This is a genomic window from Streptomyces sp. BYX5S, from assembly GCF_054724165.1.
Genome location: NZ_CM138829.1, coordinates 339,807 through 395,643, shown reverse-complemented (window position 1 = coordinate 395,643; position 55,837 = coordinate 339,807). Strand labels below are relative to the sequence as shown.

Annotated in this window: 53 protein-coding genes and 1 pseudogene (1 of these 54 running past the window's edge); 21 read left to right on the top strand and 33 right to left on the bottom strand. The window is 71.3% G+C overall.

The window, feature by feature from the left end; genetic code table 11:
• Window positions 1–210: 210 nt before the first annotated feature.
• A complete protein-coding gene (locus ACYBSK_RS01825) occupies window positions 211–3,231 on the top strand; it encodes an NACHT domain-containing protein (protein WP_460244946.1) in 3,021 nt (1,006 codons plus the stop codon).
• Window positions 3,232–3,308: 77 nt separating this feature from the next.
• On the opposite strand, the gene ACYBSK_RS01820 is transcribed toward ACYBSK_RS01825, so the two are convergent.
• The gene (locus ACYBSK_RS01820) at window positions 3,309–5,834 is read right to left on the bottom strand and encodes an ATP-dependent Clp protease ATP-binding subunit (protein ID WP_457475049.1); all 2,526 of its coding nucleotides are present in this window, start codon (window positions 5,832–5,834) and stop codon (window positions 3,309–3,311) included.
• 431 nt (window positions 5,835–6,265) lie between these two features.
• Between ACYBSK_RS01820 and ACYBSK_RS01815 the strand changes: the two genes are divergently transcribed.
• Complete coding sequence (locus tag ACYBSK_RS01815) at window positions 6,266–6,913, top strand: SCO3374 family protein (protein ID WP_457475048.1); 648 nt, start codon at window positions 6,266–6,268, stop codon at window positions 6,911–6,913.
• On the opposite strand, the gene ACYBSK_RS01810 is transcribed toward ACYBSK_RS01815, so the two are convergent.
• The 10 genes from ACYBSK_RS01810 to ACYBSK_RS01765 form a co-directional block, all read right to left on the bottom strand.
• Entirely contained in the window at window positions 6,892–7,224 is a 333-nt protein-coding gene (locus ACYBSK_RS01810) for a histone-like nucleoid-structuring protein Lsr2 (RefSeq protein ID WP_457475047.1), read from the bottom strand. The genes ACYBSK_RS01815 and ACYBSK_RS01810 overlap by 22 nt on opposite strands.
• A 248-nt stretch (window positions 7,225–7,472) precedes the next feature.
• Window positions 7,473–8,033: an amino-acid N-acetyltransferase gene (locus ACYBSK_RS01805; protein ID WP_457475046.1), complete on the bottom strand. Its 561-nt coding sequence runs from the start codon at window positions 8,031–8,033 to the stop codon at window positions 7,473–7,475.
• A gap of 9 nt (window positions 8,034–8,042) precedes the next feature.
• Window positions 8,043–8,471, bottom strand: a complete 429-nt coding sequence (locus ACYBSK_RS01800) for a BlaI/MecI/CopY family transcriptional regulator (RefSeq protein ID WP_457475045.1) — start codon at window positions 8,469–8,471, stop codon at window positions 8,043–8,045.
• A 124-nt stretch (window positions 8,472–8,595) separates the two neighbouring features.
• The gene (locus ACYBSK_RS01795) at window positions 8,596–8,784 is read right to left on the bottom strand and encodes a hypothetical protein (RefSeq protein ID WP_460244945.1); all 189 of its coding nucleotides are present in this window, start codon (window positions 8,782–8,784) and stop codon (window positions 8,596–8,598) included.
• 13 nt (window positions 8,785–8,797) lie between these two features.
• Window positions 8,798–9,397 (bottom strand): hypothetical protein, encoded by a 600-nt coding sequence (locus tag ACYBSK_RS01790; protein WP_460244944.1) that lies wholly within the window; start codon window positions 9,395–9,397, stop codon window positions 8,798–8,800.
• Window positions 9,398–9,498: 101 nt separating this feature from the next.
• Window positions 9,499–10,296, bottom strand: coding sequence for a type III pantothenate kinase (locus ACYBSK_RS01785; RefSeq protein WP_457475042.1), 798 nt, complete (start codon window positions 10,294–10,296; stop codon window positions 9,499–9,501).
• Window positions 10,296–11,270 carry a carboxylating nicotinate-nucleotide diphosphorylase gene (nadC, locus tag ACYBSK_RS01780; RefSeq protein ID WP_460246939.1) on the bottom strand — a complete coding sequence of 325 codons (975 nt, stop codon included), beginning with the start codon at window positions 11,268–11,270 and terminating at the stop codon, window positions 10,296–10,298. The genes ACYBSK_RS01785 and nadC overlap by 1 nt, the downstream gene beginning before the upstream one ends.
• Before the next feature lie 29 nt (window positions 11,271–11,299).
• Entirely contained in the window at window positions 11,300–13,015 is a 1,716-nt protein-coding gene (locus ACYBSK_RS01775) for an L-aspartate oxidase (RefSeq protein WP_460244943.1), read from the bottom strand.
• A complete protein-coding gene (panC, locus tag ACYBSK_RS01770; protein WP_460246938.1) occupies window positions 13,012–13,971 on the bottom strand; it encodes a pantoate--beta-alanine ligase in 960 nt (319 codons plus the stop codon). The genes ACYBSK_RS01775 and panC overlap by 4 nt, the downstream gene beginning before the upstream one ends.
• Window positions 13,972–14,039: 68 nt before the next feature.
• Complete coding sequence (locus ACYBSK_RS01765; protein WP_457475040.1) at window positions 14,040–14,939, bottom strand: Rossmann-like and DUF2520 domain-containing protein; 900 nt, start codon at window positions 14,937–14,939, stop codon at window positions 14,040–14,042.
• A gap of 170 nt (window positions 14,940–15,109) precedes the next feature.
• Between ACYBSK_RS01765 and ACYBSK_RS01760 the strand changes: the two genes are divergently transcribed.
• Entirely contained in the window at window positions 15,110–16,273 is a 1,164-nt protein-coding gene (locus ACYBSK_RS01760; RefSeq protein WP_460244942.1) for a threonine aldolase family protein, read from the top strand.
• A gap of 31 nt (window positions 16,274–16,304) precedes the next feature.
• Here ACYBSK_RS01760 and ACYBSK_RS01755 read toward each other — a convergent pair whose 3' ends face one another.
• Window positions 16,305–16,526 carry a hypothetical protein gene (locus ACYBSK_RS01755; RefSeq protein ID WP_457475038.1) on the bottom strand — a complete coding sequence of 74 codons (222 nt, stop codon included), beginning with the start codon at window positions 16,524–16,526 and terminating at the stop codon, window positions 16,305–16,307.
• Window positions 16,527–16,703: 177 nt separating this feature from the next.
• Between ACYBSK_RS01755 and ACYBSK_RS01750 the strand changes: the two genes are divergently transcribed.
• On the top strand, window positions 16,704–17,810 hold the full coding sequence (locus ACYBSK_RS01750) for a DUF5937 family protein (RefSeq protein ID WP_460244941.1): 1,107 nt from the start codon (window positions 16,704–16,706) through the stop codon (window positions 17,808–17,810).
• Window positions 17,811–17,827: 17 nt separating this feature from the next.
• On the opposite strand, the gene ACYBSK_RS01745 is transcribed toward ACYBSK_RS01750, so the two are convergent.
• The 3 genes from ACYBSK_RS01745 to ACYBSK_RS01735 are packed head-to-tail and all read right to left on the bottom strand — an operon-like array spanning window position 17,828 to window position 20,393.
• Complete coding sequence (locus tag ACYBSK_RS01745; protein WP_460244940.1) at window positions 17,828–18,454, bottom strand: AAA family ATPase; 627 nt, start codon at window positions 18,452–18,454, stop codon at window positions 17,828–17,830.
• A gap of 23 nt (window positions 18,455–18,477) precedes the next feature.
• A complete protein-coding gene (locus tag ACYBSK_RS01740) occupies window positions 18,478–19,149 on the bottom strand; it encodes a response regulator transcription factor (protein ID WP_457475035.1) in 672 nt (223 codons plus the stop codon).
• 41 nt (window positions 19,150–19,190) lie between these two features.
• Complete coding sequence (locus ACYBSK_RS01735; protein ID WP_457475034.1) at window positions 19,191–20,393, bottom strand: sensor histidine kinase; 1,203 nt, start codon at window positions 20,391–20,393, stop codon at window positions 19,191–19,193.
• Between the two features lie 128 nt (window positions 20,394–20,521).
• On the opposite strand from ACYBSK_RS01735, the gene ACYBSK_RS01730 reads away from it, so the two are divergent.
• The gene (locus ACYBSK_RS01730; protein ID WP_460244939.1) at window positions 20,522–21,547 is read left to right on the top strand and encodes an SAM-dependent methyltransferase; all 1,026 of its coding nucleotides are present in this window, start codon (window positions 20,522–20,524) and stop codon (window positions 21,545–21,547) included.
• On the opposite strand, the gene ACYBSK_RS01725 is transcribed toward ACYBSK_RS01730, so the two are convergent.
• Window positions 21,512–22,696, bottom strand: a complete 1,185-nt coding sequence (locus ACYBSK_RS01725; RefSeq protein WP_457475032.1) for an NADH-quinone oxidoreductase subunit D — start codon at window positions 22,694–22,696, stop codon at window positions 21,512–21,514. The genes ACYBSK_RS01730 and ACYBSK_RS01725 overlap by 36 nt on opposite strands.
• On the opposite strand from ACYBSK_RS01725, the gene ACYBSK_RS01720 reads away from it, so the two are divergent.
• Window positions 22,695–23,210 (top strand): PH domain-containing protein, encoded by a 516-nt coding sequence (locus ACYBSK_RS01720; RefSeq protein WP_457475031.1) that lies wholly within the window; start codon window positions 22,695–22,697, stop codon window positions 23,208–23,210. The two genes, ACYBSK_RS01725 and ACYBSK_RS01720, sit on opposite strands and share 2 nt — an antisense overlap.
• Window positions 23,207–24,559 carry a PH domain-containing protein gene (locus ACYBSK_RS01715; RefSeq protein WP_460244938.1) on the top strand — a complete coding sequence of 451 codons (1,353 nt, stop codon included), beginning with the start codon at window positions 23,207–23,209 and terminating at the stop codon, window positions 24,557–24,559. Before ACYBSK_RS01720 ends, ACYBSK_RS01715 begins: the two co-directional genes overlap by 4 nt.
• A gap of 134 nt (window positions 24,560–24,693) precedes the next feature.
• Here the strand turns inward: ACYBSK_RS01715 and ACYBSK_RS01710 are convergent, their stop codons facing one another.
• The 4 genes from ACYBSK_RS01710 to ACYBSK_RS01695 form a co-directional block, all read right to left on the bottom strand.
• Window positions 24,694–25,731, bottom strand: coding sequence for a hypothetical protein (locus ACYBSK_RS01710; RefSeq protein WP_460244937.1), 1,038 nt, complete (start codon window positions 25,729–25,731; stop codon window positions 24,694–24,696).
• 163 nt (window positions 25,732–25,894) lie between these two features.
• Window positions 25,895–26,860, bottom strand: coding sequence for an ABC transporter substrate-binding protein (locus tag ACYBSK_RS01705; protein ID WP_460244936.1), 966 nt, complete (start codon window positions 26,858–26,860; stop codon window positions 25,895–25,897).
• A 50-nt stretch (window positions 26,861–26,910) separates the two neighbouring features.
• Window positions 26,911–27,579 (bottom strand): ABC transporter permease, encoded by a 669-nt coding sequence (locus tag ACYBSK_RS01700; RefSeq protein ID WP_457475027.1) that lies wholly within the window; start codon window positions 27,577–27,579, stop codon window positions 26,911–26,913.
• Entirely contained in the window at window positions 27,576–28,352 is a 777-nt protein-coding gene (locus tag ACYBSK_RS01695; protein WP_460244935.1) for an ABC transporter permease, read from the bottom strand. Before ACYBSK_RS01695 ends, ACYBSK_RS01700 begins: the two co-directional genes overlap by 4 nt.
• A gap of 196 nt (window positions 28,353–28,548) precedes the next feature.
• Between ACYBSK_RS01695 and ACYBSK_RS01690 the strand changes: the two genes are divergently transcribed.
• The 7 genes and pseudogenes from ACYBSK_RS01690 (at window position 28,549) to ACYBSK_RS01660 (ending at window position 34,235) form a co-directional block, all read left to right on the top strand.
• Entirely contained in the window at window positions 28,549–29,703 is a 1,155-nt protein-coding gene (locus tag ACYBSK_RS01690; RefSeq protein WP_460244934.1) for an ABC transporter ATP-binding protein, read from the top strand.
• 386 nt (window positions 29,704–30,089) lie between these two features.
• Window positions 30,090–31,058 (top strand): annotated as a pseudogene (locus ACYBSK_RS01685) (phosphatidylglycerol lysyltransferase domain-containing protein); the annotation flags it as partial.
• Window positions 31,059–31,090: 32 nt separating this feature from the next.
• On the top strand, window positions 31,091–31,954 hold the full coding sequence (gene folP / locus ACYBSK_RS01680) for a dihydropteroate synthase (RefSeq protein WP_460244933.1): 864 nt from the start codon (window positions 31,091–31,093) through the stop codon (window positions 31,952–31,954).
• Entirely contained in the window at window positions 31,951–32,472 is a 522-nt protein-coding gene (locus tag ACYBSK_RS01675; RefSeq protein WP_460244932.1) for a nuclear transport factor 2 family protein, read from the top strand. Before folP ends, ACYBSK_RS01675 begins: the two co-directional genes overlap by 4 nt.
• Window positions 32,473–32,708: 236 nt before the next feature.
• Entirely contained in the window at window positions 32,709–33,068 is a 360-nt protein-coding gene (folB, locus tag ACYBSK_RS01670; protein ID WP_457475022.1) for a dihydroneopterin aldolase, read from the top strand.
• Window positions 33,065–33,664: a 2-amino-4-hydroxy-6-hydroxymethyldihydropteridine diphosphokinase gene (folK, locus tag ACYBSK_RS01665; protein ID WP_457475021.1), complete on the top strand. Its 600-nt coding sequence runs from the start codon at window positions 33,065–33,067 to the stop codon at window positions 33,662–33,664. Before folB ends, folK begins: the two co-directional genes overlap by 4 nt.
• A gap of 88 nt (window positions 33,665–33,752) precedes the next feature.
• Window positions 33,753–34,235: a DUF3180 domain-containing protein gene (locus ACYBSK_RS01660; protein ID WP_457475020.1), complete on the top strand. Its 483-nt coding sequence runs from the start codon at window positions 33,753–33,755 to the stop codon at window positions 34,233–34,235.
• Window positions 34,236–34,272: 37 nt separating this feature from the next.
• Here the strand turns inward: ACYBSK_RS01660 and folE are convergent, their stop codons facing one another.
• The 6 genes from folE to dacB form a co-directional block, all read right to left on the bottom strand.
• Entirely contained in the window at window positions 34,273–34,878 is a 606-nt protein-coding gene (gene folE / locus ACYBSK_RS01655; RefSeq protein ID WP_457475019.1) for a GTP cyclohydrolase I FolE, read from the bottom strand.
• Between the two features lie 120 nt (window positions 34,879–34,998).
• Entirely contained in the window at window positions 34,999–37,014 is a 2,016-nt protein-coding gene (gene ftsH, locus ACYBSK_RS01650) for an ATP-dependent zinc metalloprotease FtsH (RefSeq protein ID WP_457481626.1), read from the bottom strand.
• Between the two features lie 235 nt (window positions 37,015–37,249).
• Complete coding sequence (gene hpt, locus ACYBSK_RS01645) at window positions 37,250–37,810, bottom strand: hypoxanthine phosphoribosyltransferase (RefSeq protein WP_266718689.1); 561 nt, start codon at window positions 37,808–37,810, stop codon at window positions 37,250–37,252.
• A 43-nt stretch (window positions 37,811–37,853) separates the two neighbouring features.
• Window positions 37,854–38,852: a tRNA lysidine(34) synthetase TilS gene (gene tilS, locus ACYBSK_RS01640; protein WP_457475018.1), complete on the bottom strand. Its 999-nt coding sequence runs from the start codon at window positions 38,850–38,852 to the stop codon at window positions 37,854–37,856.
• Between the two features lie 229 nt (window positions 38,853–39,081).
• A complete protein-coding gene (locus tag ACYBSK_RS01635; protein ID WP_457475017.1) occupies window positions 39,082–40,230 on the bottom strand; it encodes a zinc-dependent metalloprotease in 1,149 nt (382 codons plus the stop codon).
• 77 nt (window positions 40,231–40,307) lie between these two features.
• On the bottom strand, window positions 40,308–41,807 hold the full coding sequence (gene dacB / locus ACYBSK_RS01630; RefSeq protein ID WP_460244931.1) for a D-alanyl-D-alanine carboxypeptidase/D-alanyl-D-alanine endopeptidase: 1,500 nt from the start codon (window positions 41,805–41,807) through the stop codon (window positions 40,308–40,310).
• Window positions 41,808–41,863: 56 nt separating this feature from the next.
• Here dacB and ACYBSK_RS01625 point away from each other — a divergent pair, with 56 nt between their 5' ends.
• Complete coding sequence (locus ACYBSK_RS01625; protein ID WP_457481625.1) at window positions 41,864–42,355, top strand: inorganic diphosphatase; 492 nt, start codon at window positions 41,864–41,866, stop codon at window positions 42,353–42,355.
• Between the two features lie 120 nt (window positions 42,356–42,475).
• On the top strand, window positions 42,476–44,146 hold the full coding sequence (locus ACYBSK_RS01620; protein ID WP_457475015.1) for a threonine/serine exporter family protein: 1,671 nt from the start codon (window positions 42,476–42,478) through the stop codon (window positions 44,144–44,146).
• 12 nt (window positions 44,147–44,158) lie between these two features.
• On the opposite strand, the gene ACYBSK_RS01615 is transcribed toward ACYBSK_RS01620, so the two are convergent.
• Both ACYBSK_RS01615 and ACYBSK_RS01610 read right to left on the bottom strand, forming a co-directional pair.
• The gene (locus ACYBSK_RS01615; protein ID WP_457475013.1) at window positions 44,159–44,854 is read right to left on the bottom strand and encodes a DedA family protein; all 696 of its coding nucleotides are present in this window, start codon (window positions 44,852–44,854) and stop codon (window positions 44,159–44,161) included.
• Between the two features lie 158 nt (window positions 44,855–45,012).
• Window positions 45,013–45,771 (bottom strand): MerR family transcriptional regulator, encoded by a 759-nt coding sequence (locus ACYBSK_RS01610; RefSeq protein ID WP_460244930.1) that lies wholly within the window; start codon window positions 45,769–45,771, stop codon window positions 45,013–45,015.
• 121 nt (window positions 45,772–45,892) lie between these two features.
• On the opposite strand from ACYBSK_RS01610, the gene ACYBSK_RS01605 reads away from it, so the two are divergent.
• On the top strand, window positions 45,893–47,203 hold the full coding sequence (locus tag ACYBSK_RS01605; RefSeq protein ID WP_457475011.1) for an ion channel protein: 1,311 nt from the start codon (window positions 45,893–45,895) through the stop codon (window positions 47,201–47,203).
• 206 nt (window positions 47,204–47,409) lie between these two features.
• On the opposite strand, the gene ACYBSK_RS01600 is transcribed toward ACYBSK_RS01605, so the two are convergent.
• From ACYBSK_RS01600 to ACYBSK_RS01590, 3 genes are all read right to left on the bottom strand, one after another.
• Window positions 47,410–48,201, bottom strand: coding sequence for an ABC transporter permease (locus ACYBSK_RS01600; RefSeq protein ID WP_460244929.1), 792 nt, complete (start codon window positions 48,199–48,201; stop codon window positions 47,410–47,412).
• Window positions 48,198–49,124, bottom strand: a complete 927-nt coding sequence (locus ACYBSK_RS01595; RefSeq protein ID WP_460244928.1) for an ATP-binding cassette domain-containing protein — start codon at window positions 49,122–49,124, stop codon at window positions 48,198–48,200. Before ACYBSK_RS01595 ends, ACYBSK_RS01600 begins: the two co-directional genes overlap by 4 nt.
• A gap of 86 nt (window positions 49,125–49,210) precedes the next feature.
• Window positions 49,211–49,852: a PadR family transcriptional regulator gene (locus ACYBSK_RS01590; protein ID WP_460244927.1), complete on the bottom strand. Its 642-nt coding sequence runs from the start codon at window positions 49,850–49,852 to the stop codon at window positions 49,211–49,213.
• Window positions 49,853–50,174: 322 nt separating this feature from the next.
• On the opposite strand from ACYBSK_RS01590, the gene ACYBSK_RS01585 reads away from it, so the two are divergent.
• Window positions 50,175–50,417, top strand: a complete 243-nt coding sequence (locus ACYBSK_RS01585) for a DUF397 domain-containing protein (protein WP_306318576.1) — start codon at window positions 50,175–50,177, stop codon at window positions 50,415–50,417.
• Window positions 50,418–50,458: 41 nt separating this feature from the next.
• Here the strand turns inward: ACYBSK_RS01585 and ACYBSK_RS01580 are convergent, their stop codons facing one another.
• On the bottom strand, window positions 50,459–50,956 hold the full coding sequence (locus ACYBSK_RS01580; RefSeq protein ID WP_460244926.1) for an ATP-binding protein: 498 nt from the start codon (window positions 50,954–50,956) through the stop codon (window positions 50,459–50,461).
• Window positions 50,957–51,213: 257 nt separating this feature from the next.
• Between ACYBSK_RS01580 and ACYBSK_RS01575 the strand changes: the two genes are divergently transcribed.
• The 3 genes from ACYBSK_RS01575 to ACYBSK_RS01565 all read left to right on the top strand — a co-directional run bounded on the left by ACYBSK_RS01575 (window position 51,214) and on the right by ACYBSK_RS01565 (window position 54,250).
• Complete coding sequence (locus ACYBSK_RS01575) at window positions 51,214–52,110, top strand: helix-turn-helix domain-containing protein (RefSeq protein ID WP_460244925.1); 897 nt, start codon at window positions 51,214–51,216, stop codon at window positions 52,108–52,110.
• Window positions 52,111–52,209: 99 nt separating this feature from the next.
• A complete protein-coding gene (locus ACYBSK_RS01570; RefSeq protein WP_460244924.1) occupies window positions 52,210–53,667 on the top strand; it encodes an aldehyde dehydrogenase family protein in 1,458 nt (485 codons plus the stop codon).
• 46 nt (window positions 53,668–53,713) lie between these two features.
• Window positions 53,714–54,250, top strand: a complete 537-nt coding sequence (locus ACYBSK_RS01565; RefSeq protein ID WP_460244923.1) for a hypothetical protein — start codon at window positions 53,714–53,716, stop codon at window positions 54,248–54,250.
• A 9-nt stretch (window positions 54,251–54,259) separates the two neighbouring features.
• Here ACYBSK_RS01565 and ACYBSK_RS01560 read toward each other — a convergent pair whose 3' ends face one another.
• Window positions 54,260–55,837: the 3' portion of an FUSC family protein gene (locus tag ACYBSK_RS01560; RefSeq protein ID WP_460244922.1), read on the bottom strand. 738 nt of this gene lie beyond the right edge of the window; only the last 1,578 of its 2,316 coding nucleotides appear in the window; the start codon falls outside the window, past its right edge — the gene reads right to left on this strand; its stop codon occupies window positions 54,260–54,262.

Below are 55,837 nucleotides of genomic sequence, written 5' to 3'. Positions count from 1 at the left end.
TCGCCGTACGCCCAGGCCATCCGGGAGCCTGTTTGAAGATTGAACCTCGAAACGGACAAATCACCAGAACCCATCGACCGCGTAACGACCCCGCGCAGCCACCCCCGTTCCACTATTTCCGTTAGTACGTGATCCAGGTCCTGTGCGGCATGTCACCGACCACCAAGATCCACCCCCACGCGAATGTGACCGGGGCTACGCTCCCGACCCATGGATCCCGCTGTCCTCGGCACCCGTCTCGCATCGAGCGTGATCGCCCCGGCGCTCAAGAAACTGCTCGTCCAGGAAGGCCCCGGGGCGGGCCTGACCGACCGGCCCGTGCGCCTGTCCGGCCTGGTCTCCTTCCACGGCGAGAAGCGCACCCTCACGGAGGCGGACCTCGAACGCCTCGCCCGCAAGCTGGTCGACACCGCCGTGTGCGGCCCCGGCGAACCCCCGTTCCCGTACGAGGAGACGGAACCGGTCGTCCTCGCCCTCGGCCGCACCCTGAGCGCGCTCGGCGACCTGTCCATGGACGACGTCCAGGCGGTCCGCCTCGGCCCGCGCGCCCTCGCCCACGCGCTGCGCCGTGCGGCCCCGACGCCCGAGCTGTCGGCCGACGCCACGTACTTCCTCGACTCGCTCACCGAGTGGGCCTGCCTGCACATCCTGCACTTCTTCACCCAGCGGTCGACCTTCGTGGCGCGGACCCTGGTGGAGCAGAGCCGACGGCAGGCCGAGACCATCGCGAAGCTCGACGCGCTGCTCGCCCGGGACAGCGAGGCGACGCGGGACCACAGCTTCGAGGAGCGCTACCGGCGGTACCTGGCCATCCGCCACAACCACCTGACGATCTTCGGCCTGGACGCGCGGGACGCCGCCGACAACTGGCCGCTCGACCTCGCCTACCTGAGCCTCGAAGCGACGCGGGAGGCCGCACCCGAGCCCGGGGACGGGCCCGGCGCCGGCACCCCGGTCACCGTGCGGCTCGCCGCCGAGGAGGCGCTCACGGGGCGTGGCAACGAACGCGTGCTGCTGCGCGGCGAGGCGGGCTCCGGCAAGACCACGCTGATCCAGTGGCTCGCCGTCACGTCCGCGGACCGCGTGCCCTTCGTGCTGCCGCTGCGCACCCTGATCCGCGCCGACCGCCTCCCGTCGTCGGCCGACTTCCTGAGCGCCACCGACTGCCCGCACGTGCCGCCCGACGGCTGGGCGGAGCGCGTCCTGACCGACGGCCGCGCGCTGGTCATGGTCGACGGCCTCGACGAGGTGCCGTCCGCCGACCGCCGCCGCGTACGCAGCTGGCTGCTGGCCCTGGTCCGCGGCTACCCCGGCAACCGCTGGCTGCTGACCACCCGCCCCACCGCCGTACGCCCCGACTGGCTGGCCGCCGACGGCTTCACCGAACTCGCCCTCGCCCCGATGGACCGCCCCCGCGTCACGGCCTTCGTGCGCCACTGGCACGCCGCGGCGCACGCCCCCGAGCACGAGGAGCCGCTGCTCGACGCGCTGCGCACCAAGCCGGACCTGGCGCGCCTGGCCACCAACCCGCTGATGTGCGGCCTCATCTGCGCCCTGCACCGGGCCCGCCGCGGCTACCTCCCGCCGCGCCGCAAGGCCCTGTACGACGCGGCGCTCCAGATGATCCTGACCGAACGGGACCGGCAGCGCGGCATGGGCCACCTCGACGGCATCGAGCTGGAGACCGAGGACCAGATCGAACTCCTCCAACGCCTGGCGTACTCGCTGGTGTTGGCGGGCCGCACCGAAATGGACGAGGACACGGCCCTGTCCCTCCTGGAACGCGCCCTGCCGTCCGTACCCGCCGCGTCCGCGCAGGGCGACGCGGCGACGATCCTGCGCCATCTCCTGCTGCGCAGCGGTGTGTTGCGCAGCCCCGCCCCCGGCATCGTCGACTTCGCCCACCGCACGTTCCTCGACCACCTCGGCGCCCGGTACGCCGTCGAGGAGGGCCACTTCGACGTGCTGCTCGGCCGGGCCGAGGACACGCAGTGGGAGGACGTGCTGCGGATGGCGGTGGCGCATGCGCGGTCCCGCGAACGCGGGAGGTTGTTGCGGGGATTGCTGGCGGCAGACGTGCCACGGCTGACGCTGCTCGCCCTGGCCTGCCTCCAGGACGCGGCGTCCGTGGACCAGGAGGTGGTGGAGGAGGTGCGGGGGCGGGCGGCGGCCCTGATCCCGCCGCGTACCCGTCGGGAGGCAGAACGCCTGGCCCAGGCAGGGCCGTTCGTACTGGAACTGCTGCCCGGCCCGGAAGGGCTGACGGACCGCGAGGCCCGCGCGGTGGTGATCACGGCGTCGCTCCTCGGCGGGGACGGCGCGATCCCGGTGCTGCGAAAGTTCAGGTGCCACGGCTCACTGGACGTTCGCAGCCAACTGGTGGGCACCTGGCACCGGTTCGACACCGAGGAGTACGCCGCCGAGATCCTGACCCATCTCTCTCGGAGCGGACTCGACCTCACGGTCCAGAACCGCGAGCAGTGGGAGGCGACCGCCCGAATGCCCCGGTGGCAGCGCCTGGACCTGCGAGGCGCCTACTCGCTCGCGGAGATCCTCACGAGCGCCCCGACGCGCGAGCTGACCCACCTCGCTCTCCAGAACAACCCCCTGGTCGACGACCTGGCCCCGCTGGCGGGCTTTCCGGCCCTGCGCGAGCTCACGCTGGCCAACGTTCCGGAGGTCCGCGACCTCGCCTTCCTGGCCGAGCTGCCGCTGCACCATTTCACCGCGCGGTACCTGCCGACCGTGCGGGGGCTGCGCGAACTCACCGGGCTCGCGTCCCTGTCGGTGATCCTGCCCCTGCGGGGCTCCACGCTGACCGAATCCGTCCCGGTGTCCGGGAGCCTCCGCAGCCTCTTCTTCGCCCAGGGCGCCATCGGCGAGACCGGCCTGCGGGGACTCGACGCGCTACCGGGTCTGCACCACCTGACCATCGGCGCGGACGCCGGCCCCCTGACCGCGGCCGACTGGCACCGGCTGGCCGACCACCCCTCGCTCGGCTCGCTGTACCTGGTCGTGGACGATCTGCCCCCGCACCCGCTCCCCGAACTCCCGCGTATCGGCACCCTCGGCCTCCATCTCGCGGATGGCCCGGACCAGTTCGTGGACCACGCGCACCTGTTCCCGGCCGTCCGCGAGGTCACTGTCTACCCCGGCCCCGACACCGTGCACGACCACGCCCCCTACGCCCGCCTCTTCCCCCACGCCGAGGTCACCGTCCACCCCCGTTGAACGCAAAACCGGGCGGGCCCGAACCGTTCCCTCAGGAACAGCTCGGGCCCACCCGGTTCACGCTCGCCCCGGAGGGGTTACGCGTCCTTGCTCAGGTTCGGGCCGCCACCGGCAGCCGCGTCCTCGATCGGCGGAGCGTCCGGCAGCGCCGACTTCTCCTCGCCGCGGAAGGTGAAGGTCTTGTTCTCGCCCTCGCCCTCCGTGTCGACGACCACGATGTGGCCCGGCCGCAGCTCGCCGAAGAGGATCTTCTCCGACAGGCTGTCCTCGACCTCGCGCTGGATCGTGCGCCGCAGCGGACGCGCGCCGAGCACGGGGTCGTAGCCCTTCTTCGACAGCAGTTCCTTGGCGGACTGCGAGAGCTCGATGCCCATGTCGCGGTCCTTCAGGCGCTCGTCCACCTTCGAGATCATCAGGTCGACGATCTCCAGGATGTCGCCCTGGCTGAGCTGCGGGAAGACGACGACGTCGTCGACACGGTTGAGGAACTCGGGACGGAAGTGCTGCTTGAGCTCGTCCGACACCTTGTTCTTCATGCGCTCGTAGTTGGACTTCGTGTCGCCCTGGGCCGCGAAGCCGAGGTTGAAGCCCTTCGAGATGTCACGGGTTCCAAGGTTGGTCGTCATGATGATGACCGTGTTCTTGAAGTCCACGACACGACCCTGGGAGTCGGTCAGACGACCGTCCTCCAGAATCTGCAGCAGCGAGTTGAAGATGTCCGGGTGGGCCTTTTCGACCTCGTCGAAGAGAACCACCGAGAACGGCTTGCGCCGCACCTTCTCCGTCAGCTGGCCGCCCTCTTCGTAGCCCACGTAACCGGGGGGCGAACCGAAGAGCCGCGAAACCGTGTGCTTCTCGCTGAACTCCGACATGTCGAGGGAGATCAGCGCGTCCTCGTCACCGAAGAGGAACTCGGCGAGCGCCTTGGACAGCTCGGTCTTACCGACACCGGACGGACCGGCGAAGATGAACGAACCACCGGGACGCTTCGGGTCCTTCAGACCGGCGCGCGTACGACGGATCGCCCGCGAGAGCGCCTTGACGGCGTCCTTCTGGCCGATGACCCGCTTGTGGAGCTCGTCCTCCATGCGCAGCAGACGCGAGGACTCCTCCTCGGTCAGCTTGAAGACCGGGATGCCGGTGGCGGTCGCGAGGACCTCGGCGATCAGCTCGCCGTCGACCTCGGCGACGACGTCCATGTCGCCGGCCTTCCACTCCTTCTCGCGCTTGGCCTTCGCCGCCAGCAGCTGCTTCTCCTTGTCGCGGAGCGAAGCTGCCTTCTCGAAGTCCTGGGAGTCGATGGCCGACTCCTTGTCGCGGCGCACGCCCGCGATCTTCTCGTCGAACTCGCGGAGGTCCGGCGGCGCGGTCATCCGGCGGATGCGCATCCGGGAACCGGCCTCGTCGATCAGGTCGATCGCCTTGTCCGGCAGGAAGCGGTCCGAGATGTACCGGTCGGCCAGGGTCGCGGCCTGGACGAGGGCCTCGTCCGTGATGGAGACACGGTGGTGGGCCTCGTAGCGGTCGCGCAGGCCCTTGAGGATCTCGATCGTGTGCGGCAGCGACGGCTCCGCGACCTGGATCGGCTGGAAGCGGCGCTCGAGGGCCGCGTCCTTCTCCAGGTGCTTGCGGTACTCGTCGAGCGTCGTCGCACCGATGGTCTGGAGCTCACCGCGCGCCAGCATCGGCTTGAGGATGCTCGCGGCGTCGATGGCGCCCTCGGCGGCACCCGCACCGACCAGCGTGTGCAGCTCGTCGATGAACAGGATGATGTCGCCGCGGGTGCGGATCTCCTTGAGGACCTTCTTCAGGCGCTCCTCGAAGTCACCGCGGTAGCGGGAGCCGGCGACGAGCGCGCCGAGGTCGAGGGTGTAGAGGTGCTTGTCCTTGAGGGTCTCGGGCACCTCGCCCTTGACGATGGCCTGAGCGAGGCCCTCGACGACGGCGGTCTTGCCGACGCCGGGCTCACCGATCAGGACCGGGTTGTTCTTGGTCCGGCGCGACAGGACCTGCATGACGCGCTCGATCTCCTTCTCGCGCCCGATGACCGGGTCGAGCTTGGACTCACGAGCGGCCTGCGTCAGGTTGCGGCCGAACTGGTCGAGCACCAGGGACGTGGAGGGCGTGCCCTCGGCAGGACCGCCGGCGGTGGCGGTCTCCTTGCCCTGGTAACCGGAGAGCAGCTGGATGACCTGCTGCCGCACCCGGTTGAGGTCTGCGCCCAGCTTGACCAGGACCTGGGCGGCGACGCCCTCGCCCTCACGGATCAGGCCGAGCAGGATGTGCTCCGTGCCGATGTAGTTGTGGCCCAGCTGAAGGGCCTCGCGGAGCGACAGCTCCAGGACCTTCTTGGCACGGGGGGTGAAGGGGATGTGGCCGGACGGGGCCTGCTGGCCCTGGCCGATGATCTCCTCCACCTGCTGGCGGACCGCCTCGAGCGAAATCCCGAGGCTCTCCAGGGCCTTAGCGGCGACACCCTCGCCCTCGTGGATCAAGCCCAGGAGGATGTGCTCGGTGCCGATGTAGTTGTGGTTGAGCATCCGGGCTTCTTCCTGAGCCAGGACGACAACCCGCCGCGCGCGGTCGGTGAACCTCTCGAACATCGTTAATCGCTCCTCAGAGCGGTCAGGCAGTTAGGGGTCGGTCCCCTCCCTGTCCTTCCGCAGCTTAGTCCCGCAAGCGGGGACCGCTCATTCCATCTGCCGACACCCGTTCATGGCCTCCTGCCCCGAACGCCGACAACTGCTCCAACCCGATGGTGCGAGACGATGTTCCCGCAGGCCAGGCAGATACCCTCACCATCACTACGCCGATGGCGAACGCGGACCGCCTCTCCCGCTCGTGTCGCCCCTCCCACTAGGGAATGTCTTACCCGCACGGACTGACACTCCATGCGGCGCGCGCCGGTTCCCTCCGCTACGGGCGAACAACTTTGCGCCGCCCAACACGTCCGTACGCCCCCATTTCGGACACACAGCGCAAGCGTACGGCGACAGCGCGTAACCCCGGCGGCCCGGTGGCTGTTGCTCCTGGCATGGTCCCCACTTCCGGCACGACCGTTCCCGCCCCCCGCCAGCCCCTCACCGACACCGGACGCGATCCGGTCCGGCAGTGGTACGAGGAGGAGCTCGGCTGGGCGACGACGCCCGGACCCGACGGCGTCATGCTGCGCACCGGGCTGCGCTTCGACGTGCTGGAGGTGCCCGCCGACGCCGGCTTCGCGATGCTGCGCAGACTCGATCCCCGGTCACCGGTGGCCGTGCGCGGGGAAACGATGCGCCTCCTGGTCGCGCCGGGCAGCGCGGAGGAGGTGCCGGGGCTGCTCGACTGGCTGGAGTGGGGGGCGGTGCCCCTGGACCTCGTGGCCGTCGGAGCGGGCGGTCTCATGGACGCGCCGACGCCTCCGGGCTGGTACGGCTCGCAGGAGGCCGCCGTCTGGGTGCGGCCCCCCGAGCCCGGCTGCGAGGTGGAACCGGTGCTACCGGCCCTGACGAGCCTGACGGCCGTCTCGACCTGGTCGGTCGTGGGGGGCGGTGGGGGCGCCCCCGATCTCGTACGCCTCGTGGACACGGCGGCGACACACTGCCACCGGGCCCGCCTTCGTCGCGGCGCGGCCGCGCCGGCGAACACTTCGACAAAGCGGCCCATGCGGCCGTCCAGTCAGCCGTTGGCCTTCTCGTAGGCCTCACGGATCGACTGGGGAACCCGGCCGCGGTCGTTGACCTCGTATCCGTTGTCCTTCGCCCACGCGCGGATCTGCGCGGTGTCCTGGTTGCCACCGGACGTCGCGCGCGCCTTGCCCCGGCCGCTCGAACGGCCACCGGTGCGACGACCGCCCTTGAGGTACGGCTCGAGGAGGCCGCGGAGCTTGTCCGCATTGGCGGTGGTGAGGTCGATCTCGTACGACTTGCCGTCGAGCGCGAACGTCACGGTCTCGTCCGCCTCGCCACCGTCGAGGTCATCGACAAGAAGGACCTGAACCTTCTGTGCCACCGGATTTCCTTTCATCGAAATCTGAAGGGCGGCCCCGCGACCACGGCCGCTGTTTCGCCGTCCCCTTGTTATATGCAGTACTGCAGTACGTCGGAAAGCAAACCGCTTTTGCCCGAAAAACACAAACCCCTGGCTGAGATCCGGGAGAGATCCCGGAGTTGAACACTGCCCAGCGGACCCAAAAACATGCGCGATTCGGACATAGGGAACCGCACAAGCACGGATGCCGGAATACCGTCCGGCGGCGATCACAGATGCAGAAGCATCCGGCTGTTGCCCAAGGTGTTCGGTTTCACTCGTTCGAGTCCGAGGAACTCTGCTACGCCCTCGTCATAGGAACGCAGCAGCTCGCTGTAGACATCGGTGTCAACCGTATCGACGGGCGTCTCTCCGATCTCCACGAAGCCGTGCTTCGCGAAGAACTCGACTTCGAAGGTGAGGCAGAAAACGCGCCGAACACCGATCCAGCGTGCGGTCTGAAGAAGCTTCTCCAGCAGCAGATGTCCGACACCCGACCCCTTGACCTGGGGATCCACCGCGAGCGTGCGGACTTCCGCGAGGTCTTCCCACATGATGTGCAGGGCTCCACAGCCGACCACCGCGGCGTTGTCGTCGCGTTCCGCGACCCAGAACTCCTGGATGTCCTCGTAAAGCGTCACGGTGGCTTTGTCGAGCAGGATCCCCTGACGGCTGTACGCGTCCAGCAGGCGGCGCACCTCCGGCACATCGGCCGTCCTCGCCCTCCGTACGGTGACCGCTTTAGCGGTCGATTCGACGGCTGACACGACTTCGGGGAGCTCTGCTGGCATGTCCGGACGCTATCGCCCGGCCTCGCCGACCGCTTGCTCGGGGCCCGACGGGACTTCGGCGGCCTCTTCGCCCGGTACTTCGGGCTGAACGATCCGCATGGCATCCCTGAGCGCCTCGCGCTGCTGCGACGACATCATCCCGAAGAACGCGACGAGCGCGGCGGCGGGGTTGTCGCTCTGCGCCCAGGCCTCGTTCATCAGCGCGGCCGAGTACGCGGCGCGGGTGGAGACCGCCTCATATCGATAGGCCCGGCCTTCCGCTTCGCGGCGCACCCAGCCCTTCTGATGGAGATTGTCCAATACGGTCATGACGGTCGTATAGGCGATGGACCGTTCCTGTTGGAGGTCCTCCAGTACTTCCCTGACCGTGACCGGGCGGTTCCACTTCCACACCCGCGTCATCACTGCGTCTTCGAGTTCTCCCAAGGGGCGCGGCACGAGAAGCACAATAGTGGGAGAAGTCGGTAATTCAACGTGGGACGTGGCGTCAGTCGCCAATCAACCACAAAAGGGGCGCCCGACGGGCGCCCCTCAGTGCGGTTCGTACCAGGTCGCGGCGGTCTCAGGCGCCGGCGCTGGGCTGCGTGCCGCCGCCCTGCTGGGCGGCCTCCGCGCGCGCGTAGGCGGCGTCGACGGCCGCGTCTTCCTTGTTCTTCTTGTCGCCGCCCTGCGACTTCACGATGGTCACGATCAGACCGATGAAGAACGCGGCCATCACGACCGGGGGCACGAGCGCGGAGACGTAGTCCATGTCTCCAGAGTAGCTATCCCGCCGCCAGTTCCCGCGACGGGGCCGGGGGCTGGGCGGGGCGGCGCTTCGGCGGGAAGACCTCGGCCGGGGTCGGGACGGGCCGCTGGGGCGTTCCGGGGGCCGGCCTGGAGGGCCCCTGCGGGTTCGCCGCCGAGAGGCCGCCGGGGAGGGCGAGCAGGTACGTGCGGGAGGCCGGGACGCGGGAGCGGTACCGCGCGTCGAGCTTGTCCCGTACGCCCTGTTCGGCCAGGGCGCTACAACGGTCCAGGAGGGCCGCGGCGGCCGGGTTGCCGGGCAGCGCGCGCAGCGCCGCGAGGTCGTCGGCGCCGGGCTTGTGGCCCGCCGCCAGAGCCTCCTGGAGAAGGCTCAGGTAGCCGGGCGCGGAGCCGGGCAGGGCGGCCCGGTAGCGGTCGAGGTCGGAGCGCAGGAAGGCCCGCAGGCGGAGGCCTTCCTGGGTCGCCTCGTCGAGCGACTCCGCGAGCCGGAGACAGTCCCGGACGTCCTCGTCCGAGGCGGGGCTGGGGTGGAGGGCGAGGGCGAGGGCGCGTCGGAGCACACGCAGCTCTTCTGCACCGAACGCCATGCCGCCGCGGTTTCCGTAGGGCGTGGGCATGAAATGACGGTACGGCCTATTACGGACAAATCGGCTTAACCGGCAATTTCCGGGCGCGCCCCGCCCTCCGGTGACAGCGGCGCCTCCAGCGCTTCAGAGCCTCAGAGCCGCGACACGTTCCGCTCGTAGACCAGCCGCAGGCCGATCAGCGTCAGCCACGGCTCGTGCTCGTCGATCACGGTGGACTCGCCGAGGACCATGGGCGCCAGCCCGCCCGTGGCGATCACGGTCACGTCGTCCGGGTCGTCCGCGAGCTCGCGCGCCATCCGGTTCACGACGCCGTCGACCTGGCCCGCGAACCCGTACACGATGCCCGCCTGCATCGCCTCGACCGTGTTCTTGCCGATGACGCTGCGCGGCCTGGCCAGCTCGATCTTGCGGAGCTGGGCGCCGCGCATGCCGAGGGCCTCGACCGAGATCTCGATGCCGGGGGCGATCACGCCGCCCGCGTACTCCCCGCGCGCGGAGACCGCGTCGAAGGTCGTCGCCGTACCGAAGTCCACGACGATCGCCGGGCCGCCGAACATCTCGACGGCCGCGACCGCGTTGATGATGCGGTCGGCGCCGACCTCCTTGGGGTTGTCCATGAGGATCGGCACGCCGGTCTTGATGCCGGGCTCGACCAGGACGGCGGGGACGTCGCCGTAGTAGCGGCGGGTGACCTCGCGCAGCTCGTGCAGGACCGAGGGGACGGTCGAGCAGATGGCGATGCCGTCGATGCCGTCGCCCAGTTCGTCGCCGAGCAGCGGGTGCATGCCCATCAGGCCCTGGAGCAGGACGGCGAGTTCGTCGGCGGTTCTGCGCGCGTCCGTGGAGATGCGCCAGTGCTCGATGATCTCCTCGCCGTCGAACAGGCCGAGGACGGTGTGGGTGTTGCCCACGTCGATGGTGAGCAGCATCAGGCGTCCGCCTCGCGCAGGTCGAGGCCGATGTCGAGGATCGGCGAGGAGTGGGTGAGGGCTCCTACGGCGAGGAAGTCGACGCCCGTCTTCGCGTACGCGGCGGCGTTCTCCAGCGTGAGGCGGCCGGAGGACTCCAGCAGGGCGCGGCCGTCGGTGACCGCCACGGCCTCCTCGGTCTCGCCCGGCGTGAAGTTGTCCAGGAGGATCAGGTCGGCGCCCGCGTCGAGGACCTCGCGCAGCTGGTGCAGCGTGTCGACCTCGACCTCGATCGGCAGCCCGGGGAACCGGTCGCGCACCGCCTGGAAGGCCTGGGCGACACCGCCGGCCGCCACCACGTGGTTGTCCTTGACCAGGGCCGCGTCCGACAGGGACATGCGGTGGTTGACGCCGCCGCCCATGCGGACCGCGTACTTCTCCAGGGAGCGCAGGCCCGGCGTCGTCTTGCGGGTGTCGCGGACCTTCGCCCTGGTGCCGTCCAGCACGTCCGCCCACGCGCGCGTGGCCGTCGCGATGCCGGAGAGGCGGCACATGATGTTGAGCGCCGTGCGCTCGGCGGTCAGCAGGTCGCGGGTGCGGGTGGTGACGGAGAGCAACTTCTGGCCGGCCTCGACCCGGTCGCCGTCCTCGGCGTGCCGCTCGACCTCGAACTCGTCGGTGGCCACGACGGAAATGACCGCCTCGGCGACCCGCAGGCCCGCCACGACGCCCGCCTCGCGGGCCGTGAAGTCGGCGGTGGCGACGGCCTCCTCGGGGATCGTGGCGACGGTCGTGACGTCCACGCCGCCGTCCAGGTCCTCCGTGATGGCCATGTGGGCGATGTCCTCGATCTCGACCGGGTGCAGGCCCGCGTCGAGCAGCAGCTGGGCGAGCGACGGGTCGAGGCCGCACTCCATGACGTCGTCGGCGTGTCCGTCGATGCCCTGCGCGCAGCCGCAGTTGTCGCCGCAGCCGCCGCTGTCGGCGTCTGCCATGGGGAGGTCGGGGGTGGCGCTCACGTCGGTCACTGCTCCTGAGGGTTCTTTGCCGTTGCGGGGAAGTCTGCTGTGGGTGTGGTGTACGTGGCCAGAGTCCGGTCCGGGTTCAGGCGTACGACGATGTGGCGGCGCCAGTTCGCATCGTCCCGGTCGGCGTGGTCCTCGCGCCAGTGGCAGCCGCGGGTCTCCTCGCGGCGGCGGGCGGCGGCGACCAGGACGCGGGCCACGCACAGGAGGTTGGTGGCCTCCCAGGTGTCGACGCCGGGCTCGGCCGTCTTGCCGTTCTCCGTCAGGGCGTTGACCGCTTCGGCGTGGATGCGGCCGAGCTGGGCGGCGGCCTCGGCGAGGGAGTCGGCGGAGCGCAGGACGCCCGCGCCCGCCGTCATCACGCGCTGGATCGCGAAGCGCGCCTCCGGGGGCAGCAGCGGGTGCGTCGGGGTCCGCGGGTGCTCCACCGGGGCGGGCACGCGCGCGGGGAGACGGTTTTCCGCGTGCTGCCGCTCGATGTCGTCCGCGATGCGCTCGGCGTAGACCAGGCCCTCCAGCAGGGAGTTGGAGGCCAGCCGGTTCGCCCCGTGGACGCCGGTGCAGGCGACCTCGCCGCACGCGTACAGGCCCGGCACCGTGGTGCGGCCGTGCAGGTCGGTGCGGACGCCTCCGGAGGCGTAGTGCGCGGCCGGGGCGACCGGGACGGGCTCGGTGACCGGGTCGATGCCGTGGGCGCGGCAGGCCGCGAGGATCGTGGGGAACCGGTTCCCCCACATGTCGGCGCCGAAGTGCCGCGCGTCCAGGTACATGTGCTCGGTGCCGAGCTCCTGCATGCGGCGCGTGATGCCCTTGGCGACGATGTCGCGGGGCGCCAGCTCGGCCAGTTCGTGCTGGCCCACCATGAAGCGCACGCCGTCCCCGTCCACCAGGTGCGCGCCCTCGCCGCGGACGGCCTCGGAGACGAGCGGCTGCTGGCCCTCGGCGTCGGCGCCGAGGAACAGCACGGTGGGGTGGAACTGGACGAATTCGAGGTCGCTGACCTCGGCGCCCGCGCGCAGGGCGAGCGCGACGCCGTCGCCGGTGGAGACGTGCGGGTTCGTGGTGGCGGAGAAGACCTGGCCCATGCCGCCGGTCGCGAGGACCACGGCGGGCGCCAGGACGGCGCCCACGCCGTCGTGCTGGCCCTCGCCCATGACGTGCAGGGAGACACCGGCGGTGCGGCCCTCGGTGTCCGTCAGCAGGTCCAGGACCAGGGCGTTCTCGACGGTTTCCACGCCACGCGCGCGGACCGCCTCGACCAGCGCGCGGGAGATCTCCGCTCCGGTCGCGTCGCCGCCCGCGTGGGCGATGCGGCGGCGGTGGTGGCCGCCCTCCCGGGTCAGTTCGAGGTCGCCCTCGGCGGACTCGTCGAAGTGCGCGCCGGTCGCGATGAGGCGGCGTACGGCGTCGGGTCCCTCGGTGACGAGCGTGCGCACGGCGGCCTCGTCGCACAGGCCGACGCCGGCGACGAGGGTGTCGTCCAGGTGCTGCTCGGGGGTGTCGCCCTCGCCGAGCGCCGCGGCGACGCCGCCCTGCGCCCAGCGCGTGGAGCCCTCGTCGAGGCTGGCCTTGGTGACGACGACCGTACGCAGGCCCGCGGCCTGGCAGCGCAGCGCCGCGGTGAGGCCCGCGACGCCGGAGCCGACGATCACGACGTCGGCGTCGATGTTCCAGCCGGGGGCGGGGGCGTGCAGTCGTATGCCTGTGCTCGTCACGAGAGGGCTCCGAACGTCAGGGGCAGGTTGTCGATGAGGCGGGTGGTGCCCACGCGCGCGGCGACCGCGAGGACGGCCTCGCCCTCGAAGCCGTCGGTCACGTCCGTGAAGTCGCGCGGATCGACCAGCGCGACGTAGTCGAGCTCCACCGGCGGCTGGAGGCGCTTGGCCTCGTCGAGGACCTGGCGGGCCGCCGCGAGGACGGCCGAGGGACGGCCCGGGGACGCGGTCGCGACGGCGTGCGCGTCGGCGGCGGCGCGGGCCTCGCCTATCTTGCCGAGCGCCCTGGCCCGCGCGCGCGGGGTCGGGCTCTCGGCGGCACGCGCGCGAAGGGCCTCCTGCGCGGCGTGCCGGTCGCGGCCGGCGAACAGGGCGCCCGAGAGGGCCAGCGCGCTGCGGCGCTCGGCCGGGGACAGGTAGCGGTTGCGGGAGGACAGCGCGAGCCCGTCGTCCTCGCGGACCGTGGGCACGGCGACGATCTCCACGTCGAAGTTCAGATCGCGCGCCATGCGGCGCACCAGGGCCAGTTGCTGCGCGTCCTTCTGGCCGAAGAGGGCCACGTCCGCGCGCGTGAGGTGCAGCAGCTTGGCGACGACGGTGAGCATGCCGTCGAAGTGGCCGGGCCGGGAGGCGCCTTCGAGCCGCTCCCCCATGGGGCCCGCCGTGATCCGGATCTCGGGCTGCCCGCCCGGGTACACCTCGTCGACGGACGGCGCGAACACGGCGTCGGCGCCCGCCTCTTCGGCGATCCGGACGTCGGCGTCCAGGGTGCGCGGATAGCGGTCGAGGTCCTCGCCCGCGCCGAACTGGAGCGGGTTCACGAAGACGGTGACGACCACTTCGCCGTCGGCGCCCGCGCGGGCCCTGGCCGAGCGGATCAGGGTGGCGTGGCCCTCGTGCAGGGCGCCCATCGTCATGACGACGACGCGCTGCCCGGTACGCGTGCGTGCCCGCATGTCCTCGCCCCGGTGGAGGAGCCGCGTGCGCGACGTCTTCAGGGGCTCGGCGGGGGTCCTGGTGGGGCTCATCGGGTCTCCTCCGCGCCGGTCGCGAGGACGCCCAGCAGGTCCTCGGCCAGCTCCGGCTTCAGCAGGCCGTGCGCGAGCGCGCGGTCGGCGGTCGCGCGGGCCATCGCGAGATAGCCGGCGACGGTCTGGGGGGCGTGCTTGCGCAACTCCGTGACGTGGGCGGCGACGGTGCCCGCGTCGCCGCGCGCCACCGGGCCCGTGAGGGCGGCGTCGCCGGACCTGAGCGCGTTGTCGAGGGCCGCGCCGAGCAGCGGGCCGAGCATCCGGTCGGGGGCGCCGACGCCCGCCTCGCGGAGCAGTTCCATGGCCTCGGCGACCAGGGTGACCAGGTGGTTCGCGCCGAGCGCGAGGGCCGCGTGGTAGAGCGCGCGGTTCTCCTCGGCGATCCACTCGGGTTCACCGCCCATCTCGATGACCAGGGCCTCGGCGGCGAGCCGCAGCTCCTCGGGCGCGGTCACGCCGAACGAGCAGCCGGCCAGGCGCTGGACGTCGACGGCGGTGCCGGTGAACGTCATCGCGGGGTGCAGCGCGAGCGGCAGGGCGCCCGCGCGCAGGGCGGGGTCGAGGACCTTCGCGCCGTACCGGCCCGAGGTGTGCACGAGCAGCTGGCCCGGACGTACGGCGCCGGTCTCGGCGAAGCCCTCGACCAGGCCCGGCAGCACGTCGTCGGGGACGGTGAGGAGCACCAGGTCGGCCTGGGCGAGGACCTCGGCGGGCGGCACCAGGGGCACGTCGGGCAGCAGTGTCGCGGCCCGCCGCACGGAGGCGTCGGAGACCCCGGAGACGGCGACCGGGCGGTGCCCGGCGAGCTGGAGGGACGCGGCGAGGGCGGGGCCGACGCGGCCCGCGCCGACGACGCCGACGGTCAGGCGGGCGGGGCGGTCCTTGGGGTCCATTGGTTCGGATCGCGGGTTCGGAGGGGGTGGTGTCACGAGGCGATGGCCTTCCGTTCCAGTCCGCTCGGGGTACCGGACGATTTCTCGTCATGTTAACGCTATCTGTGGGAGCGGGCCCCGGCTGTCCACAGGCTGTGGGCAAGCGCACGTGGGTGCGTCATGATCGACGGATGTACGGAACCGCCGAGAACTCTGCCACCTCCGAGAAGAACCAGGCCGAACGGCTGATCGCGGCCCTGCGCGGCGCCGGGCGGACGCTGGCCCGCAGGCCGAACGAGGCCACGGTGGGTGAGCGCTGGAACAGCCTGACCGAAGCCGCGTCGAAGGTGGCCGACCTCGGGGACGGCGTCGACGTCTACGGCGACGGGGTGGTGGCCGACCTGGAGGCGAAGGTCGCCGCGCTGCTCGGCAAGGAGGCGGCCGCGTTCTTCCCCACCGGCACCATGGCGCAGCAGGTGGCGCTGCGCTGCTGGGCGGGCCGCACCGGCGACGCCACGGTGGCCCTGCATCCGCTGGCGCACCCCGAGGTGCACGAGCGGGAGGCGCTGACGGCGGTGGCGGGGCTGCGCACGGTGCATCCCACGCGCGCGGCGCGCCAGATCAGCGCCGACGACCTGCACGGCCTGGACGAGCCGTTCGGGACGCTGATGCTCGAACTGCCGCTCAGGGACGCCGGGTTCACGCTGCCCACCTGGGAGGAGCTGGAGGAGGTCTGCGAGACGGCACGCGCGCGGGACGCCGTGATCCACTTCGACGGCGCCCGGCTGTGGGAGACCGCGACGCACTTCGGGCGCCCGCTGGACGAGATCGCGGAGCTCGCGGACAGCGTCTACGTGTCGTTCTACAAGTCGCTCGGCGGCCTCAGCGGCGCGGTGCTCGCGGGCCCGCAGTCGCTGGTCGGCGAGGCCAGGGCCTGGCGGCACCGCTACGGCGGCCAGGTCTTCCAGCAGTTCCCGCAGGCGATCGCGGCGCTGGCCGGCCTGGAGCGGGAGCTGCCGCGGCTGCCCGAGTACGTGGCGCACGCGCGCGTGGTCGCGCGGGCGCTGCGCGAGGGGTTCGCGCAGGCGGGTGTCACGGGGGCGCGGGTGTTCCCGGAGGTGCCGCACACGCACCAGTTCAAGGTCTGGCTGCCCTACGCCGCCGACGCGCTCACGGAGGCCGGGATCGCGCAGGCCGAACAGACCCGGACGGCGCTGTTCGCGCGCTGGGCGGACGAGGGCGCGGTGCCGGGGCTCGCGGCCACGGAGGTCACGGTCGCCGCGGCGGGCCTGGAGTGGGGCCCCGACGACGTCCGCGCGGCCGTCGCGGACTTCGTGGGGCGGATCCCCTCGTAGCGGGGGCGGATCCCCCTCGTAGGGGCGGGGCTCAGCAACCGGCCGGGTGGCCGCGCCGTCCCGACAGGCGGCGGGTCAGGGCCGCCCGGATCCGGCCGCGGGCGGGGCGCTCCGCCACGACCGCCCGGAACCGGCGGTAGTCGCGCAGTTCGCGGAGGGCGGCGACGTCGTGCCGTCCGGGGGCCGGCGGGGCGGCTTCGCCGCGCTGAGCGGCGCGATAGAGGTCGATCGCGTACTGCTGGGTGACGCTCATGTCGAACACCTCGCTCTTCATCTCGATTGTCGCGCTGCGCCCCGGAATGAGCCCGTTTGCTGCCGTTCGGGGCCGATGGGTACGAGACTGCGTCCGGCGGCGCCGTGCGGTCACGTCGATTGACGGGAGCCGTCAATCGACGGCCCGACTGTCAGTGGGGCCGTGCACCATGGGGTCATGAGCGTGCGCATCGACATCACGGGCCTGACGCCCGAGCGGATCCACGTCGTGCCCTCGCCCCTGGCCGAGCTGGGCATGGCGCTGCACGCGCTGTCGGAGCCCGCCCATCACCCGGGGCTCCAGGGGTGGACGACGAGCGTGGCGGCGTGCCTGGATCCGTGCCTCGCGGACCGGATGTGCGAGGCCGACTTCCTGTGGCGGACGACGTTCTCGGACGTCTTCACGCCGTCCGCCGGGATACCGGGGCGGCGCACGCTGCCCGGCGCGACGCTCACGGAGGAGCTCGACCTGCTCGACAAGCTCTCCGACGAGGAGTTCGTGGACGCGGCGCTGGAGTTCACCTGCCAGTCGTCGTACGCGGAGCGCGCGGTGAACCGGCTGGACGACCCGAGCACCCGCGAGCGCGCGCTCGAACTCGCGGCCGCGCGCGGGGCGCCCCAGGTCCGCTTCACCCAGCGTCTCCTGGAGGACCCGCCCGCCATCAGGGCGTGGTTCCGGGAGCTGATGCAGGACTGCGACGAGGCGTTCTTCTCGGACGTCTGGGCGCGGGTGCGGCACCAGCTGGCGGCCGACGCCCGGCACAAGACGGAGGTGCTGCGCCGCAAGGGGCTCAAGGAGGCCCTCGCGGCGACGTCCTCGGCGGTCTCGCTCGACGAGGCGGGCCCCGCCATCGTCGTCGACAAGATCTCCGACGGGCGTACGGAGTCGGGCAGCGGCCATCTGATGCTGACGCCGACCAGCCTGGGGTGGCCGCATCTGTGGGTGCTCCACCGCAAGGGCTGGCAGCCGATGATCACGTACCCGGTCGCCTCCCCCGGGCTCACGACACCGGCCTCGGTCGAGCAGCTGACGCGGCGCATGGCGGCGCTCGCCCACCCGGCGCGCATGCGGCTGTGCCGGCATCTGGCCCGGGGCCCGTACACGACGAGCGAGCTGGCCGACGCGCACGGCCTGTCCGCGCCGGAGATATCCCGGCACCTGTCGGTACTGAAGAAGGCGGGCCTGATCACGACGCGGCGGCGCGGCCGCTACGTGCAGCACCAGCTGGACCTGAGCGTCGTCTCCCGGCTCGGCGGGGACTTCATCGAGGGCGTGCTGCGCTAGGGAGCGCCGAGGGTTCGCTAGCGGATGTGCCGCAGGCCGGTGAGGACCCTGCGCGCCCGCTCCCGCAGCGGTCCGCCCGTGTGCGGTCGCAGGGTGAGCCCCGAGAGCACCGCTATCCGGTCCGCGGTCTTCGGGACCGTCGTGTCGTCCGTCCACAGGTGCTCGGCGAACTCCGGCTCCTGGAGTTTCAGCAGGCACTCGTCGAGCTGCCGCTCGGCCCAGCTCTCGCCCCTGGCGGGCGCGTTCCTGCCGAGCGCGCGCCTCAGGGCGTGCACGGGGCGGCGCTCGCGCAACCGGCGCAGCACCGTCTCGCGGGAGGCCAGGAGCGTGAAGTGGTGCACCTCGTGGCCCTGTTCGCGCAGCCGGCCCAGGACCTGGTCGTGGTGCGTGAGGTCCGTGAGCGTCATCGGGACGATGACATGCCCGTCGTGCCTGGTCAGGGCGAGGTCGAGGGTCTCGTACACGCCCTCGCGCCACGACCTCAGGTCCCGGAAGTCGCCACGCAGCGCTGGGGGGAGCGCCCGGTGCAGACCGAAGCCGATGTGCTCCGGATCGCAGACGACGCTGCCCGGTAATCGGCGCAGCAGCTCGTGCGCGGTCTGCGTCTTGCCGCCTCCGAAGGGCCCGTTGATCCAGAGAAGCATGCGCAGACCTTAGAGGCTGCGGCTCAGCCCTGTCCGCCCGCCCGGACAAGTCCCGTCTCGTAGGCGAGGACGACGACCTGGACCCGGTCGCGCAGGTCCAGCTTGGTCAGGATGCGGCCCACGTGGGTCTTCACGGTGGCCTCGGAGAGGACAAGCCGCGCGGCGATCTCGCCGTTCGAGTGCCCCTGGGCGACCAGGATCATGACCTCGCGCTCACGCTCGGTGAGCCGCTCCAGGCGCTTGTGCTGCGGCTGGTCGGGACTGCTGGGCAGCATCGGGGCGAACCGGTCGAGCAGCCGCCGCGTCGTGGACGGCGCCACCACCGCGTCGCCGCTGTGCACGGCACGGATCGCGGTGAGCAGCTCGCCCGGCGGCACGTCCTTGAGCATGAAGCCGGAGGCCCCCGCCCGCAGCCCAGAGAACGCGTACTCGTCCAGGTCGAACGTGGTCAGGATGAGCACCTTGGGCGGTTCGGGCTCGGAGCAGATCCGCCGCGTCGTCTCGACCCCGTCGAGCTTCGGCATGCGGACGTCCATCAGGACCACGTCCACCGCCGTGGAGCGCAGCACCTCCAGCGCCTCGACGCCGTCGCCCGCCTCGGCGACGACCTCCATGTCCGGCTGCGCGGCCAGCACCATGCGGAAGCCGGTACGCAGCAGTACCTGGTCGTCGACGAGCATGACCTTGATCGACATCGGGCGGTCCTCACTTGTACGCGTCAATGGACTTGTACGTGTCAATGGGCGGGCTTGAGAGGCAACAGCACGCTGATACGGAATCCACCGCCGGGCCGCGGCCCCGCGTCCAGCGTGCCGCCGACCATACCGACGCGCTCGCGCATCCCGATGAGGCCGTGGCCGCGGCCGTCCGCGCCCCCGTCCTCGTACAGCTCGTGCGGGGCGCCCTTGCCGTCGTCCTCGACGAGCAGGCCGAGGCCGTCGTCGAAGTAGACGAGGCGGACGCTGGCGCCCGCGTTCGGACCGCCGTGCTTACGGGTGTTGGTGAGGGCTTCCTGGACGATGCGGTAGGCGGTCAGCTCGACGCCGCTGGGCAGCGGGCGCGGGGTGCCCTCGACCTTGAAGTCGACCGGGAGGCCCGCCGTGCGCACCTGTTCGACGAGCTCCTCTATCTGCTCGACGTCGGGCTGCGGGACGTACTCGCCGGCCTCCTCGTGCTCCCCGGTGCGCAGCACGCCGAGCAGCCTGCGCATCTCGGCGAGGGCCTGCCTGCCGGTGCCCGAGATGGTCTCCAGGGCCTTCTTGGCCTGTTCGGGCGCCTGGTCGAGGACGTAGGCGGCGCCATCGGCCTGGACCACCATCACCGACACGTTGTGCGCGACGACGTCGTGCAACTCGCGTGCGATGCGCGCCCGTTCCGCCGCGACGGCGACCTTCGACTGCGCCTCGCGCTCCTTCTCCAGGCGGTTCGCGCGCTCCTCCAGCTGGGCCAGGTACGCGCGTCTGGTGCGCAGCGAGTCACCGAGCACCCAGGACAGGGCGAAGGGGACCGACGTGAACACGACGACGGCGATCTGGCCGAGCGTGCTGCCCTGCGTCTCGGGCCAGCGCAGCTGCGCGAGCGGCGCCGCGCACAGCCCGCCGGCCAGCGCGACACGGGAGGCCCAGCGGGCGCCGTTCGCGGCGACCGTGTAGACGATCACCAGCATCGCGAAGTCGGCCGGCATGGTCTCGACGTCGAACACCAGCTGCGCCAGGCCCGCCACGGCGGCGAGCACGAGCATCCGCTCCGGCATCCGGCGGCGCAGCGTGACCACCACGGACAGCATGACGGAGGTGACGATCAGCGCCGCCTCGTTCCCGCGCGGCGGGTTGCCTCCGACCCCGCTGCCCGCGACCACGGACATGCCGAGAAGAATCGCGGCCCAGAAGCCGTCGACCCATGTCGGGTGTCTGCGGAGGAAGTCGTAGACGCGCTGCACGTAACCCAGAGTAGGGAAGCGTGCAGCGTGCAGGGGTCAACCGGAGGGCCGATCCGGACCCGGCGCGCGTACTCCTGAAGGTGGAGGCTCCGCGCGGCGCACGCGCCCGGCGCGCATAGCCTGCACGCGTGGAGAACGGACGAGGGGTGGCACCGCGCGGGTGGCGCGCGGCCACCGAAGAGGCGCTGTACGGACCGGCCGGCTTCTACCGGAGGCCGGAGGGCCCCGCCGGGCATTTCCGCACGTCGGTGCATGCCTCGCCGCTGTTCGCCGGGGCCGTCGCCGAGCTGTTGTGCCGGGTGGACGCGGCCCTGGGCGAGCCCGCGGAGCTGGCGTTCGTCGACATGGCGGCGGGGCGCGGCGAGCTCGTTTCACGCGTCCTGAAGGTGCTGCCGGAGAAAGTGGCGGCACGCGCGCGTGCGTACGCGGTGGAGAAGGCGGAGCGCCCCGCGGAACTCGACCACCGGATCGAGTGGCGGGCCGAACCGCCCACCGGGGTGACCGGTCTGCTCTTCGCGAACGAGTGGCTCGACAACGTGCCCCTGGACGTCGTCGAGACGGCCGCGGACGGCACGCCCCGCCTGGTCCTCGTCCACGAGGACGGCACGGAGACCCTCGACTCCGCGCCCCTCGACACGGCGTCCGCGCACTGGCTGCGGCAGTGGTGGCCGCTGCCGCCCGAGCCGGGCCTGCGCGCCGAGGTGGGACGGCCCCGCGACGAGGCCTGGGCGGCGGCCGTACGCGGCCTGGAGCGCGGCCTCGCCGTCGCGGTCGACTACGCGCACACGCGCGCGTCCCGGCCGCCCTTCGGCACGCTCACGGGCTTTCGCGACGGCCGGGAGACGGCTCCCGTGCCCGACGGCTCCTGCGACATCACGGCGCACGTGGCGCTGGACGCGTGCGCGGCCACCGCGGGGGCCCGCCTGCGCACGCAGCGCGCCGCCCTGGGCGCCCTGGGCGTGACGGGCGGCCGTCCGCCGCTGGCCCTGGCCTCCCGGGACCCGGCGGCGTACGTCCGGGCGCTCGCGGGCGCGGGAGAGGCCGCGGAGCTGACGGCACGCGGCGGGCTCGGCGACTTCGGATGGCTCGTCGAGCCCGTCGGCGTCGACGCGGACGGCCTACTTGTCGATGTCCCCGACCACGAAGAACAGTGACCCGAGGATCGCCACCATGTCGGCGACGAGCGTGCCCGGCAGCAGTTCGGTCAGCGCCTGGATGTTGTTGTACGAGGCGGACCGCAGCTTGAGCCGGTACGGCGTCTTCTCGCCCTTGGAGACGAGGTAGTAGCCGTTGATGCCGAGCGGGTTCTCCGTCCACGCGTACGTGTGGCCCTCGGGCGCCTTGAGGACCTTCGGCAGGCGCTGGTTGACCGGCCCCTGGGGGAGGTCGGCGATCCGGTCGAGGCAGGCGTCGGCGAGGGCGAGCGCGTTGTGCGTCTGCGCCAGGAGGCACTCGAACCGGGCCAGGCAGTCGCCCTCCTGCCGCGTGACGACCTTCAGGGTGTCCTGGAGCTCCCCGTAGGCGAGGTACGGCTCGTCGCGCCGCAGGTCGAAGTCGACGCCGGAGGCGCGGGCGATCGGGCCGCTCACCCCGTAGGCGTGCGCGGCCTCGGCGGACAGCACGCCCACCCCGCGCGTACGGCCCCGGAAGATCTCGTTGCCGAGGACCAGGTTGTCGTAGACGTCCATGCGGGAGCGCACCGAGGCGACGGCCTCGCGCGCGCGGGTCGTCCAGCCGAGCGGCAGGTCCTCCTTGAGGCCGCCGACGCGGTTGAACATGTAGTGCATGCGCCCGCCGGAGACCTCCTCCATGACGTTCTGGAGCTCCTCGCGCTCCCGGAAGGCGTGGAAGACCGGTGTGATTCCGCCAAGTTCGAGCGGGTACGAACCAAGAAACATCAGATGGTTGAGCACCCGGTTGAGCTCCGCGAGCAGCGTCCGCAGCCACACGGCGCGCTCCGGCACCTCCATGCCCAGCATCCGCTCCACGGCGAGCACGACGCCCAGTTCGTTGGAGAACGCGGAAAGCCAGTCGTGGCGGTTGGCGAGCATCACGATCTGCCGGTAGTCGCGCGCCTCGAAGAGCTTCTCCGCACCGCGGTGCATGTAGCCGATGACCGGCTCCGCGTGCTGGATCCGCTCGCCGTCGAGCACGAGACGCAGGCGCAGCACACCATGGGTGGAAGGATGCTGCGGACCGATGTTGAGCACCATGTCGGTGCTCTCCGCGGCACCACCGATGCCGACCGTGGCCTGAGTCGTGGGCGTCATGGACACAGTCTCTCGTACGTAGGGTGCATCCATGGAGACAGGGGCGACAGGGGCGACAGGCGCGGCGGGCCCGACCGAGGCACCGGCGCAGGAGTGGACCGGGCTGCCGTCCGGCCTGCTGAGACTGCGCCGTCTGCTGCTGCTCGTATGGCTGGTGCCGCTGACGGCCGCCACCGCCGTGCTGCTCGCCCTCTTCGCGGGCCCCGGCTGGGCGGCGTTCGCCGCGCTCCCGCTCGCGGTCCTGCTGTGGGGCTGGGTGATGCTCGGGCGCAACTGGCGCTCGTGGCGGTACGCGGAGCGGGCCGACGACCTGCTGATCAGCCGCGGCATCCTGTGGCACGAGGAGACGATCGTGCCGTACGGGCGGATGCAACTGGTCGAGGTGTCCTCCGGCCCGCTGGAGCGGAAGTTCGGCCTGGCCAGCCTGCAACTGCACACCGCCGCCGCGGCCACCGACGCCACGATCCCCGGCCTCGCGCCCGCCGAGGCCGAGCGGCTGCGCGACCGCCTCACCGAACTCGGCGAGGCCCGATCGGCGGGCCTGTGACGGCCTCCCGCGTCCCCGCGGACGCCCAGGACCAGGAGCCCGCCGAAAGGCTGCGAGAGCGGCGCCTGCACCCCGTCACGCCGCTGCGCCGCGCGTGGGCACCGATCGCGATCCTGCTCGGCTGGGCCGTCCACGACATGGACCAGGCGCAGCGCCAGCTCGCCCAACTCACCGCCACCACGCTGCTCCTGGGCCTCGCCGTGCTCGTGCCGGCGGCCGCTCTGTACGGGTTCCTCACCTGGTGGTTCACGCACTTCGCGGTGACGGACACCGAACTGCGCATCCGTACGGGCCTGTTGTTCCGCCGCACCGCCCACATCCGGCTCGACCGCCTCCAGGCGGTGGACGTCACGCAGCCGCTCCTCGCCCGGTTCGTCGGCGTGGCCAAGCTGAAGCTCGACGTGGTGGGCGCCAACAAGAAGGACGAACTCGCCTTCCTGGGCGAGCGCGAGGCCCGCGACCTGCGCGCCGAACTCCTCGCCCGCGCCGCCGGATTCGCGCCCGAGTCGGCACGGGACGTGGGCGAGGCCCCCGCGCGCCCCATCGCGCACACGCCCCCGCGCATGCTCGCGGTGGCGCTGCTGCTCACCGGCGGGCCCTGGGCGATGGTGCTCGCCGCGTTCGTCGTGCCGACGGTCCTGTGGTTCGTCACCCACAACCTGTGGACGGTGATCGCGGTCGCGGTGCCGCTGGCCGGCGGGGCGTTCACCAACAGCGCGGGCCGGTTCATCAAGGAGTACGACTGGACGGTCGGCGAGTCCCAGGACGGGCTGCGCATCGACCACGGGCTGCTCGACCGCGAGCACGAGACGGTGCCGCCCGGCCGGGTCCAGACCGTACGGATCGTCGAACCGCTGCTGTGGCGGCGCCGCGGCTGGGTCCGCGTCGAGCTGCACGTCGCCGGGTCCTCGAACACGGTGCTGGTGCCGGTGGCGCCGCGCGAGCGGGCCGAGGACGTCGTCGCGCGGATCCTGCCGGGCGTCGCGGTGCCGAAGCCGGGCGAGTTCGCGCGGGCGCCGCGGCGGGGGCGCTGGTGCGTGCCGGTCTGGTGGCGGGGCTACGGGGTGGCCGTCACGGAAACGGTGTTCGCCGCGCGCCACGGGCTGTTGCAGCGCCACCTCTCGCTCGTCCCGCACGCCAAGGTGCAGAGCGTGCGCGTCACGCAGGGGCCCTGGGGGCGGTACTGGCGCGTCGCCGACCTGCACCTCGACACGGGCGCCAACAAGACGGTGACCGCCCGGCTGCGGGACGCGCAGGAGGCGGCGGAGCTGCTGCGGGCGCAGGCCGACCGGTCCCGTACGGGGCGGCGGGACGCGCGGCCGGACCGGTGGATGGCGGACCACGGGTGAAACGGGTGAGGGGCGGGCCGGCACGCAGCCGCCCCGCCCCTCTTCCGATGTCACGCCGTGGACGTCACGCCTTGAATGGCACGCCTTGAATGGCACGCCCGGCGCGTGACGCCTGGTGCGTCACGCGCGCAGTCTCAGGCCCGCAGCGCCGACCTCAGCTCGCCCATGTCGATCTGCTCCGTCTCGTCGTGCTCGGTCAGGTCGATGACCTGCTGCTCACGCTCGTCGCCGGCGGAGGCGGTGGCGTCCTCCGCCTGTGCGGCCTCTTCGGCCTCTTCGGAGGCGGTGACGTCCTCGGCCGCCGGAGCCTCCTCAGGAGCCGTGGCGCCCTCGGAGGACCGGTCCTCGACGCCCTCGGAGGCCCTGGCCTCCACCTCGGCGTCGGTCTCGGCCGCCAGCTCCGCGCCGACGACGTCCGCGAGGTCCTCGTCCTTGCGCAGCGCGTGCCCGGCGGCCGCGCCCGAACCGAAGAAGTCGAAGCCGCCCTGGGGGGCCTTCCGCGCGGGCGCGGCGGGCGCGACCATCGCGGCGGTCGGCACCGTGAAGTGGCCGGCCGCCGCGCGGGGCTTCCCCTGCGAATCGGTCTCCTCAACGGCCGCGGCCTCGGAGGCGGGCCGGGCGAGCCGGTCGAGGACGGCGCCGGCCCGCCGGTACATCTCCGGGGTCGGCCGTCCCGGTACGGCCGGGGGCACGGGCGGCAGCGCCCGCGCCGGGGCGGCGGCCTCTATCGCGAGCCGGCGACGGCCCTCCAGCGCGCTGGCCCGCTCCGTCTCCGCGTTCGCGTACCGCCGCAGCAGCTCCGCGTGCTCGTTGCGCAGCTTGGCGAGCTCGGCCCGCTTCGCGCGCAGCTTGCCCTCGAGGCGGGCGCGCAGCTCACGGGACTCGTCGAGGTCGCCCTCCAGCTCCGCCACGGCCTCCTCGTGCCGCCAGCGCTCGCTCGCGGCGCCACGCGTCAGCTCGGCGACCCGCTTGCCCGCGAGCTTGTCCCAGCGGCGCATCACCACGGCGCCGACCACCGCCGCCGCGGCGGCCGCCGCGGCGATGCTCCTGAGGACGAGCGGATCGGCGGACAGCCAGGCGCCGCCCGCGCAGACGAGAGGCGCGCCGGCGATCACCGTGGGAGGCAGGAGGCGGTGCAGGGGCGGGGAATGGCGGTGGCGTCCACGTGGCATGGCCAGAAACTTACCGCGCGTAGGCGAATCACGAAGCCCCGCCCGGCAAAATTCGGACACACCTGTCACGGAAACCACCTAACGCCCGTGCCGACAAGGTCGCTTACCGCCGCGGAAACCGAACAGCGTCGTCACGATCATCATCGCCGGACAACTTTCAAGATCATTTTCCGACGAGGTCCTTGGACTCCAGATACTCCTTCGCGACATCGGCTTCCTTCTGCCGCTCGGCGTCGACCTTCCTGTTCAGCTCGATGAGATCGTCGGTCGTGAGCGTCTTCGTCAGCTTGCCCAGGACTTCCGCGATCTTCTTGTCGCCCGCGTCCTTGGCGTTCACCACCGGAACGATGTTGTCCGCGTTCTGCAGCTTCTTGTCGTCCTCGAGAAGGACGAGGTCGAAGTTGTCCAGCGTCGCGTCGGTCGTGGTCGTCAGGACCAACTGGTCCGTGCCGTTCTTCACCGCCTGCTTGGACTGCGTGGTGCCGACGCCCTTGGGGTCGATTCCGGTGACATCGATCCCGTACGACTTCTTGAGGCCCGGGGCGCAGAACGGCCGGGTCTCGCATTCGTCACCGGCGGCGATCTTCACCTTCTGGCCGGACTTGCCGAGATCCGAAAGCGTCTTCAGGTTGTGCTTCTTGGCGTAGTTCTTGCTCACCGCGAACGCGTTCTGATCGACGGCCTCTCCGGCGTCCAGAACCTTCAGGCCCTCCGGTTCGGCGAGCTTGCGCAGCGCGGCCACCGTGTCGTCGACATCGCTCGACGCGACGGGCTCGGCGTCCGCCCCGTTCTTCTCCAGGTTGAGGAATTCGGCGAGCGTCGCCGCGTATTCGGGCACGACGTCGATGGCGCCCTTGGCGAGCTGCGGTTCGTAGATCTCCCGGTTCTCCACCGTCTTGACGGACGCCTCGTACCCGGCGTCGGCCAATATCTGCCGGTACAGCTCACCGAGCACCTTGGCCTCGGTGAACCGCGCGGCGCCGATGACGATCTTGCCCTTTCCGGCCTCGCCCGACCCGCTCGCACCGTCCTTGCCCTCAAGGCTGTCACCGCCGCACGCGGTGAGCCCCGCGGTCAGTGCCCCCACGGCCACGGCCGCCAGGGCCACCCGACGCGTTCTGCTGTTCATCGCTCTCCTCGTCGCACTGCCGGTACCGAAAACACACCTGAATCCTTGGCTCACGCCCGCCGCCGCATCGGGTCGAAGACCCGCCCCGCCAGGACGAACAGGCCCTCCGCGACCAGCGCGAGCGCGGCCACGAGCACCGCCCCGGCGACCACCTGCGGCGTGTCCTGGAGGTTGAACCCCGCGGTGATGATCCGCCCGAGCCCGCCCTCCCCGGCCATCGCGGCCAGCGTCGCCGTCGCGATCACCTGCACCGTCGCGGACCGCAGCCCGGTCATCAGCAGCGGGTACGCCAACGGCAGTTCGACGCGGGCGAAGACCTGCCGCCCGCTCATCCCCATGCCGCGCGCCGCCTCCACCACGGACCGGTCGACCTCCCGCATGCCCACGTACGCGTTGGTGAGCAGCGGCGGCACCGCGAACAGCACCAGCGCGATCAGCGTCGGCACATCGCCGTGCCGGCCCAGCGGGGTGAGCGTGAGCAGCACGAGGACGGCCAGCGTCGGCACCGCGCGCCCCACGTTCGAGATGTTGATCGCGAGCGCGCCGCCCTTGCCGAGGTGCCCCAGCCACAGGGCGAGCGGCAGGGCGATCAGACAGGCGACGGCCAGCGCGACACCGCAGAAGTACAGATGCTCGGCCAGCCGGTGCCACACCCCCTTCTCGCCCTGCCAGTTGGCGCTTGTGGCCAGCCAGTCGTAGGCCCCCGATATCGCGTTCATGCCGCCGCCTTCTCGGGCTCGTCCGCCTGCTCCGGCCCGACGCCCGCCGCGCCGTCACCGCCGCGGAGCCCGCGTATGCGCAAACCGCGCGCCGCCTTCGCGGTCCCCGCCACCCGCGTCCACGGCGTCAGCCACCGCTGCACGCCGAGCAGCAGCAGGTCCGCCAGGACCGCGAGCAGCACGCACAGCACGGACGCGGTGAGCACCTGCGCCTTGAAGTCGCTCTGCAACCCGCCGACGATCAGCGTGCCGAGCCCGCCGTAGTCCACGATCGAGCCGACCGTGGTCAGCGCCACGGTCGAGACCGTCGCGATCCGCACGCCCGCAAGCAGCGCGGGCAGCGCCAACGGCAGCTCGACCTCCCACAGCAGCCTCAGCGGCCCGTACCCCATCCCGCGCGCAGCCTCTCTGGCCTCCTGCGGAACCGACTGCAACCCCGCCAGGATGTTGCGCACGAGAATCGTCAGGGAGTACAGCACGAGCCCCGTGACCACCAGCGACGCCGAGAGCCCGAACAGGGGCAGCAGCAGCGAGAACATCGCCAGCGAAGGGATCGAGTAGAGCACGGTGGTCACGCCGAGCACCGGCCCGGCGAACGCCCGCGCCCGCCGCGCGAGCAGCGCGAGCGGGAAGGAGATCAGCACACCGATCACCACCGACGCCGCGGTGATACCGAGATGTTGGACGGTCGCGTCGACCAACTCCTGGCCGCGGGTGCGCACGTACTCCCCGCACACCCAGTCATTGGCCACCAGGCAGTTCTGCTCGCTCACGCCCGCCACCTCCCCCGATTCCCCGAACGTATGTCAGCCGCCCGCACAGCCGCACGCACGTTTTCCGACTGACGACGACCCTAGCCGTGACCACTGACAACGGCCGAGCCCCGGGAGCCGATGCAACACGGCCTTCACATGACTGCCTCGCCGGGGCATCCCCAACCGGGGCCCCGGCCCGGCAGAATGGGGTCCCATGATCCGGTTCGAGCACGTCAGCAAGCGGTACGCGGACGGCACCGCCGCCGTCGACGACCTGTCCTTCGAAGTGAACGAGGGCGAACTGGTCACGCTCGTCGGCCCCTCGGGCTGCGGCAAGACCACGACGATGAAGATGGTGAACCGGCTCATCGAACCCACCGCGGGCCGGATACTCCTCGACGGCGACGACATATCCGGGGTCGACCCGGTCCAGCTGCGCCGCCGCATCGGCTACGTCATCCAGCAGGTCGGCCTGTTCCCGCACAAGACGATCCTCGACAACACCGCGACCGTGCCGCACCTGCTCGGCGTCAAGCGCGCCAAGGCCCGTGAGCGCGCCGCCGAGTTGCTCGACCTCGTCGGACTCGACCCGAAGGTGTTCGGCGGGCGCTACCCCGAGCAGCTCTCCGGCGGTCAGCGCCAACGCGTCGGTGTGGCACGCGCGTTGGCGGCCGATCCGCCCGTGCTGCTGATGGACGAGCCGTTCGGCGCGGTCGACCCGGTGGTCCGCGAGCACCTCCAGACCGAGTTCCTGCGGTTGCAGCAGACCCTCGGCAAGACCGTCCTGTTCGTCACGCACGACATCGAGGAGGCCGTCCGCCTCGGCGACCGTATCGCCGTCTACGGCGAGGGGCGCATCGAGCAGTACGACACCCCGTCGGCGGTCCTCGGCACGCCCGCCACCGACTACGTCGCCGATTTCGTGGGCGCCGACCGCGGCCTCAAGCGCCTCTCCGTGACGCCCATCGAGGAGGGCGACCTGGAGCAGCCGCCCGTGGTGCACCTCGACGACCCGCTGCCCAAGGAGCTCGACGCCCGCTGGGCCGTCGTCCTGGACCACGACAACAACCTGCACGGCTGGATCTCCGCCGAGCACGCGCGCGTGGGCACCGGCTCCGTACGCGAGCACGCGCGCCGCATGGAGGCCTGGCTGCCCGTCGGCGCCCCGCTCAAGCAGGCGTTCGCGACGATGCTCCAGCACGACGCGGGCTGGATCGCGGTCATCGACGAGCGCGCGGAGGGCCGCTTCCTCGGCGTGCTGACCCCGGCCCGGCTGCACGAGGCGCTGCGCCGCTCCACCGCCGCCGACGCGCGGGACATCCCGCGCGCGGAGGTCGACCTGGAGACGGTGGAGCAACTGCTCAAGTAGCCAAGGGCCGAACCGGTCGGGCAGTTGTGCCCCTCGGCCGAGCAGTCGTGCCCGCGAATGTCCGTCGCGAATGAACCGGGCGCCCTCTCTCCCCGTCCTAAAGGACGCACGTCGCGGATGCCCCATTCGGCACCGTATTCGCGTTTCCCGAAGAACGACCGGAAGGGGCACCGAGCCGTATGAGCCGGACGACGCGCGGGCCCCGCGGAGATCACGGGCCCCTTCGAGCACGCGGGGCCCGCGGGGCCTCCAGGCCGCGCCGCGCACACGGCCTCGACCACGGCGACGAGCGCGGCCGCGCGCGCAGGCACGTCCAGGGCTTCGCCCTCGCCCACGGCCTCGGCCGCACCCAGGGGCTCCGCCCCGCGCAGGGCCCCGGCTCAGCGCTGCGGCCCGGCCCCCACCCCGATGCCTTACTGCCCCTGATCGCCGGCGCCTGCCTGCTGGCCGGCGGCGCGGACCTCGCGGCCGGCGTCCTGCCCCGGTTCCAGCGCACGCGCGCGGGCACCGTCACCGAGGCCCTGCCGGGCCCCCTCGGCCCGTACGCGGCGGCCCTCCTGCTCAGTTGCGGCGTGCTGCTCGTCATGCTCGCGCACATGCTGCGGCGCCGTGAGCGCCGCGCCTGGTGGGCGGTGGTGGTGCTGCTGCCGCTCGGCGCCGCCGGACAGCTCGCGTACCGGCCCTCCTTCGTGGGCCTCCTCGGCGCCGCCCTGTCCGCGCTGCCGCTGTGGTTCCTGATACGGGACAGAGAGCGGTTCGACGCGCCGCCCGACCCGCGCGGGCGCTGGCGGGCCCTGGCCAACTTCGTTCTCATGGGCGCCGGTTCGCTGCTGATCGGCCTCGCCGTCGTCAGCGCGCACCCGGAGCGGGTCGCCGACGCCCCGAGCCTGGTGGACCGCCTGGAGCACGTCCTGTGCGGCCTGCTGGGCATGGCGGGGCCCCTGAAGTACGCGGGCCGCACGGCGGACACGGTCGCCCTCTCGCTCGGCGCGCTCGGCCTGCTCACCGCGCTCACCACGCTCTACATCGCGTTCCGCCCCGAGGGCCCGGCCGCCCCTGGCAAGGGCGTCGTGTTCTCGCCCAGCGGCAAGGCCGCCGTCCACTACCGGGTGGTGGCCGGCGTGATGCTCGCCAAGGGCGACCCCGAGGGCGACGTGGAGGCGTGGCCGGGAGCCATGGAGCGCTTCATGGACGAGGCGCGGACCCACTCCTGGACACCCGCCGTCGTGGACTGCTCCGAGACGGGCTGCGCCATCTGGACCCGCGAGACCGGCCTCACCGCACGGGCCCGCCGCCCCGAAGCGGGCGCCGACGCCCGTACCGATTCCGGCGAAGGCCGCCAAACCCGCGAAATCCCGCCGCCGCCGAAGGGCCTAGGCTTGAGGCCATGAGCACGTCGCAGGTCCGCCGGGGCCACGTAGCCAACCTCCCCGTTTGGGACCGCTGCGCGGTCATGGGGGTCGTCAATGTGACCCCCGATTCGTTCTCGGACGGCGGCCGCTGGTTCGACACGACCGCCGCGATCAAGCACGGCCTCGACCTGGTCGCCCAGGGCGCCGACCTCGTCGACGTCGGCGGCGAGTCCACCCGCCCCGGCGCCACCCGCGTCGACGAGGACGAGGAGCTGCGGCGGGTCATCCCCGTCGTCCGCGGTCTCGCCTCCGAAGGCGTGACCATCTCCGTCGACACCATGCGCGCCTCCGTCGCCGAGCAGTCGCTCGCGGCCGGCGCCGCCCTGGTCAACGACGTGAGCGGCGGCCTCGCCGACCCGGCGATGGTCCCGGTCGTCGCCGCGGCCGGAGCCCCCTTCGTCGTCATGCACTGGCGGGGCCTGCTGGAGGGCACCAACGTCCCCGGCACGTACCAGGACGTCGTCTCCGAGGTCGTGGACGAGCTCCACGCGCGCGTGGAGGCCGCGATCGAGGGCGGCATCGCCCCCGACCGCATCGTTCTCGACCCGGGCCTCGGCTTCTCCAAGAACGCCGAGCACGACCTGTCGCTGCTCGCCCACCTCGACCGGCTGCACGCGCTCGGCCACCCGGTCCTCGTCGCCGCCTCCCGCAAGCGCTTCCTCGGCCACGTGCTCGCGGGCGAGCAGGGCGCCCCGCCGCCCGCGCGGGAGCGCGACGCCGCCACCGCCGCCGTCTCCGCGCTCGCCGCCCAGGCGGGCGCCTGGGCGGTGCGCGTCCACGAGGTACGGGCCACCGCCGACGCCGTCCGCGTGGCACGCGCGGTCGAGGGAGCCCAGTGACCGAGGCCGACGTCCACGCCGTCGACACCGCCAACCGCGCCTACTACGAAGCCGTCGAGCGCGGCGCCTTCGAGGAACTCACCTCGCTGTGGCTCGCCCCCGAGGACGTCGAGTACGCCGAGGACACCGACCCGGACGACGCGGAGGACACCTCCGTCAGCTGTGTGCACCCCGGCTGGCCGGTGCTCACGGGCCGCGGCGAGGTGCTCCGCAGCTACGCGCTGATCATGGCGAACACGGAGTACATCCAGTTCTTCCTGACCGACGTGCAGATCAGCGTCGTCGCCGACACCGCCCTGGTGACGTGCACGGAGAACATCCTCAGCGGCGGCCCCGCCCCCGACGACGGCGACGAGCTCGGCCCGCTCGTCGGCCAGCGCGTCGTCGCCACCAACGTGTTCCGGCGCACCCGCGACGGCTGGAAGATCTGGTCGCACCACGCCTCCCCCGTGCTCGCGGAATCGGATGACGAATCCGACGAGATGGGCAACGCCGAGGACGGCGGCTCACCCGCCTGAGTGGGTAAGCGCCCCGAGAGGGCACGAAATCCGGCCGTGAGGTTCGGCCGTCGACCGCCTGGGTATGGGCGGCTACCAGCCGAGAGCGCATGGTGGGGCTGGTGTGGCGGGTGGGATCAGTCATAGCCCCCGCGGACCGGTGCTGTCAGTGCCCGAAGGTAGATTCGATCGAGGCCGGGACATCGACCGCACATCGATGGCACCGGCCGTCACCAACGACTGCAGGAGTGATTCGCGTGGATCGTGTCGCGCTGCGCGGCCTCAAGGCCCGCGGGCACCACGGCGTCTTCCCCAAGGAGCGCGAGGAAGGCCAGACCTTCATCGTGGACCTGGTGCTCGGCCTGGACACCCGAGCGGCGGCGGCCGACGACGACCTGACGAAGACCGTGCACTACGGCGTCGTGGCGGAGGAGGTCGTGGCCGTCGTCTCCGGCGACCCCGTGGACCTCATCGAGACCCTCGCCGAGCGCATCGCCCAGACATGTCTGAAGCACGAAGGCGTCCAGGAGGTCGAGGTCTGCGTCCACAAGCCGGACGCGCCGATCACCGTGCCCTTCGACGACGTGACCGTCACGATCTCCCGGAGCCGAGTATGAACAAAACTCCGTTCGACCCGACCGTCCAGCCGGTGCCGACCTCCGTGATGGAACAGGTCGACGCCGCCGACACCACCCTCTCCAACCCCAAGCGCGCCGTGATCTCCCTCGGCTCGAACCTGGGCAACCGCCTGGAGACCCTCCAGGGCGCCGTGGACGCGCTGGAGGACACCCCCGGAGTCCGCGTCAAGGCCGTCTCCCCGGTCTACGAGACGGAGCCCTGGGGTGTCGATCCGGACAGCCAGCCCTCGTACTTCAACGCGGTCGTCGTCCTGAAGACGACGCTCCCGCCCGCCTCTCTCCTGGAGCGCGCCCACGCGGTCGAGGAGGCCTTCGACCGCGTACGGGACGAGCGCTGGGGCGCCCGCACCATCGACGTCGACATCGTGGCGTACGCCGACGTGGTCTCCGACGACCCGCACCTCACGCTGCCGCACCCGCGGGCCCACGAGCGGGCGTTCGTGCTCGTCCCGTGGCACGACGTGGACCCGGAGGCCCAGCTCCCGGGACGCGGCGGCATCGCCCAGCTCCTCGACACCGTGACCCGCGAGGGCGTCGCGGCACGCGCCGACCTGGAACTCCGGCTCCCCGAGTAGTCGTTAGGGTCTACCGAGCACGTAAAACGGCCCCGGACACCGAACAGGCGAGCGGCGGGGCCATGACGACGAGGGGCGACCAACCGGCATGAAGCAACTGCGCATCAGGACGCTGGTCGGCCTCTTCGTCGTCGCCGGAGTGCTGTCCTGGGCGGGCGCCCGCCTGTGGAACTCGCTGGGGACCCTGCCGAGCGTCCCCCTGGCCGCCCCCATCGTGCTCGCTCTGATCGCCGTCGTGCTCCTCGCGACGGCCCTGTCGCTGCGCTCCCGGCTGCGCGCCCAGCGGGAGCGCCGCCCGGAGGCCAAGGGCGTCGACCCGATGATGGCCGCGCGGGCGGTCGTCTTCGGCCAGGCCAGCGCGCTGGTCGCGGCGCTGGTCGCCGGCATGTACGGCGGCACCGGCGTCTTCCTGCTCGAACTCCTGGACATGCCGGCCCGCCGCGACCAGGCCATCTACGCCGGCTTCTCCGTCCTCACCGGCGCCGCCGTGGTGGCGGCCGCCATCTTCCTGGAGCGCACCTGCAAGCTCCCGGACGACGAGGACCCGGAGGAGACGGCAACCGCCGCCTGAGCCTCCGGGCCCTCGAACGTCAGCGAATCGGCGCGCCTCAGCGCCCGATGATCAGGCTCATCGCCTCGCTGCGCGTCGCCGGGTCCCGCAGCTGACCGCGCACGGCCGACGTGATCGTCTTCGCTCCGGGCTTGCGGACCCCGCGCATCGTCATGCACATGTGCTCGCACTCCACGACGACGATGACGCCGCGCGGCTCCAGGATCTCCATCAGGGAGTCGGCGATCTGCGTCGTGAGACGTTCCTGCACCTGCGGGCGGCGGGAGAACACGTCGACGAGCCGGGCCAGCTTCGACAGCCCCGTGATCTTGCCGTCGGAGGACGGGATGTAGCCGACGTGGGCGACGCCCACGAACGGCACCAGGTGGTGTTCGCACGAGCTCTGGACCTCGATGTCCTTCACCAGGACCATCTCGTCGTGCCCCAGGTCGAACGTCGTCGTCAGGACGTCCTCGGGCTTCTGCCACAGACCCGCGAATATCTCCTTGTACGCGCGCGCGACCCGGCCCGGAGTCTCGCGGAGGCCCTCCCGGTCCGGGTCCTCGCCGACGGCGATGAGCAGCTCGCGCACGGCGTTCTCGGCCCGCTTCTCGTCGAACTCGCCGATCGAGCCCTCGCCGTCCAGCGTCACCGGGTCGGTCATCAGGTGCCTCTTTCTCTACGTACATGCCCGCGCGGCAGCGCAAAGGCCGCGTCCCCCACACCGTAAAGCGTGGGGGACGCGGCCTGCATTCCGGGTCTGGCCTGCCCAGTGAGGGGCGGGTCAGCTCTCGGGGCGCTCTTCCTTCACCGTGTCCACCGGGGTGGTGGTCTCGATGGCGGGCGTCGCTCCGTTCGCCCCGTTCGTCAGCGAGAGCTCCTTGGGGGAGAGCACCGGCGGACGGGTCGAGGGGGTGCGGCGGGCGGAGCCGGTCCACGCGGGGCGGGCCGGGCGCTTCACGATCGGAGCGAAGATCTCGGCGATCTGCTCCTTGTTCAGCGTCTCCTTCTCGAGCAGCGCGAGGACCAGGTTGTCGAGGACGTCGCGGTTCTCGACGAGGATCTCCCAGGCCTCGTTGTGCGCCGTCTCGATGAGCTTCTTGACCTCTTCGTCGACGAGCGCGGCGACCTCTTCCGAGTAGTCGCGCTGGTGACCCATCTCGCGGCCCAGGAAGGGCTCCGAGTTGTCGCCGCCGAACTTGATCGCGCCGAGCCGCTCGGTCATGCCGTACTGCGTGACCATCGCGCGGGCCGTACCGGTGGCCTTCTCGATGTCGTTCGCGGCACCCGTCGTCGGGTCGTGGAAGACGAGCTCCTCGGCCGCGCGCCCGCCCAGCATGTAGGCGAGCTGGTCGAGCATCTCGTTGCGCGTGGTCGAGTACTTGTCCTCGTCGGGCAGGACCATCGTGTAACCGAGGGCCCGGCCGCGGGAGAGGATCGTGATCTTGTGGACCGGGTCGGAGTTCGGCGAGGCCGCCGCGACCAGGGCGTGACCGCCCTCGTGGTACGCGGTGATCTTCTTTTCCTTGTCCGACATGATCCGGGTCCGCTTCTGCGGGCCCGCGACCACACGGTCGATCGCCTCGTCGAGCATCTGGTTGTCGATCAGCTTCCGGTCCGAGCGGGCCGTGAGAAGCGCGGCCTCGTTCAGCACGTTGGACAGATCGGCACCGGTGAAGCCCGGCGTACGGCGGGCGACGGCCGACAGGTCGACGTCCGGGGCGACCGGCTTGCCCTTCTGGTGAACCTTGAGGATCTCCAGACGGCCCTGCATGTCCGGACGGTCGACCGCGATCTGCCGGTCGAAACGGCCGGGACGCAGCAGCGCCGGGTCGAGGATGTCCGGCCGGTTCGTGGCGGCGATCAGGATGACGCCGCCCTTCACGTCGAAGCCGTCCATCTCGACGAGCAGCTGGTTGAGCGTCTGCTCGCGCTCGTCGTGACCGCCGCCGAGGCCGGCGCCGCGGTGGCGGCCGACCGCGTCGATCTCGTCGACGAAGACGATCGCCGGGGCGTTCGCCTTGGCCTGCTCGAAGAGGTCACGGACACGGGAGGCACCGACACCGACGAACATCTCGACGAAGTCGGAACCGGAGATCGAGTAGAAGGGCACGCCCGCCTCGCCCGCGACGGCGCGCGCGAGCAGGGTCTTGCCCGTACCGGGCGGGCCGTACAGCAGCACGCCCTTGGGAATCTTGGCGCCGACGGCCTGGAACTTGGCGGGCTCCTGGAGGAATTCCTTGATCTCGTGGAGTTCCTCGACAGCCTCGTCCGAGCCCGCCACGTCGGCGAACGTCGTCTTGGGGGTGTCCTTGGTGATGAGCTTGGCCTTGGACTTCCCGAAGTTCATGACTCGGGAGCCGCCGCCCTGCATCTGGTTCATCAGGAACAGGAACACGACGACGATGAGGACGAAGGGCAGCAGCGACAGCAGGATGCCCACGAAGGGGTTCTGCTTCGACGGGGAAACGGTGTACCCGTCGGGGATCTGCTTGTCCTCGAACTTGGCCTGCAAGTCCTTGGCCACCTCGACGCCCTGCTGGTCGATGTAGCTGGCCTGGATCTTGCTCGAGCCGTCGACCTTCTGGCCGTCCTTCAGCTCGACCTTGATGACGTCTTCATCGCCGGTGGTCAGCTTGGCCGACTGCACCTTGTTGTCGTTGATGGCCTGAATGACCTGGCCGGTGTCCACCGTCTTGTAGCCGCCGGACGAACCGACGACCTGCATCAACACGACCACGGCAAGGACGGCCAGCACGATCCACATGACCGGCCCACGGAAGTATCGCTTCACGTCCATCCATACGGAGCGGTGCCGCCCCGTCCCTCCTGCCATAGTGAGTTTGATAAGGCTGTTTGGAGCTTTTGGTGCTGTTTTTGGTGCTGTTGCAGCTGTTTGAAGAACTGTTCTTCGGACGGTACCCCAGCATTGTCACCCGAAGCCGCAGGGGACGGCCCAGAAACTGCCCTTCGCATGCTCCAACGGCGGGAAGCCCTTCAGGGTTCCCGCCCCCGCGAGCAGGTCTGACGCCGGCTCAGCCGCCGTAGACGTGCGGAGCCAGCGTTCCCACGAACGGGAGGTTCCGGTACTTCTCCGCGTAGTCCAGGCCGTACCCGACCACGAACTCGTTCGGGATGTCGAAGCCGACCCACTTCACGTCGATGTCGACCTTGGCGGCCTCCGGCTTGCGCAGCAGCGTGCACACCTCAAGAGAGGCGGGCTCGCGCGAGCCGAGGTTGGTGAGCAGCCAGGACAGCGTCAGACCGGAGTCGATGATGTCCTCGACGATCAGGACGTGCTTGTCCTTGATGTCGGTGTCCAGGTCCTTGAGGATCCGGACGACACCGGAGGACTGGGTGCCCGAGCCGTACGAGGACACGGCCATCCAGTCCATGGTGAGCGGGGTGGACAGGGCGCGAGCCAGGTCCGCCATGACCATCACGGCGCCCTTGAGGACTCCGACGATCAGCAGGTCCTTGCCCGCGTACTCAGCGTCGACCTTCGCGGCCAGCTCGGCCAGCTTCGCGTCGATCTCTTCCTTGGTGATGAGCACCGACTGAAGGTCGGTGCCCATGTCTTTCGCGTCCACCCGCATCACTTTCGGTCGTCCCACCGGCCGCCGCGACGTGACCGTCGAGTCAGCCTTGCCGGATGACCAGTCTGCCACCCTGCCGCTGAGCCACGACTTTGCCCGGCAGATTGATCTCTCCCTGGCCCCGCCAGCCCGTGATCAGGCGGTCCACTTCCTCGATGTGCCGGGCGAACAGGGCGCCGGCCGGGGCGCCCGCCTCGATGGCGCTCCTGCGCAGGATCCGGCGGCGCACGGCGGGCGGCAGGGCGTAGAGCTTGGCGCATTCGAGGAGTCCGGCCGTGTCCCGCACGGATTCGGCGGCCTCGCGGGCCCAGGTGTCCAGCGCGTCGGCGTCGTCGCGGGACAGCTGGGCCGTTCGGGCGAGGGCCTCGACGACGCCCTTGCCGAGCGCCTTCTCCAGGGCGGGCAGGCCCTCGTGGCGGAGCCTGGACCTGGTGTACGCCGGATCGGTGTTGTGGGGGTCGTCCCAGACGGGCAGGTGCTGGACGAGGCAGGCCTTGCGGGCGGTCTGCCGGTCGAGCGCGAGGAAGGGGCGCCGGTAGCGGCCGCCGGTCCCGGAGACCGCGGCCATCCCGGACAGGGAGCGGATGCCGGAGCCGCGGGCGAGGCCGAGCAGGACGGTTTCGGCCTGGTCGTCCCGGGTGTGGCCGAGCAGGATCGCGGCGGCGCCGTGGCGCTCGGCGGCGGCGTCGAGGGCGGCGTAGCGGGCGTCGCGGGCGGCTGCCTCGGGCCCGCCGTCACGCCCGACGTCGACGGAGACGGACTCGACGGGGCCGAGGCCGAGGGCGGTCAGGCGCAGGACGACGTCCTCGGCGCGGGCGTCCGAGCCGGACTGGAGGCCGTGGTCGACGGTGACGGCACCGGCGCGGATGCCGAGTTTGGGTGCTTCGAAGGCGAGGGCGGAGGCGAGGGCCGTGGAATCGGCTCCGCCGGAGCAGGCGGCGAGCACGACGGGCTCGGCGTCCGCGGAGGCGTCATTGAGGATGTCGTGGAGGACGCGGCGGACCGCCAGGCGTATCGCCGCGACCGCAGGATGGGGACCCATGTCCGGTTCCCTTCATTCCGTTGTCTTGGGGGGTGGGCGCTACTGGACAGCGAATCGAACGGAACCAGCGATCGTCCGACTCGGCTCATTCGCTCAACGGTGACTCGGTGAGATCGGTCACGCAGAGTGTGTCGATGGTGACAGAGCCGAGCCGTTCCCCGAGCATTGCACGCCACCCCACGGCCTACGGTCCCTCGGATGGGTGATCCTGAGCAATTATGGGCGTGCCCTACGGGGCTTCGTGAGCGCCGTCCGACTTGTTGTGCACCCGCGCGACCCAGTCCGCCGGTTTGGCGATCTCCGACTTCGTCGGCAGCGTGTTGGGGGACGTCCACACGCGGTTGAAGCCGTCCATGCCGACCTCGTCGACGACGGCCCGGACGAACTTCTCGCCGTCGCGGTACTGGCGCAGCTTGGCGTCGAGGCCGAGCAGCTTGCGCAGCGCCAGGTCGAGCCGGGAGGCGCCCTTCTGCCTGCGCTGTTGGAACTTCTCGCGGATCTCCTCGACGGACGGCACGACGGCCGGTCCCACGCCGTCCATCACGTAGTCCGCGTGCCCTTCGAGGAGGGACATCACGGCGGTGAGGCGGCCGAGGATCTCGCGCTGGGCCGGGGTCTGCACGAGCTCGACGAGCGAGCGTCCGCCGTCGTCCTCCTCGCCCTCGGGGCGCCCGCCGGCGAGGGACTGGGCGGCTTCCCGCACGCGCTCCAGGAACGTCGAGGGGTCGACCTCGGTCTCCTCAAGGAATGACTGGATCTCGCCCTCGAGGTGGTCGCGCAGCCAGGGCACGGCCGTGAACTGGGTGCGGTGCGTCTCCTCGTGGAGGCAGACCCAGAGCCTGAAGTCGTGCGGTTCCACGTCGAGTTCGCGCTCGACGTGCACGATGTTCGGCGCGACGAGGAGGAGCCTGCCGCCGCCGTTCGGCGCGGCGGGCAGGTCGCGGGTGGCGGGGGCGAAGGTCTCGTACTGGCCGAGCACGCGCGAGGACAGGAACGACAGCAGCATGCCGAGCTCGACGCCGGTGACCTTGCCGCCGACCGCGCCGAGCACCGCGGGTCCCGCGCCGGAGCCGCGGCGCTCCTCCATCTTGTCGAGGAGGGGCTTGAGGACGGCGCGGAAGCCCGCGACGTTGGCCTTCACCCAGCCGGGCCGGTCGACCACGAGCACCGGGGTGTCGTGCTCGGCGTCGGTGGCCATCCGCGTGTACGCGCGGACGTGCTCCTCGGACGCCTTGGCGTGCCGCCGCAGCTCCGCGACGACGGCCCGCGCCTCGTCACGACTGACCTCTGGACCCGGCCGTACGAGACGGGTCGCGGTCGCCACCGCGAGGTTCCAGTCGACCATTCCCGAAGATGCAGCACCGCCGAGGCTCGTCATGCGTCAACGGTACGTGACCCCGCGCGTACCGGGAGAGGGGTCGGACCCCCACTTCGGCCCCGGCTGACCCTTAAGGGTCAGCGGCACCCGCAGTTCGCGACGGAGGACGCGAGGCGGTCGAGGCCGGACTGTGCGGCCCTGGGGTCGACGGCGCCCTCGGTCATGAAGGCGAAGACGAGGAGGCGGCCGTCGGCGTCGACGACCGTTCCGGCGAGCGTGTTGACCCCGGTGAGGGTGCCGGTCTTGGCGCGGACCAGGCCGGTGCCGGAGGCGTCGGCCTCGTCCGCGTAGCGGCTCGCGAGGGTGCCGGTGAAGCCGGCGACGGGCAGGCCGGTGAGGACGGAGCGCAGTTCGGGGCGGGAGGGGTCGGCGGCCTGGGCGAGCAGGCCCGTGAGGAGGCCGGCGGAGACCTTGTCGGCGCGGTCGAGGCCGCTGCCGTCGGCGAAGCGGGTGTCCTCGACGGGCAGGCGGAGCTTCTTGAGCTGCTTCTTGACGGCCTCGCCGCCGCCGTCGAAGTCGTGGCTCTCGTCCGTGGCGATCGCGGTCTGCCGGGCGAGGGCCTCGGCGATGTCGTTGTCGCTGTGCGTCAGCATCCGCTCGACGAGGGCGGACAGCGGCGGCGAGGACACCTTCGCGAGCTTCTCGGCCCGGCCGGAGGCCTTGCTGGGGCCGGGGTCGCCGCCCTTGGTGTCGATTCCGCGGTCGCGCAGCAGGTCGGCGAACTTCTTCGCCGCGGCGGCGGCCGGGTCGGCCTCACGGGGCGCGGGGCCGCTGGCGGAGTCGTCGGTGCGGGCCTCGTCGGCCATCAGGGGCGTGACCTCGGCCAGGTTCTCGTTGGGGCCGATGGGGTGGGTGGCGGACCCGGAGTACAGCGAGGTGTCGTACGTGAGGGTGACCTTGTCGATGTCCCGCTTCGCGAGGGCGTCGGCGGTCTTCTCGGCGAGAGTGCGCAGGCTGGCGGCACCGTAAGGATTCTTCTCACGGGCCGTCAGGGTGGGGTCGCCGCCGCCGACGAGGGTCAGCTCCTTGGTGTCCTTCTCCCACGCGGTGCGGGTGGCGATGCGGTGGTCGGGGCCCGCCGCCGACAGGGCCGCGACGGCCGTGGCCAGCTTCGTCGTGGACGCCGGGGTGAGGGCGTCACCCGCGGACTTTCCGTAGAGCCTCTTTCCGGTGACGGCGTCGACGACCGCGGCGGTGCGCCGGGCGCCGAGCGCGGGGCTCTTCAGGAGCGGGTCGAGCACGTCGGCCAGGGCGCTCTTCGTGGGGCCCGGGGCGGCGGCGCCGGGGGCGGCGAGCACCGCGGGGGCGCTCGGCGCGGCGGCGGGCGCCCTGCCGTGATCTGTGCCACCTCCGACCTCCGAGGAGGCGGCCCGGTCGGCCTCGGCCTTACGCTGGCCCGAAGCGTCCCAGGGACCGGCCGCGACCGCCACGACGGCCGCGAGGGCGAGACCCACCGCCGTCGCGCCCACCGTGACGTGCTTGGTCTTGGATCCGGCAACAGTCTTCGCCGCACTCTTCACGAGCTGCGAAGCCTTCGGCTCCGGCACCGTGGACCAGCCCCTTTCGCGATCACACATCTGCGTAGGGGACACTTAACCACCAGAAGTTTGTGTTGATCATGGAGGAGCCACCGGTGGAGTTCGACGTCACGATCGAGATTCCCAAGGGATCGCGGAACAAGTACGAGGTCGACCACGAGTCCGGTCGCATCCGCCTCGACCGTCGTCTGTTCACGTCGACCGCCTACCCGACGGACTACGGCTTCGTCGAGGACACGCTGGGCGAGGACGGCGACCCGCTGGACGCCCTGGTCATCCTGGACGAGCCGACGTTCCCGGGCTGCCTCATCAAGTGCCGCGCCATCGGCATGTTCCGGATGACGGACGAGGCCGGCGGCGACGACAAGCTGCTGTGCGTCCCGGCGACGGACCCGCGCATGGAGCACCTGCGCGACATCCACCACGTCTCCGAGTTCGACCGCCTGGAGATCCAGCACTTCTTCGAGGTCTACAAGGACCTGGAGCCCGGCAAGTCCGTCGAGGGCGCCGACTGGGTCGGCCGCACCGAGGCCGAGGCCGAGATCGAGCGTTCCTACAAGCGCTTCCAGGACAACGGCGGCCACTGAGCCCCCTGCGTTCACCTGCGGGCCGCCCCCCTGGGGCGGCCCGTTCGCGTATCTGTGCGCATACTGAGGCGTACGTGAGGTAGTCGATACGCAGTACGCGAAGGGCGAGGATCAGCACAGGTGACGGAGCGGGAAACCGAGGCCGCAGAGGACCGCAAGCCGCAGTCCGACGAGGCGCGCAGCGCCTTCACTCAGCCCATCGGGATCATCACGCCGCCCCCGGTGGCCGACGACGAGTCGTCGACCACCTCGGAGTTCGCGGTGCCCGACGGGTTGAACGTGCAGGCACCCGAGCCGGTCGACACCGAGGGCTCGGCGTTCACGCCGCCGCGGACGTACAGCGCCCGTCAGTCGCCGCCCGCGTTCACCCCGCCGCAGGGCATCCCCATGGTCAGGCTGACCAAGGAGGCGCCCTGGCAGGACCGGATGCGCACCATGCTGCGGCTGCCGGTCGCCGAGCGGCCGGCGCCCGAGCTCGTGCAGAAGCACGACGAGGACTCCGGGCCCGCCGTGCCGCGCGTGCTCGACCTGACGCTGCGTATCGGGGAGCTGCTGCTGGCCGGTGGTGAGGGCGCCGAGGACGTGGAGGCGGCGATGTTCGCCGTGTGCCGGTCCTACGGGCTCGACCGCTGCGAGCCGACAGTAACGTTCACTCTGCTCTCCATCAGCTTCCAGCCGTCGCTGGTGGACGACCCGGTGACGGCCTCGCGCACGGTGCGGCGCCGCGGCACCGACTACACCCGCCTCGCGGCCGTGTACCGGCTCGTCGACGACCTGAGCGACGAGGAGACCGAGGTCACCCTGGAGGACGCCTACCGGCGCCTCGCGGAGATCCGACGCAACCGCCACCCCTACCCCGGCTGGGCGCTCACCGGGGCGAGCGGGCTGCTCGCCGGGTCCGCCTCCATCCTGGTCGGCGGTGACCTGCTGGTCTTCGTCGTCGCGGCGCTCGGCGCGATGCTCGGCGACCGGCTCGCGTGGCTGTGCGCGGGGCGCGGGTTCCCGGAGTTCTACCAGTTCACGGTGGCCGCGATGCCGCCCGCCGCGATGGGCATCCTGCTGACCCTCGCGCACGACTACGTGGACGTGAAGGCGTCCGCGGTGATCACCGGTGGGCTGTTCGCGCTGCTGCCGGGGCGGGCCCTCGTGGCGGGCGTCCAGGACGGTCTGACCGGCTTCTACATCACGGCCGCGGCCCGCCTCCTGGAGGTCATGTACTTCTTCGTGGGCATCGTGATCGGCGTACTGATCATGCTCTACCTGGGCGTGCAGCTGGACGCCCAGCTGGACCCGGAGCAGGCGCTGGGGGCCGTCACCAAGCCGGTGTGGCAGATCGTGGCGTCGATGTCTCTGTCGCTGGCGTTCGCCGTGCTGCTCCAGCAGGAGCGGGCGACGGTGATCGCGGTGACGCTCAACGGCGGTGTGGCGGGCGCGATCTTCGGGGCGCTGCACTACACGGGCGGGATCTCGCCGGTGGCGGCGACGGCCGCGGCGGCGGGGCTCGTCGGCCTGTTCGGACAGCTCTTCTCGCGCTACCAGTTCGCTTCGGCGCTGCCCTACGTCACGGCCGCGATCGGCCCGCTGCTGCCGGGTTCGGCGACGTACTTCGGTCTGCTGTCGATCGCGCACAGCGACGTGAACAACGGGCTCGCGTCGCTGTCCAAGGCGGCGGCGCTGGCCCTCGCCATCGCGATCGGCGTGAACCTCGGCGGCGAGATCTCCCGGCTGTTCCTCCAGTCGCCGGGCGGCGCCTCGGGACGACGCGCGGCCAAGCGCACGAGGGGCTTCTAGCGTCCCTGGGCCCTAGCGCTTCGCGTGGCGGCGGCGCTGGGCCGGGGCGGCGGGGGCCTGGCCGGGGTGGGCGGAGGCTGCGGCCTCCTTCTTGGACTTGCCGCGGGCGCGCAGGAACTCGATCGCGATCGGCACCACGGAGACGAGCACGATCAGGATCAGGATCGCCTCGATGTTCTTGTGCACGAACTCGATGTTGCCGAGCCAGGAGCCGAGCAGCGTCACGCCCGCGCCCCACAGGACGCCGCCGATCACGTTGAACGTGAGGAACGAGCGGTACCGCATGCCCGAGACGCCCGCGATGATCGGCGTGAACGTCCGGACGATGGGCACGAAGCGGGCCAGGACCAGGGACTTGGGGCCGTGCTTCTCGAAGAACTCGTGCGCCTTGGTGACGTTCTCCTGCTTGAACAGGCGGGAGTCGGGGCGCTTGAAGAGGGACGGGCCGACCTTCTTGCCGAACATGTAGCCCGCCTGGTCACCCAGGATCGCGGCGAGGCAGATAAGGCCGATCGCCCCCCACAGCGGGAAGTCCAGCTGCTTGGAGGTGATGAGCAGACCCGTGGTGAACAGCAGCGAGTCGCCGGGGAGGAAGAAGCCGATCAGCAGTCCGGACTCGGCGAACACGATGAGCAGCAGGCCCCAGATGCCGAACGTGTTCAGCAGGTAGTCCGGGTCCAGCCAGCTTGGTCCAAGAGCAAGCGTCATCACGGGTCCGGACTCCTGAGGGGCTTGAGAGACAAAGGCAGGGCAAGGCAATGGCGGTGCAAAGTTATCAACGCCGGTTTCCCGTGCCAGGTTCCAGTAGCCCTCTCAGGATGCACTGTGCCGCACCTGTGGCAAACCTGTGGTTCGGACGTTCCGCGTCAGGCGTGGCGGGCGGCGTTCGCGTGGATGGCGGCGCTCAGGTGGTCGGCGACGCCCTCCCCCAGGGCGTCGTAGTACGCCTTGAAGCGCTCGTCGGCCACGTACATGGCGCCGAGGCAGGCGTGCATCTCGTGCGGGCAGTCGTAGTACCAGCGGGAGATCTGGGCGCGGTGCTCCTCGGCCAGATCCATGGCGCGCTCGCCGTCCGCCGGTTCGCCGGCCGTGACGAGGGACACATAGCGCGCGAGCCAGTCGTCGTTCTCGGCCTTCATGCGCAGCCAGTCCTCCTTGGAGTAGCGAGCGGCCCGGCGCTGGGACTCGGCGTACGCCGCCGTGCCGCCCCAGCGGCGCTCGGTCTCCTCGGAGTACTCCTCGGGATCCTTGTCCCCGAAGACCTCGAAGCGCTCTTCCGGGGTGAGCTGGATACCCATCTTCTGTGCCTCCATGGCGTGTTCGACGGCCTCGGCCATCTTCGTCAGCTTCTCGATGCGTGCGGTCAGCAGCTCGTGCTGGCGCCGCAGGTGGGCGCGCGGATCGGAGTCCGGGTCGTCCAGCAGGGCCTGGATCTCGTCGAGCGGGAAGCCGAGTTCCCGGTAGAAGAGGATCCGTTGGAGCCGGTCGAGGTCGTCCTCCCCGTACCGGCGGTGCCCCGCCGCGCTGCGCTCGCCCGGTGCGAGCAGGCCGATCTCGTCGTAGTGGTGCAGGGTGCGCACCGTGACCCCGGCGAACCGGGCGACCTGGCCCACGGAGTAGCTCATCCGCCGCGCCTCCTTCCTCGTACGCGATCCAGCTTGGGGCCTCACGTGACGTGAGGTGCAAGCCGCTTCGCTCGGCGATTTTCCGGGTGTTGTGGCGCATTTGTCCGCTTATGGTGACGTCGTGAGCACGCACACCGAGATCGAACCGCCGCCCCCGCCGCCTCCGTCGTCCGCGCCCGCCGTCTCCGCGCGCACCCTGCTGCCGATGGTGCTGCCCGCGCTCGTGGTGGGCGTCGCGTGCAGTGTGCTGTTCCTCGCGCTCGACTGGGTCGCCGAGGAACTGTCCCATCTGGTGTGGGAGGACCTGCCGGACGCGCTCGGCATCGGCGGCTACTCGTCGCTGTGGATCATCGTGATGCTCACGCTCACGGGTGTCCTCGTCGGGCTCGTGGTGTGGAAGGCGCCCGGTCACGCGGGCCCCGACCCGGCGACGATGGGGCTCGGCGGCGAGGAGCCGCTGCCGCCGTACGTACTGCCGGGGCTGGCGCTCGCCGCGCTGCTGATGCTGGCGGGCGGGCCGAGCCTCGGCCCGGAGAACCCGATCATCGCGGTGAACGTGGGACTCGCGTTCTGGCTCGGCAAGAAGCTGGTGCCGAAGTCGCCGGCCGCGATGTGGGTGAACCTCGCCACGGCGGCGACCGTGGGCGCTTTGTTCGGTACGCCGATCGCGGCGGCGCTGCTCGTCTCCGAGGGGCTCGCCGGGCGGCCGATGCCGCTGAAGGGGTCGCTGTGGGACAACATGTTCGGGCCCCTGCTGGCGGCGGCCGCGGGGTCCATGACCACGGCGCTGCTCGCCTCGCCCTCCTTCGACCTGGGGCTGCCGCCGTTGAGCGAGCCGGGGTGGGCGGACGTGCTGGCGGCGATCGTGGTGGCGTGCCTGGCGGCGGCGTTCGCGATGACGGCCGTGTACGCGTTCCCGTACGCGCATCGGGCCTTCGGCCGGTTGCGGCATCCGATGCTGATGCTGCCGGTGGGCGGGCTCGTGCTCGGTCTGCTGGGGGCGCTCGGTGGTGAACTGACGTTGTTCAAGGGGCTCGCGGAGGTCAAGGAGATCGCGGGGTCGCCGGACGGGTGGTCGGCCGGGGAGTTCGCGCTGATGACCGTGGTCAAGCTGGCGGCGCTGCTGGTCGCGGCGACGTGCGGGTTCCGGGGCGGGCGGATCTTCCCGGCGGTGTTCGTGGGGGCGGCGTTCGGGCTGTTCGCGCATGCGGTGGTGCCGGGGGTGGATCCGTCGGTGGGGATCGCGGCGGGGGTACTGGGCGTACTGCTGGCGGTGACGCGGCAGGGGTGGGTGTCGCTGTTCACCGCGGCGGTGCTGGTGGCGTCGCCGGCGATCATCGCGCTGATGTGTGTGGCGTCGTTGCCGGCGTGGTTGGTGGTGACGGGGCGCCCGCAGATGCAGCTGACGGAGTCCGGCACCCCCGTCACCTGACCCACCCCGCTCCCACGCCCCGGGGCTCCGCCCCGGCCCCCGCTCCTCAATCGCCGGAGGGGCTCCAAAGACCAACCGTCACCCGCCCCCCTGTCGGCGGCGGGTGAGCACTTTCGAGCCCCTGCGGCGATTGAGCAGCGGGGTGCGGGGCGGAGCCCCGGTCTTTGGGGCGCCGCGGCGTTCGAGCGGCAGGACCCCGGGACGGATCAGTGGCTCAGGGACGTGAAGCGTCGGACCGCCAGGGGGAAGAAGATCGCCACCAACCCCACCGGCCACACCACCGCCAGCCACACCTCGTCCGCCCCACCCGGATTGCCGAACAGATACCGCACCGAGGACGCCGTCGCGGACATCGGGTTCCACTCGACCACCGCCCCCAGCCACCCCGGCATGGCCGCCGGCACGGCGAACGCGTTGGAGAGGAAGCCCACCGGCCACACCAGAATCTGCACCGCCTGCACCATCTCCGGCCGCCCCGCCACCATCGCCAGCCAGATACCGATCCACAGCATCGCGAACCGCAACAGGAGCAGCAGGCCGAACGCCCCCACCACCGCGCCGAGCGACCCGTGCGCCCGCCACCCCAGCGCCAGCCCGACCCCGGCCATCACCACGACCGACGCCAGCGACTGGAGCATGTCCGCCACCGAACGGCCCACCAGCACCGCCCCGTTGGCCATCGGCATGGACCGGAACCGGTCCACCACCCCCTTGTTGAGGTCCTGCGTGACGGCGAGCATCGTCGCCTCCAGGCCGAACGCCATCGTCAGCGCCAGCATGCCGGGGACCAGGAAGTCGACGTACTCCCCCTCGACGCCCTTGCCGCCCCCGACGAGGTAGCCGAACATCACCAGCAGCATCACGGGGAACACCAGGCCCACCACGACCTGCACGGGCTGCCGCACCCAGTGGGCCAGTTCGCGCCGGGTCATCGTCCAGGAGTCGGCGACCGCCCAGCTCAGCGACGTACCCGTCGGCGCACTCATCGGCGTACTCATGCGGGGACCTCCGTCAGGTGCAGGAAGACCTCGTCGAGCGTGGGGCGGCGCAGCGCCACGTCCTCCGCCTCGACCCCGGCCTCCTGAAGGGCGCGTACGACATCGGTGAGCGCGGTCATCCGGTCCCGGACCGGAGCGCTCACCAGGCGGCGGTCGGCGTCGACCGTGGCGCCCGACGGAACCATCGACGCCACCAGCGGAAGGTGCGCCGCGTCCCGCACCACCACGTCGATCCGGTCGCCGCCGAGCTTGGCCTTCAGCTCGTCCGGGGTGCCGTCCGCCACGACCCGCCCCCGGTCCACCACCGAGACGCGGTCGGCCAGTTGGTCCGCCTCCTCCAGGTACTGCGTGGTCAGCAGCACCGTCGTACCGCCGCCGACCAGCGAGCGCACCGCGCCCCAGACCTCGGCCCGGCCGCGCGGGTCGAGGCCCGTCGTCGGCTCGTCGAGGAAGAGGACCTCCGGCTCCGTGAGGAGCGACGCCGCCAGGTCCAGGCGGCGCCGCATACCGCCGCTGTACGCCTTGACCGCCTTGCGGCCGGTGTCCGCGAGGCCGAAGCGGGCCAGCATCTCGTCGGCCCGGACGCCCGCGCGGCGCGCGCCGAGGTGGTGGAGGCGGCCGAACATCTCCAGGTTCTGGCGTCCGCTCAGCTCCTCGTCCAGCGCCGCGTGCTGGCCGAGGAGCCCGATGCGACGGCGCACCTCGTGCGGCGCGCGCCGCACGTCGTGGCCCGCCACCTCGACGCGCCCCTCGTCGGGCCGCAGCAGCGTCGCCATGACGCGTACCGCGGTGGTCTTGCCCGCCCCGTTCGGCCCGAGCACGCCGTGCACGGTGCCCCGGCCGACCACCAGGTCGAGGCCGTCGAGTGCCGCCTTTGCGCCGTACCGCTTGCGTACCGCCTCGGCGACGATCGCGTCCGTCATCCGGCTCCCTTCGCTGCACACTCCACCTAGTCAAACTTGACTAGGTGGTCGAAGATAAACCCGGCGACGCCATTCGTCAAACTTGATTAGCGGTCGTCCGCCGCGGGCCGCTCCCCCGCCGCGAACGGGTTCTCCTGACCCTCCGCGAGCACGCCCACGAAGGGCTCGCCCTCACCGGCGAAGGTGTACGCGCCGCCCTCGATCCGGTCGATCAGGCCCCGGGTCCACGCCGCGCCGGTGTCGGCCGAGCAGACCCAGTGGTTCATGATCTCGCCGATGTGGCCCAGCTGCTCGGGCCCCTCCTCGGGCGTGTAGTACTCCGTGACGGAGCGCCGCCACTCCTCCATGCCGCGCACCCGCTCCTTGAGCAGCGCCACGACCTCCTCGCGCGGCAGGTCGACCATGAAGCCGAGCCCCGCGGCGAGGATGTCGGGCCGCTGGTCGTACGCGGTCAGCGACGCACGGACCAGGCCGAGGTACTCCTCCTGCCCCCGGTCCGTGAGCTCGTACTCGGTGCGCGGGGGGCCGCCGGCCGTGGAGGGCGCGATCTCGTGGGCGCGGAGCAGTCCCTGCTTCGCCATCTGCTTGAGCGCGTGGTAGATCGAGCCGGGCTTGGCGCTCGACCACTCGTGGGCGCCCCAGTACTCCAGGTCGTTGCGCACCTGATAACCGTGCGCGCGGCCGTGCTGACGTACGGCCCCGAGAACCAGGAGGCGGATCGCTGACATGCGATCCAGCGTAGACGCCGGGGCGAGGGCACACGGAATCGCCGCCCCGGCCGCATCCGGTCGACGGGCCGGGGAGCCAATGGCTCGAAAGATCGTGGACGCTGAATGACGCCCGCATGTAATGCAGGCATGGGGGCATGCGCTTTCCACGCTGTAACTGCGACAGCACCCCGCGTGCACGTGCATCTGCCCATGCATGGGCATATGAACGCAGCTATGATCCTGGACAGTTGGGGCAGTTGATCACTGCTGTCTCCGCTTTCACATTGACCACAGAAACATTCACTGTTACAGCACTGACAGCACCACCGGGGAGCGAACCGTGCACCACGTGTACAACGGCATGGCGGCCACGGAGTTGCACGGAGTGGTCTGGCAGAAGAGCAGGCACAGCAACTCGCAGGGCTCCTGCGTGGAGTTCGCGAAGTTGCCCGGCGGAAGGGTCGCCGTGCGCAACTCGAACTTCCCCGAGGGGCCCGCGCTCGTCTATACGCCGGCGGAGATAGAAGCGATGCTTCTCGGCGTGAAGGACGGGGAGTTCGACCATCTGGTGGCCGGCGCCTGATCCGGCGTCACCGACCGTCCGGCGTCACCGACCGTCCGGCGTCACAGCCGGAACAGCGCCCAGACGACCTTGCCGCTCGGCGCCCCGGCCAGCGGATGCCAGCCCCAGCTGTCGGCGAAGGAGTCGACGAGGAACAGGCCGCGCCCCGACTCCGCCGACTGATCGGCGTCGATGTCGACCTCCTGGGCGACCGGACTGTCGTCGCTGGGATCGCGGACCGCGCACACTACGCGCGAAGACCAGTGCATCAAATGCAGCCGCACCGGCAGATCCTGACGGTGCGGCGCATTCGCGGGCAGCGCGTGCCGCAGGGCATTGGTGACCAGTTCGGAGACGACGAGACAGATGTCGTCGAAGCGCTCCAGCGCTTCCCAGTCGGCGAGTGTCCTGCGACTGAACTCCCGTGCGCAGCGCACCGCTTCGTAGCGGGCGGGCAGGGCGCAGGACGCGGTGCTGGAGACGGCCGAGGGGTCGACGGGGGGCAGGCCCCTTCTTAACGACTCGAACGGCTCGAGCATGGTCGATCCATTCGTCCCCATGCGAGGCACTCCCCAGTTTCGCAGTACGCAGCGAGCGGTGGTGGCGCCATCGTTCCGAATGCGTACAGCGGATGCAAGGGCAGATGCACGTGCACGCGCCCGACTTGAGCAAACGTGTACCCCTTCTCGCGCATTTCTCCCTACGACTTCTTGCGCAGGTAGTTCGTGATCTTTCCGTTTCTGTAACCGAACGAGTACAGGGTGGAGCGTTTTGATGGCAGACTTCGGCCGTGGACCAATGGGGAGGATGAAGAGACGTGACCGCTGGGGAGGCATGGGGGTCACCCCAGGCGCTGAACTCTGGTGGGGGCTCGGTGGTGCGCCGCATACTGCTGGGCTCACAGCTGAGGCGCCTGCGGGAATCGCACGGGATCACCCGCGAGGCCGCCGGCTACTCGATTCGCGCCTCCGAATCGAAGATCAGCCGCATGGAGTTGGGACGGGTGAGCTTCAAGACGCGCGACGTGGCCGACCTGCTGACGCTGTACGGGGTGGATGACGAGGCCGAGCGCTCCGCGCTGCTCTCGCTCGCGAAAGAGGCCAACGTCGCGGGCTGGTGGCACAGTTACAGCGACGTGCTGCCCGGCTGGTTCCCCACGTACCTCGGCCTCGAAGGCGCGGCGACGCAGATCCGCGGCTACGAGGCGCAGTTCGTGCACGGCCTGCTCCAGACCGAGGGGTACGCGCACGCGGTCGTCGAGCAGGGCATGAGGGGCGCCGCGCGCGAGGACATCGAGCGGCGGGTCGCGCTGCGCATCGAGCGGCAGAAGCTGCTGGTCGACGAGCGGGCGCCCGAGGTGCACATCGTGCTCGACGAGGCGGCGGTGCGGCGCGTGCAGGGCGGGCGCGAGGTGATGCGCGGCCAGCTGGAGCACCTCATCGAGATGTCCGAGCTCCCCCATCTGACGCTTCAGGTCATGCCGTTCAGCCACGGCTGGCACCCCGGCGAGTCCGGCACGTTCACGATTCTCAGTTTCCCGGAGTCCGACCTCTCGGACGTCGTCTTCCTCGAACAGCTCACGAGCGCGCTGTATTTGGACAAGCGCGAGGACGTGACGCAGTACGAAAAGGCGATGACGGATCTCTCCAACCAGTGTCCTTCGCCCGAGGACAGTGTGCGACTGCTGCGTGACGCGCTGTCCGAATTGGCGTGAGTGGCCTGTGAGTTGAGAAATCCCTTGCCGTAACTGCCGTTACTCACCCGTACGATGACGTCACATCTTCAGGTGCCCGGCGCTGCAGCAAGGGATTACATGTCCTACTTCACGGAACTGGACCGGCAATACATCGACGGCTCCTGGCGTCCCGGACGCGGGGCGTGGGACATCATCGACTTCAACCCCTACAACGGGGAGAAGCTGGCTTCCATAACCGTCGCCTCCGTCGAGGAGATAGACGAGGCCTACCGCGCGTCCGAGCGGGTCCAGAAGGACTGGGCGCGGACCAACCCGTACGCGCGCCGCGCCGTCTTCGAGCGCACCCTGCGCCTCCTGGAAGAGCGCGAGGAGGAGATCGCCGAAGCGATCATCGACGAGCTCGGCGGTACGCGGGTCAAGGCCGGCTTCGAGCTGCACCTCGCCAAGGAGTTCCTGCGCGAGTCGATCCAGCTGACGCTGCGCCCGCAGTGCACCGTGATCCCCTCCCCCGTGGACGGCAAGGAGAACCGGCTGTACCGGGTGCCGGTCGGCGTCGTCGGCGTCATCTCGCCGTTCAACTTCCCGTTCCTGCTGTCGCTGAAGTCCGTGGCGCCCGCGCTCGCGCTGGGCAACGGCGTGGTCCTCAAGCCGCACCAGAACACCCCGATCACCGGTGGCTCGCTGGTCGCCAAGCTCTTCGAGGACGCGGGCCTTCCGGCCGGACTGCTCAACCTCGTCATCACCGACATCGCCGAGATCGGCGACGCGTTCCTGACCCACCCCGTGCCCAAGGTGATCTCCTTCACCGGCTCCGACAAGGTCGGCCGGCACGTCGCGACGGTCTGCGCCGCGCAGTTCAAGCAGTCGATCCTCGAACTCGGCGGCAACAGCGCGCTGACCGTCCTCGACGACGCCGACATCGACTACGCGGTGGACGCCGCGGTCTTCAGCCGGTACGTCCATCAGGGCCAGGTCTGCATGGCCGCGAACCGGATCCTCGTGGACCGCACGGTGGAGAAGGAGTTCACGGCGAAGTTCGTGGCGAAGGTCGCCTCGCTGAAAACGGGCGACCCGCGCGACCCCGCCACCGTCATCGGTCCGGTCATCAACTCCACGCAGGCGGACGCGATCGCGGGCGTCGTCGACACCGCGATCGCCGAGGGCGCCACCGCCCTCGTACGCGGCGGCGTGGACGGGAACCTGGTCGAACCGGTCGTCCTCACCGGGCTGCCCGCCGACTCCCCGGTGCTGCGCCAGGAGATCTTCGGTCCGGTCGCGCTCCTCATCCCGTTCGACGGGGACGAGGAGGCGGTACGGATCGCGAACGACACCCCGTACGGGCTGAGCGGCGCCGTGCACACCGGCGACATCGAGCGCGGAGTGGCCTTCGCGCAGCGGATCGACACCGGCATGTTCCACGTGAACGACGGGACCGTGCACGACGAGCCGCTCGTCGCCTTCGGCGGGCAGAAGCAGTCGGGCATCGGCCGCCTCAACGGCGAGGCGACGGTGGAGGCGTTCACCGCGCAGAAGTGGATATCGGTGCAACGGGAGCGCTCGCGCTTCCCGTTCTGACAACGCGTCGAGTGGGACGGGTCGAGTACCGAGGATGGGAGAGGTTGTGCGCAACAGGACCGTGCGGGGCGGCGTGGGCGCCGTGGCCGCGGTGCTCGCGGTGCTCGTGGTCGGCGGGTGCGGCGGCGACGACGGCGGGGGCGACGAGAAGGACGCGGCGGCGGGCGGGAGTTCGGCGAGCGCGAGTGCCAGTGCGAGCGCGCCTGCGTCGGCCTCGCCCGGCGAGGAGGCTTCCGGCGACGGGGCCTCGGCCGGGGCCGGGGCCGGTTCGGTGAAGGACGCCCAGGGCATCTGGAGCGCGACCTCGGACGGCAAGCCCGTCGTCCTCGTCGTCGGCGACAAGCAGGCCGCGCTGACCACGGGCGACGGACACCTGTGCACGGGCACCCTGACCGGCGCGGACAAGCCGGCGCTCACCCTCAAGTGCGCGGACGGGAACACGGACCGTACGGCGGGCTCGGTCGAGTCCAACGACGGCAGCACGATGCGGGTCTCGTGGAAGACGGGTGAGCAGGACACCTTCAAGAAGACGAAGGGCGGCGAGCTGCCGACGGCACTGCCGAGCGGTCTGCCGACGACCTGAGGAGTGGCATCACCCGTCGTCGGTGAGGCCCCGGTCGGTGGACTCGCGGGTCATCGGGGGCGCGTCGGTGTCGAGGGCGTCGGAGAGTTCCTCCAGCGTTTCCAGGAAGAGGCCCGCGCCCCGGCGCACCACCCGGTCGGGCACGCCCTCGCCGTCCCACGCGTCGAGAGCCTCGCGCACCGGCTCCCAGCGCGGGATCCGGCGCTCGCGGATCGCGCGTGCGCCGTCGCGGGTCGCAGCGCGCAGCGCGTCGGCGAGCGCGTCCGCGGCGGGCACGGGGGTCGTACCGCGCTCCGGCAGGTGCGCCTCCATCAGCATCACGACGCGGCCGATGTGGTGCAGGGCGTGCGCGGCGTCGTCGGCGGCGGCGTTCGACAGGCCGCGGTGGCGTACGGGTTCGGTCTTGGCGCGGGCCGCGGCCTGCTCCCAGGCGATGTGCGCGTCACGGGCCTTCAGCAGGGCCTCGCGCACGTCCGGGCAGCTCTTGCCCGCGGGGCTCGCGTAGTGGCCGACGACCGCGGCGGCGTACTCGCCGAGCGCGGCGAGCCAGTCGGCGAGGCGGGTGCGCAGGCGCGGCGTCTCCCAGGCCGGGTACAGGGCGTACGACAGGGTGGCGAGGATGCCGCCGGCGAGCGTGAGCACGACCCGTTCGGGGACGGTCTGGCTCCACTCCTGGCCGCCCATGCCGAGCAGGAAGACGACGTACATGGCGACGCAGCCCTGCGCGGCGAGCTGCCCCGTGCGCATCAGCAGGTACATCAGTCCCGCGCAGACCACGGCGAGGACGGCCGAGAGGTACGTGTCGGGGTGCGCGAGCTGGAGGATCGCGGTCGCCACGATGACCCCGACCAGCGTCCCGCCGAACCGGGCGACCGCGCGCGAGTACGTCTGCGAGAAGTCGGGGCGCATGACCATCACGGCCGACATCGGCGCCCAGTACCCGTGCCCGAACGGCAACGCGCCCCCGATCAGATACCCGGCCACCGCCACCGCCGCCACCCGATTCGCATGCCGCAACACCGGCGACCCCGGCCGCGCCTCCCTCCGCATCGCCCGCACGGCAACAGGCAACAGATGAAACACACTGGGCCTCCGCAACCCCCCTCCGGCCACCCCCACGCCCCCGGGCCCAGCCGATTCCGACTCATCAACCCCCTCCGACGATGCCGGCCTTTCAATCGGCTTCGACGGTCCCGGCTTATCAAGCCCCTCCGACGGTGCCGACGGTTCCGGTTTTTCAAGCCCCTCCGGCGATTGAGGAGCGGGGTCCGGGGCGGAGCCCCGTGGCGTAGGAGCGGCTGCCGGGGCGGAGCCTCGGGGCGCAGGGGGATCGGTGGGGCGGACCCCGCCCGCCGTCTCCAGGACGTCCCGCAACAACGACCCGAGCCGCGCCGCCGCCCGCTTCGACGGCCCCGCCAAAATCTCCCCCGTATCCGGCGACCGGAACATCGCAATCGCCCCCGGCGGCACCTTCACCGGCGACCCATGCCGAATCGCCCTCGCCGCCGCATCGAGAATCGCCCCCGCCGCGGCCAGCAACTCCCGTACCCGATCCCGCTCCACCCCCTCCTCCGGCACCCCCACCGC

Excerpts from the sequence above, each read along its gene's own strand:
- ACYBSK_RS01825 (WP_460244946.1), top strand. The coding sequence starts at position 211 with ATGGATCCCGCTGTCCTCGGCACCCGTCTCGCATCGAGCGTGATCGCC.
- ACYBSK_RS01820 (WP_457475049.1), bottom strand. The coding sequence starts at position 5,834 with ATGTTCGAGAGGTTCACCGACCGCGCGCGGCGGGTTGTCGTCCTGGCT.
- ACYBSK_RS01815 (WP_457475048.1), top strand. The coding sequence starts at position 6,266 with ATGGTCCCCACTTCCGGCACGACCGTTCCCGCCCCCCGCCAGCCCCTC.
- ACYBSK_RS01805 (WP_457475046.1), bottom strand. The coding sequence starts at position 8,033 with ATGCCAGCAGAGCTCCCCGAAGTCGTGTCAGCCGTCGAATCGACCGCT.
- ACYBSK_RS01795 (WP_460244945.1), bottom strand. The coding sequence starts at position 8,784 with ATGGACTACGTCTCCGCGCTCGTGCCCCCGGTCGTGATGGCCGCGTTC.
- ACYBSK_RS01790 (WP_460244944.1), bottom strand. The coding sequence starts at position 9,397 with ATGCCCACGCCCTACGGAAACCGCGGCGGCATGGCGTTCGGTGCAGAA.
- ACYBSK_RS01785 (WP_457475042.1), bottom strand. The coding sequence starts at position 10,296 with ATGCTGCTCACCATCGACGTGGGCAACACCCACACCGTCCTCGGCCTG.
- nadC (WP_460246939.1), bottom strand. The coding sequence starts at position 11,270 with ATGGCAGACGCCGACAGCGGCGGCTGCGGCGACAACTGCGGCTGCGCG.
- panC (WP_460246938.1), bottom strand. The coding sequence starts at position 13,971 with ATGCGGGCACGCACGCGTACCGGGCAGCGCGTCGTCGTCATGACGATG.
- ACYBSK_RS01765 (WP_457475040.1), bottom strand. The coding sequence starts at position 14,939 with ATGGACCCCAAGGACCGCCCCGCCCGCCTGACCGTCGGCGTCGTCGGC.
- ACYBSK_RS01760 (WP_460244942.1), top strand. The coding sequence starts at position 15,110 with ATGTACGGAACCGCCGAGAACTCTGCCACCTCCGAGAAGAACCAGGCC.
- ACYBSK_RS01755 (WP_457475038.1), bottom strand. The coding sequence starts at position 16,526 with ATGAGCGTCACCCAGCAGTACGCGATCGACCTCTATCGCGCCGCTCAG.
- ACYBSK_RS01750 (WP_460244941.1), top strand. The coding sequence starts at position 16,704 with ATGAGCGTGCGCATCGACATCACGGGCCTGACGCCCGAGCGGATCCAC.
- ACYBSK_RS01745 (WP_460244940.1), bottom strand. The coding sequence starts at position 18,454 with ATGCTTCTCTGGATCAACGGGCCCTTCGGAGGCGGCAAGACGCAGACC.
- ACYBSK_RS01740 (WP_457475035.1), bottom strand. The coding sequence starts at position 19,149 with ATGTCGATCAAGGTCATGCTCGTCGACGACCAGGTACTGCTGCGTACC.
- ACYBSK_RS01720 (WP_457475031.1), top strand. The coding sequence starts at position 22,695 with ATGGAGACAGGGGCGACAGGGGCGACAGGCGCGGCGGGCCCGACCGAG.
- ACYBSK_RS01725 (WP_457475032.1), bottom strand. The coding sequence starts at position 22,696 with ATGGATGCACCCTACGTACGAGAGACTGTGTCCATGACGCCCACGACT.
- ACYBSK_RS01710 (WP_460244937.1), bottom strand. The coding sequence starts at position 25,731 with ATGCCACGTGGACGCCACCGCCATTCCCCGCCCCTGCACCGCCTCCTG.
- ACYBSK_RS01705 (WP_460244936.1), bottom strand. The coding sequence starts at position 26,860 with ATGAACAGCAGAACGCGTCGGGTGGCCCTGGCGGCCGTGGCCGTGGGG.
- ACYBSK_RS01700 (WP_457475027.1), bottom strand. The coding sequence starts at position 27,579 with ATGAACGCGATATCGGGGGCCTACGACTGGCTGGCCACAAGCGCCAAC.
- ACYBSK_RS01690 (WP_460244934.1), top strand. The coding sequence starts at position 28,549 with ATGATCCGGTTCGAGCACGTCAGCAAGCGGTACGCGGACGGCACCGCC.
- folP (WP_460244933.1), top strand. The coding sequence starts at position 31,091 with ATGAGCACGTCGCAGGTCCGCCGGGGCCACGTAGCCAACCTCCCCGTT.
- folK (WP_457475021.1), top strand. The coding sequence starts at position 33,065 with ATGAACAAAACTCCGTTCGACCCGACCGTCCAGCCGGTGCCGACCTCC.
- ACYBSK_RS01660 (WP_457475020.1), top strand. The coding sequence starts at position 33,753 with ATGAAGCAACTGCGCATCAGGACGCTGGTCGGCCTCTTCGTCGTCGCC.
- folE (WP_457475019.1), bottom strand. The coding sequence starts at position 34,878 with ATGACCGACCCGGTGACGCTGGACGGCGAGGGCTCGATCGGCGAGTTC.
- ftsH (WP_457481626.1), bottom strand. The coding sequence starts at position 37,014 with ATGGACGTGAAGCGATACTTCCGTGGGCCGGTCATGTGGATCGTGCTG.
- hpt (WP_266718689.1), bottom strand. The coding sequence starts at position 37,810 with ATGCGGGTGGACGCGAAAGACATGGGCACCGACCTTCAGTCGGTGCTC.
- tilS (WP_457475018.1), bottom strand. The coding sequence starts at position 38,852 with ATGGGTCCCCATCCTGCGGTCGCGGCGATACGCCTGGCGGTCCGCCGC.
- ACYBSK_RS01635 (WP_457475017.1), bottom strand. The coding sequence starts at position 40,230 with ATGACGAGCCTCGGCGGTGCTGCATCTTCGGGAATGGTCGACTGGAAC.
- dacB (WP_460244931.1), bottom strand. The coding sequence starts at position 41,807 with ATGTGTGATCGCGAAAGGGGCTGGTCCACGGTGCCGGAGCCGAAGGCT.
- ACYBSK_RS01615 (WP_457475013.1), bottom strand. The coding sequence starts at position 44,854 with ATGACGCTTGCTCTTGGACCAAGCTGGCTGGACCCGGACTACCTGCTG.
- ACYBSK_RS01610 (WP_460244930.1), bottom strand. The coding sequence starts at position 45,771 with ATGAGCTACTCCGTGGGCCAGGTCGCCCGGTTCGCCGGGGTCACGGTG.
- ACYBSK_RS01600 (WP_460244929.1), bottom strand. The coding sequence starts at position 48,201 with ATGAGTACGCCGATGAGTGCGCCGACGGGTACGTCGCTGAGCTGGGCG.
- ACYBSK_RS01595 (WP_460244928.1), bottom strand. The coding sequence starts at position 49,124 with ATGACGGACGCGATCGTCGCCGAGGCGGTACGCAAGCGGTACGGCGCA.
- ACYBSK_RS01590 (WP_460244927.1), bottom strand. The coding sequence starts at position 49,852 with ATGTCAGCGATCCGCCTCCTGGTTCTCGGGGCCGTACGTCAGCACGGC.
- ACYBSK_RS01580 (WP_460244926.1), bottom strand. The coding sequence starts at position 50,956 with ATGGGGACGAATGGATCGACCATGCTCGAGCCGTTCGAGTCGTTAAGA.
- ACYBSK_RS01570 (WP_460244924.1), top strand. The coding sequence starts at position 52,210 with ATGTCCTACTTCACGGAACTGGACCGGCAATACATCGACGGCTCCTGG.